This is a genomic window from Rhodoferax sp. LB1P47, from assembly GCF_056521445.1.
On the sequence record NZ_JBWMAU010000010.1, the window covers coordinates 58,156 to 113,986 of the forward strand.

Sequence of the window (55,831 nt, forward strand, 5' to 3'; positions counted from 1 at the left end):
TGCTGGCCTATGGCGTAGTAGAGCCACTGGGCGGCCTGCTGGAGCAGAAAACCGAAGACAGCGCCAAAGAGTTGCAGTGCATGAAGACCACGCTGCTGGCCAGCATGCAGGGCTACAACCCGGCCACCGCCATTGAATTTGGCCGCAAGGTGCTGTTCTCGGGCGACCGCCCCAGCTTCGCCGAACTGGAAGGCCATGTCCGTGGCAAGAAATAACTTATTAGCAGACTGATATGGCATCGGAAGGCAAACAACTTCAACCGATCATCGTCAAGAAGATCAAAAAAGGCGGCCACGCCGTGCATGGCGGTGCCTGGAAGATCGCCTACGCCGACTTTGTAACGGCCATGATGGCCTTCTTTTTGCTGATGTGGCTGCTGGGCTCCACCTCAGAGGGCGACAAAAAAGGCCTGTCCGAATTTTTCAATACCCCGCTGAAAGTGGCGATGCAAGGCGGCAGCGGTGCCGGTGCCAGCAACAGCATTTTGAACGGCGGCGGCGAAGACCTTACCAAGCAAAGCGGCCAATCCAAACGCGGCGTAGAAGAGGCCGCATTGAAAAAAGCCGCCAAAGATGCCGCCAAGGCTGAAATTGCTAAACAAGACTCCGCCCGCATCAAAAATTTGCGCGACAAGATTGATGCGCTCATCACCAACAACCCCAAACTGGCCGAGTACCGCTCGCAAATCCGCCTGGAAACCACGCCCGACGGCTTGCAAATCCAGATCGTGGACGAGAAAAATCGCCCCATGTTCGATAGCGGAAGCGCCCTGGTCAAGCCCTACATGCGCGACATTTTGCGAGCGATCGGTGAGGCCCTGAGCGAAGTCGAAAACCACATCAGCCTGGCCGGACACACCGACAGCACGCCCTATGGCAATGGCGAGCGGGGCTACAGCAACTGGGAGCTGTCTGCCGACCGGGCCAATGCCTCGCGCCGCGAACTGGTGTCGGCCGGTATGCCGGATGAAAAAATGGCCCGCGTGGTGGGCCTGGCCGCCAGCAGCCTGATTGATGTCAAAAACCCACTGGCCCCGATGAATCGGCGTATCAGCATTACGATCATGACGCGAGAAGCCGAGGCACGCCTCATGGGCAATGCCACAATAGAGCCTTCTGTAACAAATGAAACAATAGCAGATACCGAGCAGCCCGCCACGCAAACACCTGAACGGGGCGTACAAAAACCATGAGCCCGCCGAGAACCTTCAAAATGCACCTTATTCCCGTAACCTTTACTGAAAGGGTCAATCATGGCTGACCTGCGTTTCTTGATCGTGGACGACTTCTCCACCATGCGCCGGATCGTGCGTAACTTGCTCAAAGAAAGTGGCTACCCCGACGCGGATGAGGCCGAAGATGGTTTAGCCGCGCTGCAAAAGCTGCGCAGTGGTTTGCATTTTGATTTCGTGGTGAGCGACATAAACATGCCCAACATGAACGGTTTCCAGCTGCTGAGCGAAATCAAGGGCGACGAAAAACTGAAGCACCTGCCGGTGCTGATGGTGACCGCCGAGGCCCGCAAGGAAGACATCGTGGCCGCCGCCCAAGGGGGCGCAGCGGGCTACATCGTCAAGCCATTCACCAAGGCCACGCTGGAAGAGAAGCTGACGCACATTCTGAAAAAGAACGGGCTGATCCCAGCATGACCACCGCCACCAGCCCCGCCGAAGCAGACCTCCAGCCTGCGGTGCACCACCAGCTGGGCCTGCTGACCCGGCAGTTGCACGACTCGCTCAAAGAGCTGGGTTTCGCCGAACAACTGCAAGGCAGTGTCGAAGAGCTGCCCGATGCGCAAAGCCGCCTCAAATACATCGCCCGCCTGACAGGCGAAGCGGCAGACAAAGTGCTGAGCCGGGTCGATCTGGCCAAAGTGCAGCACGACTTCATTGCGTCAGAGACCACTCGGCTCGCGGCCCTGATTGTCAAAGATCCCGTGGCAGCGGTTGCAACCGGTGCGGTATATAACTTTGTGGCGGATGTAGACCGTGCCAGCAAAGAAATCGACCAGCACCTGACCGAAATCATGATGGCGCAGGACTTCCATGACCTGACCGGGCAAGTGATTGCACGGGTGGTCAACCTGGCCTCCACGATTGAGCGACAACTGATCGAGCTGCTGATCCAGACCGCGCCCAGCACGGTCGTAGCAGTGGTCGCGTCCAAGACCTCCGAAGGCTTGTCGGGCCCCGTGGTGGACCCCACATCCCGCACGGATGTAGTAACCGACCAGTCCGAAGTGGACGACTTGCTGGCCAGCCTAGGCTTCTAATAAGCCACGCTAAAGCCTGTTTATCAGGCTTTAGCGCAGCAGCTAGCTGCCGACAATGGGGTCTTCTAAAACCCCATTGTTATGGAATCATCCAGCCAAGACAAAGACCTCCCCGCCACCCAACGCAAGCTTGACCAAGCGCGTAAGGACGGGCAGGCCTCACGGTCCAAGGATCTGTCGCACCTGGCCGTGCTGGGCACAGGTTCGGTGGCTTTTTTGCTGCTGGCACCCTCGTTTTTAGACCACTTCAAACGGGTTTTAGCCCAACAACTCTCCTTCACGGCGGCCACCCTGGCAAACAACGGCAGCATGCTGGACCGGCTACAAGATGTGGTGCTGGTCGGTATGGTCGCCAGCTCGGTGTTTGCGGCCATTGTGCTGGCCGCAGCCGTGGGCAGTGCCGTGGCATCGGGCGGCTGGGTCGCCAGCCTGAAACCCATCATGCCGGACTTCAGCCGTATCAACCCCCTGGCGGGCTTTGGCCGCTTGTTCTCCAAAGAGCAGGCCACCGACATCCTGAAGCTGATGGTCATTACCACCGTGCTGATTGCGGTTGCCTGGACTTTTTTGTCCAACAGCATTAGTAGCGTGGCGCAACTGGTCATGCAGCCCTCGGCCGCCGCCATCCAACATGCGGCCAACTGGATCACCTCGGGCATGAGCCTGCTGCTACTGGTGGTGTTTGCCGTGGCGGCCATTGACGTGCCGCTGCAAACCTTTTTGATGAAGTCGCGCCTGAAAATGTCGCACCAAGAAGTGAAGCAGGAGCACAAAGAATCCGACGGCAACCCGCAGATGAAAGGCCAGATGCGCGCCCGGGCCCGCGAGATCGCCCAGCGCACCAGCGTGGGGGCCGTACCCAAGGCCGACTTTGTGCTGATGAATCCCACCCACTTCGCCGTGGCCCTCAAGTACGACGAAAAAACCATGCATGCCCCGCAAGTCATCGCCAAAGGTGCCGACCTGGTAGCCATGCGCATCCGCGATGTGGCCAAGAGCCATTCCATACCGGTATTCCAGTCGCCCATGCTGGCCCGCGCCCTGTATGCGCATGCCGAAATCAATGGCGAAATTCCGTCTGCCCTGTACACCGCCGTGGCCCAGGTGCTGGCCTATGTGTACCGGGTCAAAGCCGCCATGCGCGGTGAAGGCCCCATGCCCGACAGCTTTCCGCAGCCCGATGTGCCGCCCGAACTGGACCCGTTAGGCAACACCCTTTTGGCTGAGGAAAACCCATGAACCCGCAGCTCCAGGCCGTACAGCAGTGGTTCAACAACAACCGCAAAATGCTGCAGGGCGTATCGGCCCCGATGATGGTGATGGTCATCTTGGCCATGATGGTGCTGCCCATGCCCGCGTGGCTGCTGGACACGTTCTTCACCATCAATATCGCCGTAGCACTGATGGTGATGATGGTGGCGGCCTACATGGTGCGGCCTTTGGACTTTGCCGCCTTCCCCTCGGTGCTGCTGCTCACCACGCTGATGCGCCTGTCGCTCAACGTGGCTTCCACCCGCGTAGTGCTATTGGAGGGCCATACCGGCCCGGGTGCCGCCGGTGCGGTGATCGAGGCGTTTGGCCACTTTCTGATTGGCGGCAACTTTGCGGTGGGTTTGATCGTGTTCGCGATTTTGGTGGTCATCAACTTCATCGTGGTGACCAAGGGCTCCGAGCGGATTGCCGAGGTGTCGGCCCGCTTCACGCTGGACGCCATGCCGGGCAAGCAGATGGCGGTAGATGCCGACCTGAACGCCGGCTTGATCAACGAAAAAGAAGCCAAGCGCCGCCGCGCCGAGGTGGGCGAAGAAGCCGACTTCTTCGGCTCGATGGACGGTGCCTCCAAGTTTGTGCGCGGCGACGCGATTGCCGGCATCTTGATCTTGATCATCAACATCGTGGGCGGCTTTGCCATTGGCGTGTTGCAGCACGACCTGACCGCCGCCAAAGCCGCCGACACCTATATCTTGCTGGCCGTAGGCGATGCGCTGGTGGCACAGATCCCCGGCCTGCTGATCTCGATTGCCGCCGCTATGGTGGTGTCGCGCGTGGGCAAGGACGCCGACATTGGCAAGCAGATCATCGGCCAGTTGTTCGACTCGCCCAAGGTGCTGGGCATCACGGCCGGCATCATGGCGGTGATGGGCAGCATCCCCAACATGCCGCACCTGGTGTTTTTGTCGATGGCAGCGGTACTGGGCTACATGGCCTGGACGATTGCCCACCGGCCCGTGCCGCAGGAATCCACCCTGCTGGTGGGGCCGCCCCCCACTGACGGCGAAGCCACCTGGGACGACCTGCAACCGGTGGACCTGCTGGGGCTGGAGCTAGGCTACCGGCTCATCACCCTGGTGGATAAAAATCGCCCCGGCGACCTGCTGACCCGCATCAAGGGCGTGCGCCGCAAGTTTGCCCAGGAAGTGGGATTTTTGCCCCCGCCCGTGCATGTGCGCGACAACCTGGAGCTCAAGCCCAGCGGCTACCGCATCACCCTGCGCGGCGTGGTGGTGGGCGAAGGCGAGGCCTTCCCCGGCATGTACCTGGCCATCAACCCCGGCGGCATCACCACCCCGCTGATCGGCACCGCCACCACCGACCCGGCCTTCGGTCTGCCGGCCCACTGGATCGACGAACGCCAGAAGGAAGCGGCACAAATGGCAGGCTTTACCGTGGTTGATTCGGAAACCGTGATGGCCACACATTTGTCACACTTGATGCAAGTGCAGGCGGCCCGACTCCTGAGCCGCACCGAGACGCAACAACTGGTGGAGCATGTCAGCAAACTGGCCCCCAAACTGATCGAAGAAGTGGTTCCCAAAATGGTGTCTATCGCCACGTTCCAGAAAGTCTTGCAGCTGTTGCTGGAAGAGTCTGTGCACATCCGCGATATCCGCACCATCGTTGAATGCCTGGCCGAACACGCCGGAGCCACCACCGACCCGGTCGATCTGGCGCGCCGCGTGCGCATCGCCCTGGCCCCGGCCATCGTGCAGCAAATCTACGGCCCCACCCGCGAGTTGAACGTGATTGCCATCGAGCCCAGCCTGGAACGCATGCTGGTGCAAGCCCTGGGCAATGCCGCTGGCCCCGCGCTGGACCCCGGCGTGGCCGACCTGCTGACCCGCAACGTGGCCGATGTAGCCCTGCAACAAGAAGAGCTGGGCGTACCGGCCTGCCTGCTGGTGCCCGACCAGATCCGTACCGCTATTTCCCGGCTGGTGCGCCGTGTCGCCCCCCGCCTACAGGTGCTAGCGCATAGCGAAATACCCGAAACCCACACCATCCGCATTGGCCCCATCCTCAAAGGTGCACTGACATGAACATCCAACGCTTTCACGCTGCTACGTCCCGCGAAGCTTTGGCCAAGGCCCGTGCGGTCTTTGGTGAGGGCACGCTAATTTTGTCCAACCGCCCCACGCCCAACGGCGTGGAAGTGGTGGCCACTGCCGAAGATGCCCTGGCATCTCTCGACCGGCCCAGCGCGGCACCCGCTCCGGCATCGGCGGCCACCCTGGCCATGGCGCAAACCCCGGTGGAAGAGGACACCGAGCAACTGGCCATGAGCACGCTGTCGTTCCAGGACTACGTGCGCGAACGCATGCTGCGCCGCCGCCATGAAGGCAGCCCGGATCTGCGCGACGAGATCTTTCCGGCAAAAACTTCGCCCAAGGCCTCGGTACAGGCCGCGCCTGCGCCGATGGCCCCGCCGGTGCAGCGGCCCAAGCCCGCCGTACACGCCGTGCCGTTTGCGCCGCCCGTGGCCAGCCGCCAAAAAGCGCCCCCCGCCGCACCGGCCATCAATTCCAAGGGCATCGTGGACGAGTTGCAGGCCATGAAGGACATGATTGAAGAGCGCTTCAACACCATGGCCTGGCTGGGCAAGACCAAGCAGGACCCGATCCAGTCCAACCTGATGCTCAAGCTGATCCGCGCTGGGTACTCGCCCGACCTGGCCCGTGCCGTGATGGAACGCCTGCCCGAAGATGCCACGCCCGCCGAAGCCATCCGCTGGCTGATGGGCGTGCTGGAGCAAAACCTGCGCACCGATGCCGGTAGCAAGCCGATCTTCGAGCAAGGCGGCGTGTTCGCACTGGTGGGTGCCACCGGCGTGGGCAAAACCACCACCGCCGCCAAGCTGGCCGCCCACTGCGCCCGGGTCCACGGCCCCAACAGCGTAGGCCTGATCACACTCGACACCTACCGCGTCGCCGCCCACGAACAACTGCGCGCCTTTGGCCGCATGCTGGGCGTGGTGGCCCACCTGGCCCATGACCGTGCCGCCCTGCAAGATTTACTGGGCCTGCTGGGCAACAAGCGCATGGTGTTGATAGACACCACCGGCATCGCCCCCAAAGACCCACGCAAGCGCGACATGATGGACGTGCTGGACCTGCCCGGCGTGAACCGCCTGCTGGTGCTGAACGCAGGCAGCCACGGCGACACGATGGACGAGGTACTCACCTCGTTCAAGACCCGGGGCGTGCAACAGGCCATCCTGTCCAAAATCGACGAAGCCGCCAAACTCGGCCCGGCGCTGGATGCCATCATCCGCCACCAACTGGTGCTGCGCGGCGTGTGCAACGGCCAGCGCGTGCCCGAAGACTGGGAACCCGCCGATGCCAAGAAGCTGGTGCGCACCTCGATGCGCTCCACCACCAAGTCGGCGTTTGACCCCAAGGCCACCGACCTGAACTTCTTCTTTACCCCGCCACCGATGGACTCCAGCCGCCAGGAACGGGCGCATGCTTGACACCAGCACCGGCCACCACGTCCACCAAGGAGAGAGCCTGCGCCGTATCGCGCCGCAAGCCGCCTGGAGCGTGATCGCCATGGTGACCCGGGGTGACACCGCCACCGAGTTGCCGCTGCTCTGGCAGATCTGCGCGGCGCTGCAAACCTTCAGCCTGCGCATTACCGTGCTGGATGCAACCTCTTTGGAAACGGAAGACAATCCGGGTTTACAGAACCTGCTGGACCACGCACACTGGCTAGAAGATGCCGCTCCTGACGCGCCCCCTTGGCACACCGTGCCCGCCCGACTGGGCTTGAGCCGTCTGGCACAGCAAACCCGGCAAGAATCCACCATGCCCATCCAACCGCTCCAAGCCCTCAGCCACCTGTTCCGCAGCTGCGACCTGGTGGTGCTGTACGCCGATGCCGACCTGCTGGCCACCCTGCTGCCCGGCAGCCAAGTGCGGCCGCTGCTGGCGGTCACCCCGCTCAAGGCCTCCATCCTGGGGGCCTACCAAAATTTCAAAAAACTGCTGCTGCAAGCCCGGCTGGTGCCGCTGATTGCCTCGGTGGTCACCACGCCATTCAAAAATGCCGAGCTGCGAGCCACGTCCACCGGGCGGGCGCTGCAACACTGCGCGTACCGGCACCTGGACTGTCAGACCGACTTCATGACCGTGCGCTCGTTCCCGCAAAAAACCGCCCGCTGGGACGACGCGCACCAAATCGCCCTGCGCCTGATGGCCAACGCCATCCCCATGGCGCATGGGCTGCACGGAGCAGGAAGCCGCTGATATGTATACCGCCAAAGGCACGATGGACCGCGAGCACATGCTGCGCCAGTACGTGCCGCTGGTGCGTCGCCTGGCGCACCACATGATTGCCAAGCTGCCGCCGAATATCGAGCTGGACGACCTGATCCAGGTCGGCATGATCGGTTTGGCCGAAGCTTTGAGCCGTTTTGAGTCGGCCCAGGGCGTGCAGTTTGAAACCTTTGCCACCCAGCGCATCCGGGGGGCCATGATCGACGAGCTGCGCGAGGGCGACTGGATGTCGCGCGGCTCACGCAAGAGCCAAAAAGAAATCGAACGCGCGGTGCAGCGGCTGGAGCAAAAACTGGGCCGCAGCCCGCTGGAGTCCGAAATCGCCACCGAGCTGGCCATGACCCTGCCCGACTACCAGGAGCTGCTGGGCAAGGTGCGCGGCACCCAGCTGGTGTATCTGGAGGACATGAACGGCAATTCAGAAGAAGGCGCGGGCTTTCTGGACCGCCACGTGGCCGACGAGGGAGCCGACCCGGTCAGCCTGCTGCGCGACCAGCGCCTGCGAGCCTCGCTGGTCGAGGCCATCACCACCCTGCCCGACCGGGAGCAGTACATCATGAGCATGTACTACGAAAACGACATGAATCTGAAAGAGATTGCCGCCGTGCTGGAGATCACCGAATCCCGCGTCTGCCAGCTGCACAGCCAGTCCATTGCCCGCCTGCGCGCCAAGATGCGGAGCCATTAGGCGCACCCCCAGGCTACACACTTCGTGTTTTCGCCAACCCCCTTGCAGGGGGCGATACCAGTGGCCCGGCAAAGCCGGTTCCACGGTATCCCTGGAAGCGGTATCTCCACCATGCGTTGGGGGCGTTCAGGCCGCTACATTATTTGAAGAAGATTTTGATAGCTGCTTGCGCAAGCGGAATGTGCGCCAGCAGCCTATTTAATACCTGAAAAATAGGCGAAAAATCTGATCTTTAGCTCGCAGCCATCGCGTAGATGCGGGCAGCACCGCCCCGGTAGGCGGCTGTTTTGCCGCCTGAATAGGTGGCGGCAGGTTGGGCTTGGGGCAGTACCGTGGCCAGGGCCCGGTCTACCACGACGGCACGCCGGGCCAGGTTGGCGCGCTGCTGGGCCAGGGTGAGCGAGACTTTTTCCAGCCGCTGGCGCATGCCTGCGTCTAGCGACTGCATGGCAGCAGGGGCACGGCCACGCGCCGACAAATCGGCCATCGATTGGCGCAGCGCCGTGCTGGCGGCCTCTAAAACCAGGGGTTCGCCCGTGATCAGGGCTGCAGACACGTCTTCCAGCAACTGCTCCACGCGGAGCAGGCTGGCGTGCATTGGGTGGGCTGCCGTCATGCGAGTGTGCCCAGTAGGGTGAAAAAACTTAACGGGCGCTGACGCCGAGCATCTCTTGCGCGTTGGCCAGCATTTTGTCGGCAATGGCTTCGGGGTTGATCTTGAAGGTGCCGTTCTTGATGGCGGCCTTGATGTCGGCGACTTTCTTGCTGTCGAAGTCGGCACCCACAGCCCGGTCGTTCTGCTCCAGCGTGCGGGCCAAGGTTGACACCGACACCTGTGCTCCCGCTGCGGGAACTGCACGTGCGCTCTTCTGCGCCATGCTGGCGGGCGCAGCTTCTTTCTCTTGGTCGGCCTTCTTCAGGGCCGCAGAAGCCACGGCAACCGATAAATCTATTCCTGGTCCAATTTTCATCACGCTCTCCAGCAGCCTTGACGTTAAGGCATCGTAGCAATGGTTTCGGCAGCTTTGGCATTTACTTAAGGCTTATTCTCGAAATCAAAGATAAAACAACGTAGCACCCAAAACGCATATTTCCAGAAATACCGTGGAACCGGCTTTGCCGGGCCACTGGTATTGCCCTCTGCAAGGGGGTTGGCGAAGCGCCAGCGCAGCCTGGGGGTGAGCCATATCTACATCTCAATGAGGATGGTGCGGGCATCTTGCACCACGCCAGACATCACCCGGCCGCTGTCCAGCCGCACTTTAGCGGGCTGGCCCACCACCCCGGCGGTTACGGCCTGACCATCGGACAGCACCTGGAAGCCCACGCCTTGGGCCAGCACCCGGATCTGGGTGCCCGCCTGGAACACCTGGGCCGGTTTGACCATCGCCTGGCGCACGGTTTGCCCGGCCACCCAGGAGCGGGAGGCCACCTGGCCGATCCAGTTTTCCCGGTTTGCCACCACCGGAGACGCATCGTCGGCCCAATCGACCTCGGCCTCTATCGCATCGGCGGCAGTCAGTACCGTGCCTGCGGGCAGATTACTTTTAGCCACCCAGGCCCGGCCCAGCGCCTTGACGGTGACGGGCATAAACACATTCCAGCGGGTGGTGCCCGACAAACAGCGCAGGCCCAAGCGGCTTTTGCCCCACAGACGGGTGCCCGGCGGCATATAGGGTTCTACCTTGGCGCAGGGGGCCAGCTGCAAACGCGGGTCCAAAGCGCCCACCGACACCTCCATGCGCAGGGTCTGGCCGTTCACCGGCGGCACCTGGGCCACGGCGGATTCCAGCCAGCGCTGGCTGTTGGCCAGCATGTCGGTCTGGGCCTGGGCGCGCGCGTCTACCGCGCACAGCACGGCGACGGCGCAGACCAGTCCTCGCCATGTGGTGTTTCTTAGCAGTAGTGGCATATAGACTCCATATTTCATCCAAGACTAAAGCCAGAACCCTTGGCACAAAGCCGCAAACTGCAAGGCAAACACCCGCTTCTTCGCTGCCTAAAAAGGCCCAAGTTTTTCCATAATTTGCCCAACGCGAGATCCGGGATGGCACCGGAGGTTTCGCATTTGATGCAAACGGGGTGTCCCATGTTGGAAAAAATGGTCGGGGCGGTGGACTTTCAGAGCAAGGCTTTGGTGCTGCGCGCCGAACGCCAGCGCACCATCGCCAGCAATATTGCCAACGTGGATACCCCCGGCTATGTGGCGCGCGACTTCAACTTCAAAGAAGCCATGACCGCCGCCACCGCCAGCCAAGGGCTGATCGCAGGCCACAAAACCGATAACCGCCACCTGACCTTGCCCAGCCTGGACGGCAGTAGCCTGGGCGATGCCCAAAAACGCGGCTACAGCGTGCAAAGCCAACCCAATATGGACAACAACACGGTCGATCTGGACCGCGAGCGGGCCAACTTTGTGGACAACGCGGTGCGCTACGAGGCCACGCTGCGCTTCATCAACGGCTCGGCCAAGACCATGCTCAGCGCCATTACCGGCCAGTAAGCCAATAAGGAAGCACCATGTCCATGTTCTCGATCTTCAGCGTCTCCGGCAGCGCCATCAGCGCCCAGTCGCAGCGGCTGAACGTGGTGGCCAGCAACCTGGCCAACGTGGATGCCGTGGCCGGGCCGGATGGCAATGCCTACAAGGCGCGCCAGGTGGTGTTTCAAACCACGCTGCTGGGGGCCGAGAGCGCCGCCGGGGTGCGGGTCAAAGAGATTTCCGAGAGCCAGCAGCCAGGCCGCAAGGTGCTGGACCCGACCCACCCGTCGGCCGATGCCGAGGGCTACGTCACCCACTCCAACGTCAACGCGGTGGAAGAGATGGTGAACATGATTTCCGCCTCCCGCTCCTACCAGAACAACGTAGAAGTGATGAATACCGCCAAGTCCCTGCTGCTGAAAACGCTGCAAATGGGCCAATAAATTTACCGAAAGCACGCAATGGCCTTGGATGTCACCGCCCTCAACGCCGCCAGCAGCTCGCTGGTGACCTCAACCAGCTCTGCCACTACCAGCACGGCCGAAGCCTCGCAAGACCGCTTTTTGAAGCTACTGGTGGCCCAGCTGAACAACCAGGACCCGATGAACCCGATGGACAACGCGGAGATGACCAGCCAGTTGGCGCAGATCAATACCGTATCGGGCATCCAGACGCTGAACGACACCATGACCAGCATGGCCACGCAAATTGCCGCCCTGCAATCGCTGCAAGGCAGCGCCACGATTGGCCACGATGTGCTGACCGCTGGCTCCACCCTGAGTATTACCGACGGCGTGGGCAAGGGCTCGTTTGACCTGGCCAGCAGCGCCGACGCGGTGAAGGTAGAAGTGCGCACCGCCGGAGGCACACTGCTGGGCACCGAGAGCCTGGGCGCGATGGGTACGGGCCGCCAGTCGTTTACCTGGGATGCCTCCAAGTACACCAACTCGGGCGAGCTGTCGTTCAAAGTGATTGCCACCCAAGGGACTACCGCCGTCACCAGCACCCCGCTACAGCGCAACAAGGTGGTGTCGGTCAGCAACGACAACAACGTGATGAATTTGCAGTTTGCCAATGGCAGCTCGGTGCCGTACAGCGCCGTCAAAGCTATTCTGTAAGCCCCACCCCGATCACCCCCACCGTATTTTCAGGAGCCCCCCATGAGCTTTCAACAAGGTCTATCCGGTCTGAACGCCTCCAGCCAAAATCTGGACGTGATCGGACACAACATTGCCAACGCCAACACCACCGGCATGAAGGCCTCGCGGGCCGAATTTGCCGAGCTGTATGCCTCGTCGCTGGGTAGCGCGGGCGGTATCAGCGCCGGGATTGGCGTGGAGGTGCAAACCGTGTCGCAACAGTTCACCCAGGGCAATATCAGCATCACCGGCAATTCGCTGGACGTGGCCATCAACGGCAACGGTTTCTTCCAGGTGGAGCTGCCCAACGGCACCACCGCCTACAGCCGCGACGGGGCCTTCAAGCTAAACACCGAGGGCGAAATCATCACCAACGGCGGGGCCCACCTGATGGGTATCGCCGCCGCCGCCGACGGCTCTATTCCCACCGGCGGAGCCGTTGGAGCCCTGTCGTTGCCCGACGGTGGCGAGATTGCCGCCATTGCCACCACCGAGATCAACCTGAGCTTCAACCTGGATGCCGAGGCCGCCATTGCCACCGGCACCGCGCCCTCGGCCCTGGTGCCCGTATTGGCCACCTATGGCACCTCCATTACCGCCTACGACGGGCAGGGCGTGGAAATTCCGGTCAGCGTGTACTTCACCAAAACCGGGGTCAACACCTGGGACGTGTACACCAGCGTAGACGGCTCCACCCCCGCCCTGACCGCATCGGCACTGACGTTCAACGGCATCGGCAACACCGCCGCTGCCACCATCGGCACCCTCACCCTGCCCTCGCCCACCAATCCGGCGACCACCGTGACAGCCAACCTGAACGTGGTGAAAGCCACCCAGTACGGCTCCAAGTTCTCCATCGCCAAGGCCACCCAAGACGGCCAGGCCCCCGGCACGCTCACCGCCATCAGCATCGACGAGTCCGGGGTCATCCAAGGCACCTACTCCAACGGCAAGTCGCTGGCCGCAGGGCAAATCCAGCTGGCCACCTTCGTCAACGTGCAGGGCCTGGCCCCGATTGGTGGCAACTACTGGCTGTCCACCCCGTCCAGCGGCGACGCATCGGCCAAGGGCGTGCCGGGCACCGGCAACCTGGGTGCTTTGCGCGCCGGTGCACTGGAAGACTCGAACGTCGATCTGACCAAAGAACTGGTCAACATGATGACCGCCCAGCGCGCCTACCAGGCCAACGCCCAGACCATCAAGACGCAAGACCAGGTGATGTCCACCCTGGTCAACCTGCGCTAATACGTTAAGCCGCCGCTATGGACCACATCATTTACACCGCGATGACGGGGGCCAGCACGGCGGCAAATCGGCAGGCGGTGCTGGCCAACAATCTGGCCAACGTATCGACCAACGGGTTTCGCGAAGAACTGGCCACCTACCGCTCGGTGCCGCTGAACGGCCCGGGCTCCAGCACCCGCGTGTTTGCACTGGAAACCACCTCTGGCCACTCCAACCTGCCCGGCCCTGTGCAGCGCACCGGCCGCAACCTGGATGCGATGGCGCAAGGCAATGCCTGGTTCACCGTGCAGGGGCTGGACGGCACCGAGGCCCACACCCGCAGCGGGATTTTTGAAATCTCCAGCACCAACACCCTGGTCACGCCCACCGGTCTGCCGGTGCTGTCAGACGGCGGTGCGCCGATCGACGTGCCCCAGGGCGCCGACATCACGCTGGGCACCGACGGCACCATCAGCGCCAAAGTGGCGGGCCAGGCCGCCACCACCCTGGGGCGGCTGAAGATGGTGACCCCTGATGCCGACAACACCTTGAAACGCGGCGACGACGGCCTGTTCCGGGGCACCACCGGCGACCCGCTGCCGCAGGATGCCAACGCCAAGATTCTGGCCGGAGCCATCGAGGGCTCCAACGTCAACGCCGTGGCCACGATGGTCGGCATGATCCAGACCGCCCGCCAGTTCGAGACGCAAATGCGCCTGCTGCAAACCGCCGAAACCAACGACAAGAGCGCCAGCCAGCTACTCAATGTCCAGGCTTAACTTTCACGGTAACTAGAAAGCACCCCCATGATCAACTCCCTCTGGATCGCCAAGACCGGCATGGAAGCCCAGCAAACCCAGCTGGACGTGATTTCACACAATCTGGCCAACGTCTCCACCACCGGCTACAAACGTGCCAACGCGGTGTTTGAAGACCTGATCTACCAAAACCTGCGCCAGGTAGGGGCCAACAGCACCGAGCAAAACCAGCTCCCCACCGGCCTGCACCTGGGCCTGGGCGTGCGCACCGTGTCCACCACCCGCTCGTTTGCCCAGGGCAGCTTGCAGCAGTCGGGCAACACGCTGGACGTGGCCATCAACGGCAACGGTTTCTTTCAAGTCAACCAGCCCGACGGCTCCATCGGCTACACCCGCGACGGCTCGTTCCAGGTGGACTCGCAGGGCCGTCTGGTCACCTCCGCCGGGCTCACCGTGGCCAGCGGCGTAACCATCCCCATCACCGCCCAGAGCGTCACCATCAGCACCGACGGCACCGTTACCGTGATGCTGCCGGGCAACGCCACGCCGCAGCCCGCAGGCAGCATAGCCATGTCCAACTTCATCAACCCGGCCGGCCTGGAGCCCAAGGGCGGCAACCTGTATGCCGAAACCGCCGCCTCCGGCCAGCCCACCGCCGGTACCCCGGGCGTGAGCGGCATGGGCGTGCTGCGCCAGGGCTTTGTGGAAACCAGCAACGTCAACGTAGTGCAAGAGCTGGTGACCATGATCCAGACCCAGCGCGCGTATGAAATGAATTCCAAGGCCGTGCAGACCTCGGACCAGATGCTGCAAAAGTTGGCCCAGCTCTAAGAGACCGACCATGCGCACCGCCCTGACTGTCGCCTTGCTGCTGGCGTGCCTTACCGGCTGCGAAACCTTGGCACCTTCGCCCAAGGTCGATTTCGCCGAATCCACCACCCCCCGGCCCTTACCGCCGGTGGCCGTGGCCGCCAACGCCCGCCCCTCCGGCAGCCTGTTTGCATCGGCTGCCTACCGCCCGGTGTTTGAAGACCGTCGCCCGCGACTGGTGGGCGACAACCTGACCATCCAGATCGTGGAAAACGTCAGCGCCAGCCAAAAATCGACCAGCACCGTGAACCGCAGCGCTGCCGAAGCCGCAGGCATCACCGGCATCCCCTTCTTGAAAACCCCGCTGCTGGACAAATTTGGCATCGGTGCCACCTCCAGCAACGACTTCTCGGGCAAGGGCGGAACGGAGAGCGCCAACACCTTCTCGGGGGCCATCACCGTCACCGTGGTCGAAGTGCTACCCAACGGCCACCTGGTGGTGGCCGGTGAAAAGCAGATCGGCGTGAACCAAAACGTGGACGTACTGCGCTTCTCCGGCACAGTAGACCCCCGCGCCGTGCAACCCGGCAGCGTGGTCGCCTCCACCCAGGTGGCCAACGCCCGCATCGAGTCCAAAGGGCGCGGCCAACAAGGCGAAGTGCAGGCTATGGGCTGGCTGGGTCGCTTTTTCATGAACGTAATGCCGTTCTAGGCTTGTGGCACACCCCCAGGCTACAGCGCAAGCGCTTTCCGCCCACCCCCTTGCAGGGGGCAACTGCAGCAGTCTGGCAAAGCCAGCCCTGCGCAGTTCGCGAAAGGGCGTTGCTTCGCTCGCCGGGGGAAAGCGGGGACATCAGGGCGGCAACTTCGCGCCCTAGGCGCGATGGGGTGCGCAGCGCCCCCGATCCCAGGGTCCTCATCTGTATGCGCCGAGGAGCGGAGTGGAATGCGGATCAGGGCTGGCGTTGTTTGAGCGCAGCGAGTTTAGCCAGACCCCGCATTCCATGAGCACCGCAGGTTCCCCGTAGCGCCAGCGCAGGGGCGCAGACAGTTGGGGTGCCTTTCTTTTGGTTACTTTTCTTTTGCGCAAAAGAAAAGTGACTGCGCCGCCGGGCGCACCACCCGGCCAGCGGCGGTAAAAAACCCCTCCACCTCCAAACAGATTTACGTTTCAAAGCCATTTTTCACCCACAAAATCAGCCCTTAGCGCAATATAAATATGCGCAGTCAGCTATCATTTTTTACTACACAAACAATAGCAGACCAGCACAAAGGCAGCCCGCCCGCCCCCACCAATAGGCCGGAAACCCGCCCCTATTCCAGCGTTCCGCAACCCAGCCGCCCCCGAAAATAGTGTTAAAGATTCGTCCAATTCGGCCGAGTCAGCATCACACGGGTTGCACACCATGCCACTTTTCCGCCTCCTGCCAATGCGCCGTGCCGCGACATGGGGCTTGGGGCTGTGCGCAGCCTTGCTGCTGGCCCTGCCTGCACAGGCCTTGCGTATCAAGGAAGTAGCCTCCATCCAGGGCGTGCGCAGCAACCAATTAACCGGCTACGGGCTGGTGGTGGGGCTGGACGGCACGGGTGACCAGACCACGCAGATGCCCTACACCTCGCAAAGCCTGTCCAGCTATTTGCAGCAGATGGGCATCACCCTGCCGGCCAGCCTGGCCTCGTCGCTGCAACTGAAAAACGTGGCGGCGGTGATCGTGACGGCCCAGCTACCCGCGTTTGCCCAGCCCGGCCAAACCATTGACATCAACGTGGCCAGCATGGGCAACTCCAAGTCGCTCAAAGGCGGGCTGCTGATTGCCACGCCGCTGCGCGGGGCCGACGGCGAAATCTACGCGATGGCCCAGGGCAATATGGTGGTGGCCGGGGCCGGGGCCGCTGCGGGCGGCAGCAAGGTGCAGATCAACCACCTCAGCGCGGGCCGCATCCCCAGTGGCGCGCAGGTGGAACGCAGCGTACCCACGCCGCTGCAAGAGGGCGACTTCATCACCCTGGATCTGAATTCCAGCGACTTCCAAACCGCCCGCCGGGTGGCCGCCGCCGTCAACGGCAAGCTGGGCAATGGCCTGGCCAATGCGATGGATGGCCGCACGGTGCGGGTGCGCGCCCCCAACGACCCGAATGCGCGGGTGAACTTTTTGGCCGATCTGGAGGAGCTGACGATGGAGTCGTCGGCCCCGGCGGCCAAGGTGGTGATCAACTCGCGCACCGGCTCCATCGTACTGAACCAGTCGGTCACGCTGGGCCCCTGCGCGATTGCGCACGGCAATTTATCTATCAGCATCAGCACCACGCCGGTGATCAGCCAGCCCGCCCCTTTCTCGCAAGGGCAGACGGTGGTGGCCGAGAAGTCCAACATCCAGATCAAGCAAGAACCCGGCATCCTGATCCAGGTGCCGCCCGCGCCGCAGCTGGCCGACGTGGTGCGCGCCCTGAACGCGCTGGGCGCCACGCCGCAAGATTTACTGGCCATCCTGCAAGCGATTAAAGCCGCAGGCGCACTCAACGCTGAACTGGAGGTGATCTAAATGGCACTGACCCAAGTCTCCAACAGCAATGTGCTGGCCGCCGATGCCAAGTCGCTCAACGCGCTGAAGCTGCAAGCCGGGCAAGACAGCCCCGCCGCCATCAAAGAAACCGCCAAGCAGCTCGAATCGCTGTTCATGCGCGAGCTGATCAAGAGCATGCGCGAGGCCACCACCAAGTCCGGCCTGCTCGACAGCCCCCAGGGCGACCTGGGCAGCGACCTGCTGGACCAGCAGCTGTCGGTCACCATGTCGGGCCAGCCAGGGGGCTTGTCGGATGCCATCGTGCGCCAACTGACGCGCCAGACCGTGCCCGCCGAGGGGGCGGCACTGAAAATGCCCGCGTCTATGTCCATCACGCCCACGGCCCCGATCAAACCGGCCAGCGTCAGCCAGACCGGTTTTGTAGAACAGCACAACGCGGCCGCCACGGCGGTAGAAAAAGCCACCGGCATCCCCGCCAGCTACATGCTGGGCCAGGCCGGGCACGAAACCGGCTGGGGCAAAAAAGAAATCAAGAACGCCGACGGCAGCACCTCGTTCAACCTGTTTGGCATCAAGGCCGGTGCGGGCTGGACCGGCAAGACCACCACCATCACCACCACCGAGGTGGTGGACGGCGAGGCCCGCAAGGTGAGCGCCAAGTTCCGCGCCTACGATTCGTATGAGGCATCCTTCAAGGACTACGCCAGCCTGATCAACAACAGCCCGCGCTACGCCCAGGCACGCCAGCAGACCGGTTCGTCCCAGGCCTATGCCACCGAGCTCAAGCGCGCGGGCTACGCCACCGACCCCGACTACGCCGCCAAGCTGAACCGGGCCATCACCACCACCCAGCAGTTGCGCCGGGCCTACGCTTAAAGCTACGCCATGAGCAATTTACTCAACATCGGTACGCGGGCCCTGGTGGCCAACGAGGTGGCCTTGCAGACCATTGGCAACAACATAGCCAACAGCAGCACGGTGGGGTATTCGCGCCAGACGGTGGTGCTGGAGACGGTGGAGGGGCAGTTCACCGGCGGTGGCTACATTGGCAAAGGGGTGGACATTGCCACCATCCAGCGCAACCACAGCGAGTACCTGACGCGCCAGGCGGCGTTGTCCAAGTCGGTCGCGGCATCGGACATTGCCCGCGCCACCAAGCTGCTGCAACTGGAAGATGTGTTTGCCGGGGGCACCAACGGCCTGGGCGCGGCGGTCACCGACATGATGAATGCGTTCTCGGATGTGGCCAGCGCCCCCACCGACCTGACCGCCCGCACCGTGGTGCTGACCCGCGCCGACGAGGCGGCCGCCCGCTTCAACGATGCCGCCACCCAGCTCAACAACCTGCAATCCGGCCTAACCACCGAACTCGACAACGCCGTAGCAGCAGTGAACACGCTGATCACCAACATTGCCGCCGTCAACGGACAGATCCAGCTGACCCAGGGCAACGGCCAGTCGCCCAATGACCTGCTGGACAAACGCGACAACCTGATCAGCCAGCTCAACACCTACATCCAGACCACCCAGATTGATGCCGACGATGGCACGGTCACCGTATTTGCCGCCAGCAGCCAGCCCTTGGTGCTGGGCACCACGGCCAATGCGCTCCAGCGGCAAATCAACCCGCAAGATGCATCGCAAAGCCAGATCGCAATGGTGAATGGCAACCAGACCATCGTGCTGTCCGAAGACATGCTGGGCGGCGGCTCCATCACCGGGCTGCTGAAGTTTCAAAACGAAGACCTGGCCGCCGGTGCCAACCTGCTGGGCCGCATGGCCGTCAGCATCACCACCGTGGTCAATGCCCAGCACCAACTGGGGCTGGACCTGGACGGCAACGCCGGGGGCAACCTGTTTAGCCCGATCAGCATGCCAACGGGTGCGGCGGCGGCGTTCAACACGGGCACTGCCACAGTGGGTGTCAGCGTAAACGCGGCCTCGGTCGCCAAGCTCCAGGCATCCGACTACAAGATCACCTTTACCTCGGCCACCGCGTTCACCGTGCAGCGCCTGACGGACAACACCACCATCGTCGCCGATGCCAATGGCAGCTACGACGGCCTGACGCTGGCCGCCGCAGGCACAGCGGCCGTGGGCGACAGCTTTTTGGTGCAGCCGTTTCGCACGGCCGCAGGCAAGATCAGCACCGCCTTTGCATCGCCGCGCCAGCTGGCGGTGGCCAGCCCGGTGCAGGCCGCCATGGGCACCAGCAATACCGGCAGCCTGGCGGTCGCAAACCTGGCGGCCAAGTCGGTACCCATCCCGGCCGCAGTCACCCTGACCTTCACCGGTGCCAATACCTACACCCGCTCGGATGTAGCGGGCACGTTCACCTACAGCCCCGGCACAGCCATTGCGTATGCCTCCGCTACCCCGTCTTCCGGCTGGTCGCTGACCCTGTCGGGGGCGGCCCAAGTGGGCGACACCATCACCCTGGGCCCGGCCAACACCACCTACGCCAAGCTGAACGCGGGCAATGCCGATGCGCTGATGGACCTGCGCGACCTGGCCCTGTTTGACGGCTCCAGCATGGCCGATGGCTATGCCGCGCTGATGTCGCAAATCGCTGTCACGGTGCAAAGCGTGCAGTACACCGCCGAGGTCTCCAAGTCGATTGCCGACAACCTGGAAACCTCGCGCACCGGTGTCTCGGGGGTCAACCTGGACGAAGAAGCCGCCAAGCTGCTGCAATACCAGCAGGCCTACCAGGCATCGGCCAAGATGGTCCAGATTGCCCAAACCATTTTTGACAGTCTGATGGCCAGCGTAGGCCGTTAGGAGACATAGATGAGCAACAGTTTTACCCGCCTGTCCAGCGCCACCGGCTACGACAACGCCCTGCGCAACCTAACCTCCCGCTACGCCACCATGTCGGCACTGCAAGAGAACCTGACCTCGGGCAAAAAAATCTTGCGCGCCAGCGACGACCCCACCGGCGCGGGCCAGGCCGAGCGCGCCAACACCCGCATCGACCGCATCAAAACCGAGCAACGCGCACTGGACACCCAGGTCAGCGCCATCACCCAGGCCGAAGCCGTGCTGGGCAATGCCGACGACCTGCTAACCGAATTTCGCACCCTGGTGGTACAGGCCGGTGACGGTGCCAACAGCCCCACCGAGCGGCAAACCATTGCCAAGCAGCTGGTCAGCATCCGCGACGAACTGCTCACCCTAGCCAACCGCAAAGACAGCAACGGCATGCCGCTGTTCAACGGCCTGGGCAGCACCGCCGCCCCGTTTGAAACCAGCGCCGACGGTGTGGCCCCCGACCCCGACTACAGCTACAACGGCCTGGCGGGCCAAACCGCCGCCAGCACCGTGGCCATCCCCTTCACCCTGGACGGCCGCGCCGCCTGGATGGACGTGGCCGAGGGCAACGGCGTATTCAACGTCAGCCTGGGCACGGCCAACACCGGGCGGGCGTTTACCGACATTGGCATCATCACCAACGCCTCGTTGGCCATGAACCCCAGCGCGGGTACCCCCAACTCGGGCACCGACTTCACCGTCACCTTCACTGCGCCCGTAGCCCCGGCCACCGGCGCCACCACCTACACCGTCACCAACAACACCACCAGCGCCACCTCGGCGGCACAGACCTACACCGCCGGGCAGGCCATCGTGATGGGCGGCATCTCGATGGTGGTGCGGGGCGTGCCGGGCAATGGCGACACGCTGGAGACAAACGCCAACATCACCACCGACCGGCCCAGCGTGTTCGATGTCATGGACCGCACCATCGCCAGCATGTATGCCGTGGGCTCCACCACCGTGGGCGCACTCAGCAGCGATGCCAACTTCAACCACGAGCAGGCGATTTCGCTGGCCCAGCTCGACACCAGCCTGGAAAAAATCAGCGCCAGCCGGGGCAAGGCAGGCGATCTGCTGACCCGCGCCGACCGCATCACCGACACCCAGACCGGCAAAACCATCCAGGCCAAAACCGACAAATCCAACGCCGAAGACATCGACATGATTGCCGCCGCCGCCGACCAGACCAACCAGCAAACCGCCTACCAGGCCGCGCTGAAGTCCTACGCCTCGATCCAAAAACTGTCGCTGTTCAACTACATCGGATAGTCGACCGCCGCCATGCCGACCCGCATCCTCGGCAGCACCACCCTGGGCTACCGCCCCCTGTGGAATGCGCAACGCCAGCTGGCAGCGGTGCAGCTGTGCATAGCAAGCCCGGCCCCTACGGCCATAGATGCCGCGCAACTGGTCGGCGAATTGGTCGGCGAACTGTTCAGCGTGGCCAGCCCCCGCACGCCACCGCTGCTGCTGTCCGCCCTATCGCCCCCGCTACTGCGCGACCTGCTAGACCACGCACCGCTCAGCACCGCCAGCCCCTACTGGATCGAAGTCCGCAGTGAATGGATGGACAGCCCCGGCATGCCCCAGCGGGTGCAACGCGCCCACCAGCGTGGCCTGCAGCTGGTGTGGCGGGCCGAATCCAACCAGCCCCCCAGCCCCGCGCTGGCCGCCTGCTTTTTCACCCAGCTGCTGCGCCTGTCGCCCCAGGCCGCACTCGCCGCCCTGCAAGCCGCCGCCCGCAGCCGCGCAGGCGGGCCACCCGGCGCCAGCCCGGTACACCCCGACTACCTCTATGAAGGCGTTGCCAGCCGCCTGCTGGCCGCACACTGCCTGGACCAACAGCACGCCGCCGCCCTGCTGGGCTGGCCCGACGAAGATGTGCTGCACGCCCTGCAACACCAAGCCACCGCCCCCGACCACCCGGCCATGCTGCAACTGGTGCAGGCCATTGACGACGACCTGCCGGTCGAAAAAATCGAAGCCCTGCTGGGCCAGGAACCCATCCTCACCTTCCGCTTTCTGGCCTACGCCAACTCGGCCGCCGTGGGCCTGCGCACCGAGGTCGAATCCCTGCGCCACGGCCTGATGCTGTTGGGCACCGCCCAGCTCAAACACTGGCTGCTGGCTCAACTGCCCCAAGCCTCGCGCGACCCCAACCTGCGCCCGGTCAAAGCCGCAATGGTGCTGCGCGCCCGGCTGATGGAAAACCTGATGGATGCCGGTGCCGAACACCAGCTGGCCCGCGAAATCTACCTCTGCGGCCTGTTCTCGCAGATCGACCTGCTGATGGGTGAACCCCTGGGCAGCGCCCTGCACCGCGTGCCCCTGAGCAGCCGCATCTACAACGCCACCGTGCGCAACACCGGCCCCTACGCCCCGCTGCTGCAAATCGCCAGCGCGCTGGAGGCCGACAACGGCAGCGCCATCCGCACCCTGTGCCACGCGCATGGCATGCGGCTGGAAGATATCAACCGGGCCTTGCTGCGCAGCTTGTCAGATTGCAAGTTCTAGGCGCACCAGCCGCTACCACATTGGCATCCGATGCGCCCGCCAGAGCCTCAGCCGAGGCGCCGCAGGCAGTCGCGGATGTAAGCATCGGATGCGTTCAGCTGCGCGCTGATGTAGTCGAGCGACCAGCCGTGCGTGCCGTGGCACTTGATGCTGGCCGGGCCGGTGTAACCCACACGCTTGAGTTCCGCCAACGGCACGGCGTGGTCGAGAGTGCCGTCCACGCGGGGCAGTTGCTTTTCCCCTGGGCCAAAGTTCAGGCCATCGACACCCCGGCGGTAGGCGCGGTCAACATCCCAAATGTAGTAGTAGAAAAGACGCTTACGCTCGGCCAGGAAAGTGATGGCCTGGCTGATGGTTTCGCCCATTACCCACAGGTGTGGCGGTGCCAGGCAAATACCCAGATTTGGGTGGTCGATGTCGGTCACCAGACGCTTGATCTGGGCCAGGCTGTCCACGCCTTCATCCCAGCGCTTTTCCTCGTTGCCACCCGCCTCGAAATCGGCCGAAAACGGCACGGTCAGGTGGTTTTCCACGGCGATACGCACACCGCGCCGCTCGGCCCGGTCGACCAGCGGCGGCAGGAACGTGGCGACAAAGTCGCTGTAGTTGGCTTCGCAATCGAAGATCACGGTGTCGATACCCAACTCGGCAGCAAAGTCGATGCGTTCCAGCATCTCGGCCTGGTTCTTGCCGTACATGGTCAGGCCGCAAGGCTTCAGGTGGTACTTTTCCAGCAGTGCCTTGATGGCCCCAACATCGTCGCCCGGGTTCACATGGTGGGCCAGCGGCGCTGCGCTGGACCAGAGGTTGACTTCGCTGTAGTTCAACTTGGCGAGTTCGGCCAGCGCAGCTTCGAGCGGATGGTCATGATAGGGCAGAATTTCGGCGGTGTAACGGAACATAATTTTCTCCAATGGTGGGGTGGTCAGGACAGGGCAACCCAGCTGCTGCCACCCTGGTGGCTGCGCAGCACGGCGTCGATAAAAGCCATGCCTTGGCGCCCGTCGTGCACGGTGGGCATAGGGTGGTGCGCGGCGTCAAAGGGCAGGCCTGCGGCGCGGGCCTGCCAGGCGAGCGAAAAATCGCGGTAAAGCTGCGCAAAGGCTTCGAAATAACCCTCCGGGTGGCCAGCGGGCAGCCGCGTGGCCAAGGCCGCATCCCCACCCGCAGGCGTGGCGCCGCGGCGGACGATCTGCGTGGCTTCGCCCAGGCGCGTGAACAACAGCTGGTCGGGGCTCTCCTGGTCGAAATGGATCGCCGCGCGGCTGCCAAAGACCCGCAGTTGCAAGCGGTTGGCGCTGCCGGTGGCCACTTGGCTAGCCCACAGCATGCCGCGCGCGCCGCCCTGGTAGCGCAGCATGACCTGCACATGGTCGTCCAGCGCACGGCCAGCAACGAAGGTGGTCAATTCGGCCGCAAGCTGGTCGACCTCCAACCCGGTGACGAAGCCGGCCAGGTGGAAGGCATGTGTACCGATGTCGCCCAAAGCGCCGGCCGGACCCGCACGCAGTGGATCAGCACGCCACTCGGCCTGTTTTTGGCCCGTCAGTTCCAGCGGTTCGGCCAGCCAGTCCTGGGCGTATTCGACCTGCACTACGCGGATGTCGCCTAGCGCGCCGTTGCGTACCAGTTCACGGGCGTGCCGCACCATCGGATAGCCCGAATAGGTGTGCGTCACCATAAATAGCAGGCCCTGGCGCTCAGCCAGTTCCAGCAACACATCCGCATGGTCGAGCCGCGTCGTCATCGGCTTGTCGCAGATCACATGGATGCCCTGCTCCAGGAAGGCCTGCGCCACCGGGAAGTGCAGGTGGTTCGGCGTGACGATGACCACCGCGTCGATACCATCGGAACGCTGCGCCTCGCGCCGAGCCATGTCGGCGTAGTCGGCATAACAGCGGTCGGGGGCCAGCCGCAGCTCCAGCCCACTGGCCAATGCGCGCTGCGGGTCGGACGACAAGGCCCCGGCGACCAGTTCATAGCCGTCGTCCAGGCGGGCGGCAGCACGGTGTGCCGCGGCGATGAAACTGCCCTGGCCACCGCCAACCAGGCCAATACGTATGCGTCTTTGCATGTCTGCTTCCGTCAAGGATTCGAAGCCGGGTTTAGTCCCAGTACATGGGCCAACATCTGCGGGTCGACACCACTGGCGGCGAAATCATCGAACGCCCGCTCGGCCACGCGAATGGTGTGGCGGCGGATAAATTCAGCGCCTTCGCGGGCTCCATCCTCGGGGTGCTTGAGGCAGCACTCCCACTCCAGCACAGCCCAGCCTGTGTAGTTGTATTGCGCCAGTTTGGAAAAAATCGCACCGAAGTCCACCTGCCCGTCTCCCAGCGAACGAAAGCGCCCGGCACGCTCAAGCCAGCTCTGGTAGCCGCCGTATACCCCCTGTCTGCCGTCCGGTCGGAACTCGGCGTCCTTAACGTGGAAGGCCTTGATCCGCGCATGGTAGATGTCAATAAAAGCCAGGTAGTCGAGTTGCTGCAACAAAAAGTGGCTCGGGTCATAAAGAATGTTGGCGCGCGGGTGGTTGTCGACGGCCTCCAGGAAACGCTCAAAGCTGACACCGTCGTGCAGATCTTCGCCGGGATGCAGCTCGTAACACACATCCACCCCGGCTGCGTCAAACGCATCGAGTACCGGCCGCCAACGCCGCGCCAGTTCGGCAAATGCCTGTTCGACCAGACCGGTCGGGCGCTGCGGCCAGGGATATAGATAGGGCCAGGCCAGGGCGCCGGAGAAGGTGGCGTGGGCGCGCAAGCCCAGTCGCTGCGATGCCTGCGCAGCCAACAGCAACTGCTCGCCAGCCCAGGCCTGGCGCGCAGCCGGGTTGCCGCGCAGCGCGGCCGGCGCAAAGCCGTCAAACAATTGGTCGTAGGCCGGGTGTACGGCCAGCAGCTGCCCTTGCAAGTGGGTCGACAGCTCAGTGATCTGCAGGCCGAACTCGGCCACCTGGCCCCGCAATTCGTCGCAGTAGGTCTGGCTCTCGGCCGCCAGCTTCAGATCGACCAGGCCGGATTCGGTGGGCAGCTGTATGCCTTTGTAACCCAGGCCCGCCGCCCAGCGCGCCAGGTTGGGCAGGGTGTTGAAGGGTGCCGTTTCACCTTGAAACTGGGCGAGAAAAATGGCAGGGCCTTGGAGTGTTTTCATGGTGTCTAAACGCGGTGTAGGAGTCAGGCTGAGCCACGGATGTGCAATGTGTGTTCAAGGACGATGCCTTCAATGGCAGCGTCTGGATTGCGGATGCGCTGCAACAGCAGCTTGGCAGCGGTTTCACCCAGCTGGTGCATGGGCTGGCCCACGGTCGTCAGCTCGGGCTGCACCATGGTGCAGAGTTGGATATTGTCGAAGCCGACCACCGCCACATCGTCCGGCACCGACAATCCGGCGTTGCGCAAGCCTTGCATGGCACCGATAGCCAGGGTGTCGGAGACGGCAAAAACCGCATCCGGGCGCAGGCCAGCGGCCAATATGTCGGCAATGGCCTCGCGGCCATGGTCGTAGGTCAGACCCTGGGTGGTGATTACCCCCCCGACGGGCGGCGCCAGCCCGGCAACGCGCAGGGCATCCAGATAGCCCTTGTGGCGTTGCTGCGAATACAGGAAACGCGCGTCGCTGTTGAGAAAGGCAATGCTGCGGCAACCCTGCTGGACCAAATAGCTGACAGCGTCAAAGGCGGCACAGGCGTTGTCGATGCCGACAAAGGGCACGCTACCTCCGGGATCGAACTCGCAACATGCCACCCAGCACAGCTCGCCAGTTTCGCGGCTGAGCTCTTGCTGGATGGTGGCAGGGTCGAGGCAAATCGCGCCATCGGCCATGCGGTTGCGTAACAGATCGAAATAGGTGCGGTCAGCCCCCACGCCTGAACTGGTATCGCACAGCAGCAGATGGTAGCCCTCCGCGCGCGCTACGCCGTCGATGCCACGCACGATCTCGGCATAAAAGGGATTACCGAAGTCGGGCACCATGGTCAGCAACAGTCGGCTCTGTGCCGTGCGCAGATTACGGCCCAAAAAATTGGCCCGGTAACCCATCTCGGCAATCACGCCCTCTACCTTTTTGCGGGTTTCGGGACGCACGCTGTAGTTGTTATTTACGACCCGTGAGACGGTCGCAGTAGACACCCCGGCCCGTCTTGCAATCTCGATGATGGACATTTCAAACTCCCCGCAATCTTGCCGGAGCCGGGTACTGATTCATGCGCAACAGCATCCCCATTCACTCTCGCACGCGCGCCGACTGCAAAGGCGCAAGCATTTCATAGTGAACAATCTCCACCGGGCGCGACAGCAACTCGTGCTGGCGCTCAATGAGCGGCTGAATATAGGGCATGGCAATGTGCTGTTCCAGGATCTCGCGGCTTGCCCAGTTCTCGTAGAACATGAAGGCGTTGGGATCCTCGGCGCTAACGTGCAACTGGTACTCGATGCAGCCCTCCTCGGCCCGCGTGGGGACGATGAAGGACTGCAGCAGCGCCAGCAATTCATCGCGCTTTTCCGGCCGGCCGTGGACGTTACCGATGATGGTGCAACCAGGTTTCATGGTGGGTTTGACCTTATGTTTGGGTTTAACGTTTTTGCTGGCTCAGGGCGACCGCGAGAATGATGATGATGCCCCTGGCGATCAACTGCTGGCTGAACTCCAGCCCCATCAAGATAAGGCCGTTATTGATCATGCCTATCATCAGCGCGCCCATGATTGTGCCCACCACCGTACCGGCCCCGCCGAACAGGCTGGTGCCGCCCAACACGGCCGCGGCAATCACCGACAGTTCATCGCCTTCGCCAAGCTGGAAGCGCCCCGACTGCAGGCGGCCCGCATACAGCATGCCGGCGACGGCTGCCGACATGCTGGACAGCATCAGCACCCGCATTTTTATCGAGCGGGTGTCGACACCGCTGTAGCGGGCCGCAGTTTCGTTGCCGCCGGTGGCCAGCACGCGGCGACCAAAACCAGTGCGCCGCAGCGCCAGGTGGCCGAACACGCCGAACAGCAACATCCACACCAGTAGCGTCGGCACCGGGCCGATGTTGCCACCGCCAAAGAGGTAGGAATAAGTTGGCGACAAAATAGGAATGGCCGCCGTGCCGCTGACCCACATGGCAATACCCTTGGCAACACCCAGCATAGCCAACGTGGTCAGGAAGGACGGAATGCCGATCCGGGTTGTCAGCAAGCCGTTGCACAGGCCAACCACCAGCCCGGTAGCCAGACCAGCGCACACACCCGCGAAGGGCCCGGCAACGTCGATCACCATGGCAGTCGTCACCGTAGCCAGCCCAGCCACTGCGCCGATCGACAGGTCGATCTCGCCAGCGCACAGCACGAAGGTCATCGCCACCGCCATCACCGCGATCATCGCCGTCTGGCGAATGATGTTGAGTAGATTATTGGGATCTAAAAAACCCTTGTCGAATAACGTGACTGAGAAGATCAAAAAGATCGCAACAAAGCCGAGATAGATGACGTATTTTCGCCAAGAAGTGGTGAACAGCGCGAGCGGAGAAGGCCGAGCGGCCAGCGTGGAAGTGGTCATGAAAATTCTCCTTGCGGTGTGTGGGGTTCAAAATTTGGAGCGCTCTGGCGGTAAACGATTTGCCAGGCATCGCCCAGGTTGTCCTTGTCTACCGACAGCGTCGGCAGTGCGACGAAGGTCGGTGCTGCCTTGCCGAGCAGGCCATAGCCCGCCAGCAAAGCCTCGGTCACGCCCTGGTCGTAGACCCGCTGGGCCGCCACGCCGCGCACGTTACCGCCGCGCGCCATGTCGACAGCCACCTCCTGGCCCAGGTCGATGGTGGTGACCACCAGGTCCGAGCGGGCCGCCGCGTGGGCCGCCGCGATCACGCCTTTGGCCGGCACATCCCAGACCGCCCAGATGCCCTTAAGTTGCGGATGCGCGGCCAGCATGGCCTCAGCCGCCTGCCGCGCCTGCACCGCAAAGTCGGGGCCGGAAATACCCTGCTCGGCGACGATGCGGATGCCCGAGTGCTGCTCGGCCATGGTCTGTTTGAAGGCCTCATGGCGCTGGCGTGTCACGGAAAAATCGGCTGCGTGGAACACCAGTCCGATCTCGCCCTTGCCATCCAGCGCCTTGGCCATCAACTGGGCCGAGGCGACACCGTTGCCGTGGTTATCGGACGAGACGACGCTGACATAGTCCCGCCCGGCCACATGCCCGGTGGGCACGTTGTCCATATAGACCAGCTGGACGCCGCGCTCGGCAGCCTGGCGGTAGGCCGCTGCCGTCGCCACCGGGTCGGTCGGAATCGAGACGATGATCTGCGGATCGAGCGCCAGGGCGGCCGCGATGTCCCTCACTTGCTGCTCGGCCTGGAAGCCCGCGTCGCTGACGGCGACCACCTCAATCCCCATGACAGCGAATTGGGCCTTCAGCCCCTCGACTTGGGCGCGCGACCAGTCGTTGCCAGCATAGTGCATCACGATCGCCGCTTTCGCCTTCATCGCCCGGATCCGGGCCAGCTCCTCGTCACTGAGTTTGACATTCACCGACAGTTCCGGGGTCTCACCGTGCGGGCCGGTACTGAGGGTTTTGGCATATTGCTGGGCCCGGTTTTGCAGCGCCATCTGCAGATAGCGCTCGGCCAGCAGCTGGCGCTCGGCCGGTTCGCTGGCGGGTGCCATCACCGCCTCTAGCTCGCTACCGGGAATGTCGCGCACCAGCTGGCCGTTGGACATGACCACGATGCGGTCACTTGCGGCCAGCAACTCGGCCAGCTCGGACGACAGAATTAGCACTGCCTTGCCTTGCCGCGCCAGCTCGCGGATCAGCGCCACGATCTCACCCTTGCTACCAATGTCGATTCCCGCTGTCGGTTCGTCGAGGACCAGCACGTCCGGGTTGTTGCCCAGCCATTTGGCGATTACCACCTTCTGCGCATTGCCGCCCGACAGTGTGCTGACAGCACTGTCGGCCGAAGCCGTCTTCACGCGCAGCCGCTTGATCAGTCCGTCTGCATGTTGCTCGGCCTTGTCGCTCAGCATCCACGAAAACTTGCTGAGCTTGTCGAGCACCGGCAGATGGATGTTCTCAGCCACGCTGTGCGCGGCCACGAATCCCTGCCGCCGACGGTCCTCAGGAATCAATGCAATGCCATGGCGAATCGCATCGCGCGGGCTTTTTATGGATACCGGCTGGCCTTTGATGCGGATCTCGCCCGCGGCCAGCGGGTCAATGCCGCACAGCACCCGGACCATGGAACTACGGCCACTGCCCAACAGGCCGGCGACGCCGACCACTTCGCCCCGGTGAACCACCAGGTTGACGGTGTTCTGCGGCCGCCGGGTACCGGACACGCCGCGCAGCTCGACCAGCGGTTCGCCCAACGCCGTCTGGCGGTCAAAGTCGTGGAAGCCGGCCGCGCTACTGCCGACGATGTGTTCAATCATCGACTGCAGTGTGAACGCGCCGATGGGTGCCGTCATCACATGCCGGCCGTCGCGCAGGATGGTGGCCACGTCGGCGATCTTGAAAATTTCGTCCATGCGGTGCGAAACGTAGACGATGGCCACGCCCTTGGCCTTGAGGCGCACCACGAAATCGAACAGCCGCTCGGTCTCGGTCGACGACAGCGCGGTGGTTGGCTCGTCCAGAATCAGAATGCTCGGCTGCTGCGACATCGCCTTGATGATTTCGGTCAACTGCTGTTGGCCGGCGCTGAGTTCGGACACCAACAGGCGGGGGTCGATATCGATACCGAGCTCAGCAAATAATGCCCGCGCCTCATTCTCGGCCTTGTTGTCGTCAATCAAGCCCCAGCCGTCGCGTCGTTCGCGGGTGAGAAAGATGTTTTGCGCCACACTTAAAGTGGGCACCAAGCTCATCTCTTGGAAGATCATCGCAATGCCGGCCTTGCGTGCGGCCTCTGGCGTGTTTTCAGTCAGCAACACGCCGCCAACCTCGATCTTGCTGCCCGCATCGGGCGTATAGACGCCGTTGAGGATCTTCAGGAGGGTCGACTTGCCCGCCCCATTGCCACCGAGTAGCGCATGGATCTGGCCCTTATGGAAACTCAGATCAACGTTGTTCAGCGCCCGGATGCCTCCAAACGACTTAGACACGCCGGTCATGCGCACGGCAACGGCATTCGGGGCGCTGGCGTTCATGCAGGAATCTCAGTCCACAGGCCGGTTTGACCCGAATGCAAGATGGCCTCGGCGATCAGCTCGATGCGGTAACCGTCCTCAAAGTTGGGCGATGGTTGCTGGCCACTGACGATGGCCTTGCACAGGTCGTAGCACTCGACAATCTTGGTCTCGGTATAGCCAATGCCCAAGCCCGGGATCGGCCACAGGCCATCACCGTAAGGATGTGCCGGGCCGGTGTAGATGGTGCGGAAGCCGCGTACTTCAGCCGGATCGTCGGCGAACACCACCTGCAATTCGTCGCGGCGTTCGTAGTTAAAGACGATGGAGCCGCGCTCGCCATGGATCTCGAAGGTCAGGAAGTTATTTCGGCCGTAGGCATTCCGGGTGGCTTCGATCGAGCCCACCGCGCCGTTGGCGAAGCGCAGCATGGTCAGCATTTCATCGTCAACATCGACCGCGCCGCGCGGGCCGCTGGCGTTCTTGTCGGCCGCGCCAAGCTTGTCCACGCCGCCACTCTGCAGCGGCCGGGTCTTGACGTAGGTATGGGTCATGGCGTTGACCGCGCTGATATCGCCCACCAGGTAGCGCGCTAAATCAACCACGTGCGTACCGATGTCGCCCACCGCACCGGAGCCGGCGATCTTCTTGTTGAAGCGCCAGGACAGCGGCGAATCGGGGTCGGCGCTCCAATCTTGCAGATAGGTACCGCGGAAGTTCAGGATCTTGCCGATGCGGCCCTCGGTGATAAATTTATGCGCCAGCGCCACTGCCGGGGTGCGGCGGTAGTTAAAGGCAACCATATGGATCACCCCGGCGGCGTTGACCGCATCGAGCATGCTCTTGCTTTCGGGTGCGGTACGCGCCAGCGGTTTCTCGCAAATGATGTGTTTGCCGGCCTGGGCTGCGGCGATCGCGATCTCGGCGTGGCTGTCGTTGGGGGTGACGATGTCCACAATGTCGATATCGGGACGGGCAATCACCGCGCGCCAGTCGCTGGATGCCTCTTCGAAGCCAAAGCGCTGGCGGGCGTTTTCGGCCGCTGCAGGGTTGATGTCAACCACCACCTTGCGCACGGGGATGGCAGGCGCGGGCCAAAAAAACATTGGCATTGCGGCATAGGCCAAAGCGTGGGCTTTGCCCATGAAGCCGCCGCCAATCATGGCGACATTGAGAGTTTTAGTCATGGTTATTTTCTTAATTGAAGTGTGGACCGGGGACGGCAGCGCGCGTCCCCGTGCAAAGCGCTGGCCTGGGTTACTTCATGCTCTTGCGGATGTTGTCTGGCGCGTCCACGTGGTAGACCTGCTTCCACGAGTCAAGCACATTGGCCTTGGTGGTCGGAATAATTGGCCAAGCGACGAAGGTCGGGGCCTTCTTGCCCAGCAGCGCGTAGCCGCCCAGCAAGGCCTCAGTCACCCCCTGGTCGTAAGGACGCTGGGCCGAAACGCCCTTGACATAGCCGCCGCGCGCCATGTCGATGGCGACGTTCTGGCCTAAGTCAACGGTGGTAATGATCAAATCATCGCGACCGGCTGCACGGGCCGCCGCAATCACGCCTTCGGCTGGCACATCCCACACCGCCCAGATACCCTTGAGCTTGCGGTTCGAGGTCAGCATCGCCCCCGCAGCTTTCTCAGCATCCCCCACGAAGTCCGGGCCGCCGATACCTTGCTCGGCGACGATCTTGATGTTCGGGTAAGAGTCGGCCATGACCTTCTTGAAGCCGATATAGCGCTGGCGCGTCTGGAAGAAGTCGGTCGCAGCGTGGAACACCATGCCGATCTCGCCGCCATTCGGGCCCAGAGCCTGCGCCATCAGGTGCGCCGATGCCACGCCGTTGCCGTAGTCGTTGGGCGAGACATTGCTGAAATAGTCCACACCGGCCTCCAGACCCTTGGGGTCATTACCCATGAAGATGATCTTCACGCCTTGCTTGGCGGCCTTCTTGTACGCAGCCTGGGTCGCCACCGGATCGGTCGGCACCGAGACGATGATGTCGGGTTTTTGTACCAATACCGTCTCGATGTCCGCGACCTGCTTCTCGGACTTGAAACCTGCATCGGTGACAGCGATGACTTCGATGCCCATCAGCTTGAACTGGGCTTTCAGACCCTCAACCTGGGCCCGCGACCAGTCGTTGCCGCCGTAGTGCATGACGATCGCGGCCTTGGCCTTCTTGGCCTTGACCTGGTCGATCTCGGCTGCTGTCAGCTTGATCTCGGACGCCGGGACCGGCTTTTCGCCGCCCGGGCCAGCGGGTGGCAGCATCGTAGCTACCGCTTTCAGCGCGCCAGCGGGGTCGTAGGCCAGGGCTGGCGCAGAGACGCCCAGCGCCATGACGAAACCAGCGGTGCAGAGTGCGGCGCCGAGGCGGGAGACAGAGAATTTTTTCATGGGGAAATCCAAAAGTGAGGGCGAGGTGGTTGCAGGGTAAGCGGCGCTGGGTGGTGCCCGGTGCCTTGGGAGATATCACATGACAAAAACGGCTTTTTCGGTCTTGCGTTGGTCGAACAGGCTGAAGGCCTGTGGTGCCTCATCGAGGCTGAAGGTATGCGTGGCCAGTTGCTCCAGATCGATCTTCTTGGAGACCAGCAGATCGGCGATCTCGGCGTATTCGGCGATGCCGAAGTACCACGAGCCCATCAAGGTGATCTGCTTGCGGATCAACTGTTCACTCGGGCGGATAGTGGTCTCCTTCGACTCGCCGATGAAGGCCACCTTGCCAAAGGGCCGCACGGCGTCGAGCGCCATGTTTTGCGCCACCGGATTGCCCGAACAGTCGATGGCCGCACTCAGCCCGTCACCGTGGCTGAACTCCTTGATGGCGTCCAGCACGCCGGGGGCGGTCGGATCCATGGCCAAGTCGGCACCAAGCTTCAATGCAAACTCGCGGCGCTCGGCGATCGGATCGAAGGCGACAACCCGCGCGCCCAGGGCCTTCGCCGCCAGAATGCCGCTGGAGCCCATCGGCCCCATGCCCCAGATACCCAGGCTGCTGGCGCCCGACAGTTCGAGCTTCTTGCAAGCGCTGTAGAGGGTGCCGAAAGCGTCGGTCGAGATCGCCGCAGCGACAAAGCTCATCGCGTCCGGAATGCGCAGGCAATTGCGTTCGGGCACCACCATGTAGTTGGCATTGCCGCCATGGGCCGTGAAGCCAATGCACTTCCACGTGGGGCACAGGTGGAAGATACCGCGCCGGCAGGCCGGGCAGGTGCCGCAGCCCAGCGCCAGGTGCACCGCCACGCGGTCGCCAACCTTCAGCGTCGAAACGCCGGGGCCGAGTTCTTCGACAAAGCCGGCCGGTTCGTGGCCGCAAATATAGCGGCCGGGTTCGACGCCGTCCAATACCGCATTACCGTAGTACAGGCTCATATCGCTGCGGCAGATGCAGGAAGCCTTGACGGCGATCCGTACCTCTGCGTGGCCGGGGCGGGGGGGCTCGAGTTCGCGCACCACCACCTCTTTATTGCCGGGTAAATAGACTGCTTTCATAGCGTGATCGCTCCAAAGGATCGATTCAAGAAGGGGTTCAACGCAGGCTGCTCTTGATTTTTTCTGTGGCCGGCACGTGGTAAACGGTCTGCCAAGCCTCCAGCACGTTCTGCTTGGTCACCGGCAAGGCCGGCAGGGCCACATAGGCCGGTGCGGTCTTGCCCAGCAGGCCGTAGCCGGCCAGCAAGGCTTCGGTGACCCCTTGGTCGTAGGGGCGCTGCGCACCCAGGCCCTTGATGAACCCGCCGCGCGCCATGTCGATCGCGACGGTTTCACCCAGGTCGACCGTGGTGACGACCAGGTCATCTCGGCCGGCGGTGCGCGCTGCCGCGATCACCCCTTCGGCCGGGTCGGACCAGACCGCCCAGATACCCTTGATTTTGCGGTTCGAGGTCAGCATTGCGCTGGCGGCCTTGTCGCCATCCCCCGTGAAGTCGGGCCCGCCAATGCCCTGCTCGGCAACGATCTTGATCTTCGGGTAATCGCTGGTGATGGTCTTCTTAAAAGCATCGTAACGCTGGCGCGTCACGAAGAAATCCGCCGCGTGAAAAACGATGCCTATCTCACCCTCGCTCTTCAACGCCTGCGCCATCAGGTGGGCCGAGGCCACGCCGTTGCCGTAGTTGTCGGCCGAAACGACGCTGACATAGTCCTTACCCGCCTGCATTCCCTTGGGCACGTTGTCCATAAATACCAGCTTTACGCCCTGGGCCGCCGCCGCCCTGTAAGCCGAGGCCGTGGCCGACGGGTCCGCCGGAATCGAGACAATGATCGAAGGTTTCTGGGTCAGCACGGTTTCGATGTCTGCGACCTGCTTTTCAGGTTTAAAACCGGCATCGGTGACGGCAATCACCTTGATATTCATCTTGGCGAACTGGTCTTTCAGGCCGGCAATCTGGGCGCGCGACCAATCGTTGCCGCTGTAGTGCAAGACGATGGCTGCAGTCGCGTTCATCGTCTTGATCTTGGCCAGCTCGGCGTCGCTGAGCTGCACCGCCGAGGCTGGAGCGGGCTTTTCGCCATTGGGGCCCAAACTCTGCACATTGTCTTTCAACGCCGCCAGCGCAGCTGCGGGATCGACCGCTACCGCGGGTGTGGAAAGGCCGATGAGCACGGCTGACAAGGCCGCAGCCAAAACGGTGGGAATAGAACGTAGCATGAATGTCTCCTTTTGTTGTTGTGATAAGTGCCTGGAGGTCCAGGCCTAGTTTTCTTGTGCCGCTTCGAAGTCTTGAAAGAACTTGCGCGTGCGCTGGGCCGCAGCCGCTGGTTCGGGCCATTCGTCAAGCTCGGTCGTAATCCAGCCTTCAAACTTCAGTGCCTCCAGCTTGGCCAGGATGGCGTGCGTGTCGAGGTCGCCCTGGTCCAGCGGGGTGAAACGGAAGGGCGTGCGCTGCCAGCCCTTCATGTGCACATAGGTGATGCGATCGAAGAACTCTTCGATCAGCGCCGGCACGTCGGCGCCACCGGCGGCCAAGTGGGCGGTATCCGGACAAAAGCCGATATCGGTCTGCGCAAAGATCTTGCGCACCTGCTCGGGGGTTTCGACGATGGTGCTCAGGTGGGGGTGGTAGTGCGCGCTGATGCCATGCTTGCGGGCAACGGCTGCGGCCTGGTTCAGCGCCGCGCCCAACAGTACATAGTCGCCTTCCCGGATACCCGCGGCGCGCTGCGCCCCGCCGCCCAACACGATGTACTTGCCGCCGACTTCGGCGGTGGCTGCAGACACGCGGTCGATGCGCGCCAGTTCCTCCTCGAGCAAATCGGGGAAGATGAAGTTGCAGCCGCTGTATGACGCCACCAGTTGCACCCCGGCCGCATCCAGCAGGCGGCGCAATTCGGTCGGCTGGTAGTCGAGCAGGTTACCGTCGAACATCTCGACGCCGTCGAAGCCGGCTTCGGCGATTTCAGTAATGGCACGCCCCATGTCGGCATAAGTGCGGTACGTCAAGCGTGTGGCCGACGTGACACCCACAGCGTCGCCCCCCATCGGGCCCCAGCAGTTAGTTTGATATCCCAGTTTCCAGCGCTTCATCAGAGATCCCTTCAATTGACAATCGGTTTAGTAAACGTTTACTTTTTGTCTCCATCTTTTGCCGTTGAGGTGCGGCTGGGCAGGAAACGTCCCGTTCGGCTTTTATTCCAGGCTACGCAACATGCAGTTTTGAAAAAAGTAATCGTTTACTTTTTTACCAAAAAGAAGAGAAGAAAATCTCTTTGATCGACCTCTGCTTGCACTTTAGGCTTCCAGCCACTGCGCAATTCCATCGGAATTGGTTGGTTGCGGAGCGTATAGTAATCGTTTACTTTTTTTTATTTAATCGGGGTTTTCCCCCATATTGCGACACCCAGCTCAAGCGTCCCGGAGCAAGGCCAGATCGACATGCGCCGCCATGGCGGCATAGCCACGGTCTTGCAGGTGCAGGTGATCGCCCGAATCAAACTCTGGCCGCAGCCGGGTTGGCGATTGCGGGTCGCGCACTGCCGCGTCGAAGTCGATGACCGCATCAAATTCACCGGCCTCGCGAATCCATGCGTTGACCTGGCCGCGCAGGCGCTCCTTTGCCGGGTCGTAGAAATAGGCAAACGGCCCGTCGCACAAGGCCCCGGCAAACGGCGTCAGGGTGGCGCCAATTACACGCAAACCATGGGCGCGGGCCCGGGCTATTAACTGGCGGTAGGCGCTGGTCAGGCTGGCCGCCGTAGGCAACGCTGCAGCCGGGTCAAGCACGCCACCCGGCCAGCCGATGTCGTTCAGGCCCAGCATCAAGACCAGCGTGTCGACACCCGGCTGCGCAAGCACATCCCGGTCGAACCGCGCCAATGCATTAACCCCCATGCCGTCGGCCAGCACGCGGCACCCCGAAATGCCTTGGTTCAGTACTGCCATGGGCGCCCCCCCCGCCGCCAGCAAACGTTCGGCCAGCACATCGGGCCAGCGCCGATTGGCATCGGGTGTCGAGCCGTCGCCATCGGCGATCGAATCGCCCAACACCACCACCGCGCGGGCACCAGCCGGAGCCTCGACCCACACCGCACCCAGGAACAGCCGTGAAGTAATGCTGACCTCAGCATTCAGCTCGGTCTGGGCAACCACATCGCCAGCGGCAATGCAGGCGGTCTGGCGGGCATCAAAATGCAGGGTCGAGGTTGGCGTAATCTCGGGTAGGTAAAGGCTGATCGACAGGCTGGCCAGCGCCGCCACGGGCCACTCCAACGGGTCACTGATAGCGATGGCTCCCGGCGGCACCACCGCGCCACGCTGGCCGTCAAAGCGCAGCGCATGGCTGGTTCCATCCACGATAGCCGCCGGGCTACGGGCCAAGGCAAGTTCAGCTGCGCCTACCACCAACGGCTGGTCACCATAGGCGTTGGACAGCACGATGCGCACCCGCTCGCCGCCAATGCTGATGCGCGCAGCCTGGCGCAGGGTTTGCTTCCAGAGCTGGCGCGGCAAGCCGATGGGCACCGGAAAGTTCGCAGGCCAGACGGGCTGTGGACTGGCGGTCCAAGTGGCCACCCAGGTGCGTTGCGAACTGGAAGCGGAATCAGGCGGCATAAGGTTGGTATTTTTGAGAGTGGAGGAGCCGGGGTGGCACGACGTTGTGACCGCTTTAACCGAACTCCAGTCAAGAATACTACGCGCGATGGAGGCTGCGGCTGCACACCCCCCACGCGCAGTTCGCCCGCTTCAGCCGCGCACCCGCGCAAACACCTTCCAGAACGCCACGTCCTGCGTGGTCGCAAAATTGATGCGCATCAGGCTGCTGGGCTGGCGGTGTGCGTGGAACAGGGCGCCGGGGGCCAGCATGTAGCCCTCGTCCAGCATGCGCTGGGCCAGGGCGTCGGTGTCCACCCCGGTATCGACCCAGCCGAACAGGCCGGCGGGCTCGGACGCAAACGTGCAGCCTGCGGCCAGCGCCAGCTGGGTGCTGCGGGTGCGGGCCTGGTCGAGGCGGGCACGCACGCCTTCGGAGTGGCGGCGCAGCTGGCCCTGGTCGATGCACCAGGCCAGGGCTTTCTCTAGCAGCGCAGGGGTGGTCAGCGTGGCCAGCAGCTTGGTGTTGGTCAGGCGGTCTACTAGCGCGGCCGGGGCGGCCAGATAACCCACGCGCCAGCCGGGGGCCAAAATTTTGGAGAAACCGCTGGCGTACAGGGTGCGCTGCAGGCCGTCCAGCACGCACAGGCGGGTGGCGTGTTCGGGGGCCAGGTGGCTGTAGGTGTCGTCCTCCACGATGTAGAAGTCGTGCGCGTTGGCCAGGGTCAGCACCCGGTGGGCGCTGCCGGGGGTCAGGCTGTAGCCGGTGGGGTTGTGCAGCACGCTCACGCTGACAAACAGCTTTGGGCTGTGCACCTCGCAGTAGCGGGCCATGACCTCCAGGTCCGGCCCATCGGCGTTGCGCGGCACCGGCAAGATCACCATGCCCATCGCCTCCAGCCGGGCGAATTCCACCGCCCAACCGGGTTCTTCCACCATCACGCAGTCGCCGGGGCGCAGCAGGGTGCGGCTGGCGATGTCCAGCGCGTGGGTGGCCCCCACGGTGGTGATGATCTGTTCGGGCGCGGCGGGGATGTGCAGGCTGAGCAGCTTTTTGGACAGGCTTTGGCGCAGACCCAGGTCGCCCGCCGGGTCGCCGTAGCGGCGCGAGAAATCGGCCGCGCCCGCCGCCACCCGGCGCACGGCTGCGGGCATGAAGCTGTTGTCCAACCAATCGGGCGGCAGCACGCCCATGCCGGGCTGGGGGGTGTCGGTGTCGCCCTGGAACATGCCGCGCATCAGGGCGGTGGCGTCGATCGGGCGGCGTGCCGGGCTTGCTATATTTTGTGTAGCTTCACGCGCATACAAATCCTGCGCTGGAGCCATTTCTCTTACATAAAATCCCCGGTGCTTGCGGGCTTCTACCAGGCCCAGCGCCAGCAGCCGGTCGTAGGCCGCCACCACGGTGGAGGCGCTGACCTGCTGCTGCTGGGCGCACTGGCGCACCGAGGGCAGGCGCGCACCGGCGGCCAGCAAGCGGCTGCGGATGCGCTCGGCAAAGTGGCTGGCCAGCTGCTCGGTGAGCGTCTGGTCGGTGGTTTTCATCAGCATGGCGGCTCCTGGGGTGTGCTGTCCTGTACTGGCAATGGCGGCAATACAGTTCACAAACTGGATGGTCAAAGTGTACTGCCAGTGTGCTGGTATTCACACTACATTGGATGCCACCATGCACACCCACACTGCCACCCTTCCCCTAACGCCCCCCTCCCACCGCAGCGCCGAACGCCGTGGCCTGTGGCTGGGCCTGTTGGGCGTAGTGATTTTTGCGCTGACCCTGCCGATGACGCGGCTGGCCGTGGGCACGCCCGCCGACCCGCAGATGTCCGGGGTGTTTGTGGCGATGGGCCGGGCGGCGTTGGCGGGCGGTTTGTCGGCCCTGTTCCTGTTTGCCACCCGCGCACCCTGGCCGCAGCGGCAGGACTGGCTGCCGCTGTTGTGCACCAGCGCGGGCGTGGTGTTTGGCTTTCCGCTGCTCACCTCTATCGCCATGCGCCATGTGGAAGCTGTGCACGCCAGCGTGATCATTGGCGTGCTGCCGCTGGCCACGGCGGTGGTGGGCGCGCTGATGCACCGCCAGCGCCCGTCCAATGGCTTTTGGCTGTGCGCCCTGCTGGGCAGCGGGATGGTGGTGGCGTTTGCCCTGCTGCATTCGGGGCAGGCCGGTCTGCACCTCCAGAGCGCCGACGGCCTGCTGCTGCTGGCCATGCTGCTGGGCGCGGTGGGCTACGGCTTTGGCGGGCGCTTGGCGCAGCGCATGCCCGGCGAGCGGGTGATTTGCTGGGTGCTGGTGTTGGCCTTGCCGGTCACCCTACCCTCCGCTTGGTGGGCGCAGCCCGAACACGCGGTGTCGGCCCACGCCTGGGCCGGTTTTGCCTACCTGGCGGTGTTTTCGCAGTGGCTGGGCTTTTTTGCCTGGTACCGGGGGCTGGCGCTGGGCGGCACGGTGCGCGTCAGCCAGGTGCAGCTGGTGCAGCCGTTTTTGAGCATGCTGTTTGCCGTGCCCCTGCTGGGCGAGACGCTGGACGCAGTGACGCTGGGCTTTGGCCTGGCCGTGATTGCCACCGTGTTCATCGGCAAGCGCATGCCCGTTCGTTGATTTTCAGGAGCCCCCATGGATACCCAACTCTTCGCCGCACTGACGCTGTTTGCCTTCGTCAGCTCCATCACCCCGGGCCCGAACAACCTGCTGCTGCTGGCCTCGGGCGTGAACCACGGCTTTCGCGCCACGCTGCCGCACATGCTGGGGATTTCGGTCGGTGTCTTTATTCTGCTGGCCTCGGTCGGCCTGGGGTTGGGCTTACTGTTTGAGCAGGTGCCGCAGCTGTATCTGCTATTGAAATGGCTAGGTGCCGCCTACCTGCTGACCCTGGCCTGGAGCGTGGCCACCGCCAGTGCCCCTCAAGATGCCGCCGCCAGCCGACCCGTCGGCTTCTGGGGCGCGGCAGGTTTCCAATGGGTCAACCCAAAGGCCTGGATCATGGCCGTGGGGGCCTTCAGCAGCTACGTGCCGTCCCACAGCAGCATCGCCCTGGTGCTGGGCACGGCCAGCTTGTTCGCCGTGGTGAACCTGCCGACCATCAGCCTATGGGCCATGTTCGGCAGCCGCCTGCGCCACGCGCTGCGCATCCCCCGCTACCGGCGCATTTTCAACGGCGTGATGGCGGTTTTACTGGTCGCGTCGCTCGCACCCATGCTGACCTAAACGACAATCCATTTCTACCCTAATTGCACAAAGTCCCCATGAGCACTCCTTCCACCCCCTGGACACTGGCCGCCCGCACCGAACGGATGAACTCGTCGGTGATCCGCGAAATCCTCAAGGTCACCGAGCGCCCCGGCATCATCAGCTTTGCGGGCGGCCTGCCCTCGCCCAAGACCTTTCCGGTGGCCGAATTTGCCGCCGCCTGCGAGAAAGTGCTGCGCGAAGACGGCAAGGGCGCGCTGCAATACGCCGCCAGCGAGGGCTACGGCCCGCTGCGTGAAATGATCGCAGCCCAACTGCCCTGGGATGTGACCCCCGACCAGGTACTGGTTACCACCGGTTCGCAGCAGGCGCTGGACCTGATCGGCAAAGTGCTGATCGACAAAGACAGCAAGGTGCTGGTCGAAACCCCCACCTACCTGGGTGCGCTGCAAGCCTTTGCGCCGATGGAACCCAAAGTGGTGGGCGTAGACTGCGACGAACACGGCGTGGACCTGGACGACCTGGCCACCAAGGCCAACGGTGCCCGCTTCCTCTACGTGCTGCCCAACTTCCAGAACCCCACCGGCCGCACCATGCTAGACGCCCGCCGCGCCGCCCTGGTGGAGCGCGCCGCCGCTCTGGGCCTGCCGCTGGTGGAAGACAACCCCTACGGCGACCTGTGGTTCGACGCCCCCCCAGCCGCGCCGCTGACCGCCCGCAACCCCGACGGCTGCATCTACATGGGCTCGTTCTCCAAGGTGCTGGCCCCCGGCCTGCGCCTGGGCTACGTGGTGGCCCCCAAGGCCATCATGCCCAAGCTACTGCAAGCCAAGCAGGCGGCCGACTTGCACAGCCCCAGCTTCAACCAGCGCATGGTGGTGGCGGTGATGCAAGACGGCTTTCTGGACCGCCATGTGCCCACCATCCGCACGCTGTACAAAGCCCAGCGCAACGCCATGCTGGCCGCCCTGACCCGCGAAATGCCCGCAGGCGTGACGTGGAACACCCCCGATGGGGGCATGTTCCTGTGGGCCCGCCTGCCCGAAGGCGTGCACGCCGTGGACCTGCTGCCCAAGGCGGTGGACCAGGGCGTGGCCTTTGTGCCCGGCACCGCCTTCTACGCCGACAACGCCGACCCGCGCACCATCCGCCTGTCGTTCGTCACCGCCAGCGTGGAGCAAATCAACATCGGCATCAAGGCCCTGGCTGACGTAATCAAGACCCTGTAATGCAGACCACCCGCCCGTTCCAGCAAGTCGACGTTTTCACCCCCACCCCCTACCAGGGCAACCCGCTGGCGGTGGTGATGGACGGCACGGCCTTAAGCGACGCGCAGATGCAGCGCTTTGCCAACTGGACCCACCTGTCGGAAACCACCTTTTTGCTCCCCCCCACCGACGCGGGCCGGGCGGCGGGCGCGGATTACCGGGTACGCATCTTCGACCCCAAAAGCGAGCTGCGCTTTGCCGGCCACCCCACGCTGGGCAGCTGCCACGCCTGGTTGCAAGCGGGCGGTCAGCCCCAGCGGCCCGGCTGGGTGGTGCAGGAATGCCAGGTGGGGCTGGTGCAGATTCGGCGAGAAACCAACGCACAGGGTGAACGCCTGCTGTTCGCTGCCCCGCCGCTCAAACGCAGCGCCCCCAGCGCCATGCTGCTGGCCCAGGTGGCCGCCGCACTGGGCCTGAAACCCCGCGACGTGGTGGCCGCGCAGATGCTGGACAACGGCCTGCCCTGGCTGGGCATCTTGCTCGACAGCCCGCAAACCGTGCTGCAGTTGGCCCCCGACCACCTGGCGCTGAAAAACACCGGCCTGGTGGTCGGCGTGGCCGGGCTGTATCCGGCGGCTGACGCGCCCCAACTGATCGCCCGCTCCAGCCGAGAGGCCCGTGCCTTTGGCCGCAGCGCGCCCGCAGAGACCAGCCCCGAGCCGCAGATGGAAGTGCGCGCTTTTGCCGCCGCCGTGGGCGTGCTGGAAGACCCCGTGACAGGCAGCCTGAACGCCAGCCTGGCCCAGTGGCTGATAGCCGACGGCTTTGCGCCGGAGCAGTACCTGGTGGCCCAAGGCACCTGCCTGGACCGCGCGGGCCGGGTCCACATCGAGCGCGATACGCACGGCCAGGTGTGGGTGGGCGGCGCATCGGTCACCTGCGTGGAGGGACGCGTGCTTTTGTAAATCGTATCGCTCCTAAAAAAATAGCTACTAGCGCAGGTACTACATGCGCTAGTAGCTATTTTTTTATGCAAACACATCCACCGTCCATCGCACCGTGCCGGTGGGCGCCAGCACCCCGCCCGGACCAAAACTCCGTTCGATGATTTGCACCTGGTGGCGCGCATGGTGTACCAGCGTGCTGGCACGGGTGCCGTAGTGCGGCGTGCAGATGAAGGCGGCAGACAGCGTGCGTTCCAGCGCCAGGCTGATGCCGGTGGCAGGCAGCTCGGCATCGGCGGCCACGCGGGTGTCGGCCAGCAGCGGCCACAGCGCGGCCTCCAGCGCCGGGGAAATGTGGGGCGCATCTGCCGCCTGGTGCGTGTGCAGGGCATCCGCCACGCCCTCGCGCAGCCGCACCAGCTTGGGCCAGGGCGTGTGGAAGTCGGCATTCGACACCGCCCACACACCGGGTGCAGGCTGGAAATGCCGCCGCTGGCGGCTCTCGAACGCCACCAACTGCTGGCCGTCAAACAGCAGCAGGTTGAAGGCGTTGAAGGCATCCGACTGCCCCGCCAACTGCTGCGCAAAGTCTTCGGCGCTGAGAGCGCTGGCCAAAAAATCCGCCACGATGCCGCCCCGCGTTGGCGCATCCGCCCGCATGGCCGCCGGGTCGCGCACATTGGTCAGCGCCGCCAGCCGCCCACTGGGCCGGTGTACGCCCATCCAGGTGCCGCCGCCCTGCACATCCTGCCCGGCCACCGTGTGGCCGTCGGCCCAGGCATGCAGCGCCGTGGTGGGCCGGGCATAGAACTCGTCGCGGTTGGCGACGATGGTCAGTGGGGCGGGGGCAGCGGGCTGCCATTGGAAGGCCAGGAGGCACATGCGGGGGCAGGACTCAGGCCAAAGACGCCGGTAGCACCAGCAAATGCGCCTTCACCGCCACCCCACGCCAGGCGGCGTGGTCGGGCAAAGGCGGCTGGGCCCGGCTGATGGCCGGCCACTGCCCGCTCTGGGCCAGCCGGGCGTTGAGCGCAATGTAGGGCCGCTGCGCCTCGGTAGCCTCGGCCGCGTTGACGATGGCGTTGACCGGGCATTCCGGCACACACACCGAGCAGTCGATGCAGCCGTCGGGGTTGATCACCAAAAAGTTCGGTCCGGCCACAAAGCAGTCCATCGGGCATACCGCCAAGCAGTCGGTGTATTTGCACTGGATGCAGGGTTCGGTGACGATGAAGGGCATGGGGGGAGGAAGCGTTAACGGCGGGGCAGCCTAGCCAGTATTGCTACTTTATTTATAGCTGCTTACGCTCTATTTTATTGCGCCAGAGGGCTAAAAGACTGTGAACTCCACAACGCCCCATCGACGGAGATAGTCGGACACAAGCATCGCCACCCCACGCCCCATTTCGCGACCGGCGCGATGCCCGGCAAAGCCGGGCCGATCCCGCTCCCGCTCCCGCTCCCGGGTCCCCATCTGTATGCGCCGAGGAGCGCAGCTTTGGGCGGAAAAGGGCTGGCGTTGTTTGAGCGCAGCGAGTTTAGCCAGACCCCGCCCAAAGCGAGCACCACAGGTTCCCCGAAGCGCCAGCGCAGGGGCGCAGACAGTTGGGGCGCCTTTCTTTTGGTTACTTTTCTTTTGCGCAAAAGAAAAGTGACTGCCCTGCCGGGGGCATAGCCCGGCCGGGGATGTACGCTCCATCAACGACGGTTCAGCCCATTAACCCGCCAAAGGGGTCGGAGCACGAATGCGGGTAAACGGACGGCACGACAACAGGCATTTCAGCGCGCAATCGTGATCCGACCCCTCTGGCTACCAGCCGCTATGCCCCGCCGAAACCTCAGCTATCCAGCCCCCCCAAACAGATGTACTTCATCTCCATAAACTCATCCAGCCCGTACTTGGAACCTTCACGCCCCAGGCCCGACTGCTTAACGCCACCAAACGGGGCTTCGGCCGTGGAGATCAAACCGGTGTTCACCCCCACCATGCCCGCCTCGATCTGCTCGGCGACGCGCATCACGCGGCCGATATCGCGGCTGTAGAAGTAGGCGGCCAGGCCGAACTCGGTGTTGTTGGCGCGTGCGATCACTTCCGTCTCGGTGTCGAACACGAAGATCGGGGCCAGCGGGCCGAAGGTTTCGTCTTGGGCGAACAGCATGTCGTCAGAAGCGCCGCCCACCACGGTGGGCTCGAAAAACAGGCCGCCCAGCGCGTGCGGCTTGCCGCCGGTCAGCACCGTGCCGCCCTTGGCAATGGCGTCGGCGATGTGCTCCTGGATTTTGGCGACAGCCTTGGCGTCAATCAGCGGGCCCTGGGTGCTGCCCGCGTCCACGCCGTTGCCCACCTTGAGCGCCTGCACCTTGGTGACCAGCTTGGCGGTAAAGGCTTGCAGCACGTCGCGTTGCACGTAGATGCGGTTCGCGCAGACGCAGGTCTGGCCGGTGTTGCGGTACTTGGAGACCATCGCGCCGTCCACTGCGGCATCCAGATCGGCATCGTCAAACACGATGAACGGCGCGTTGCCGCCCAGCTCCAGCGAAAGCTTCTTGATGGTGTCGGCCGACTGGCGCATCAGCGTGCGGCCGACTTCGGTGGAGCCGGTGAAGGTCAGCTTGCGCACGGTGGGGCTGCGCGTCATCTCGCCGCCGATCTGGCTGGCAGAGCCGGTCAGCACCGACAGCAGGCCCTTGGGCACACCGGCGCGGTCGGCCAACTCGGCAAAGGCCAGGGCCGAGTACGGGGTTTGCGTGGCGGGCTTGACCACCATCGAACACCCCGCCGCCAGCGCAGGTCCGGCCTTGCGGGCCAGCATGGCGGTGGGGAAGTTCCACGGCGTGATGGCGGCTGTGACACCGATGGGCTGCTTGATGGCCAGCAGGCGGCGGTCGCCGGTGGGGGCGGGAATGGTGTCGCCGTAGGTGCGGCGGGCCTCGTCGGCAAACCACTCGATGAACGATGCCGAGTAGACGATTTCGCCCTTGGCTTCGGCCAGCGGCTTGCCTTGCTCTGACGTGAGGATCAGGGCCAGGTCGTCCTGGTGGTGCAGCATCAGATCGTTCAGGCGGCGCAGGATGGCAGCGCGCTCTTTGCCCGGCACATTGCGCCAGGCGCGCTGGGCGACTTCGGCGGCGGCAATGGCGCGCACGGTCTCGGCTGTGCCGCACATCGGTACGGTGCCGAGTACCTCGCCGGTGGCGGGGTTGGTGACGGCGACCGTTTCACCGCTGTCGGCATCGGCCCAGACACCGGCGATGAAGGATTGTTGGCGTAAGAGGGTGGGGTCTTTGAGGGCTAGGGGCATGGGGTGGTCCTTGGGTGTCTGGTGAACCCTCACCCCGGCCCTCTCCCGCAAGCGGGAGAGGGAGGAGGTCAGGGGCCTGGTATTACCCCCTCTCCCCAGCAGGGGAGAGGGTTGGGGTGAGGGTGAATTAGGCGGTCAGCGCAGCAGCCAAAATATCCAGCCCTTCGGCCAGCACGCTGTCTTCAATCGTCAGCGGAAACAGGAAGCGAATCACATTGCCGTACACGCCGCAGGTCAGCAGCAGCAGCCCGGCTTTCTGGGCGCGCTGCACGACCAGCTTGGTGAAGTCGGCATCCGGCGTGCCGTCGGCTTGGGCGAATTCCACCGCTGCCATGCAGCCCAGGCCGCGCACGTCGCTGATCTGCGGCACGGTGGCGCGCAGGCTGTTCAGGCGGTCGGTCAGCACGGTCCCTAAGCGCTCGGCGCGGGCACAAAGCTGTTCGTCGACGATCACGTCCAGCACCGCGTGGGCCGAGGCGATGGCCAGCGGATTCCCAGCGTAGGTGCCACCCAGGCCGCCGGGGGCGGGTGCGTCCATGATCTCGGCACGACCACACACGGCGGACAAGGGCATGCCACCCGCCAGGCTCTTGGCCAACGTCATCAGGTCGGGCACCACGCTGTGGTGGTCCATCGCAAACAGCCGGCCGGTGCGGGCAAAGCCGGTCTGGATCTCATCCGCAATCAGCACGATGCCATGCTGGTCGCACAGGGCGCGCAGGGCCACCATCAGCGCGGCAGGCATCACGTAGAAGCCGCCTTCGCCCTGGATGGGTTCCAGGATGATGGCCGCGACCTGGGTGGGTTCAATGTCGGCCTTGAACAGGCTGTGGATGGCGTGCAGCGTGTCGTCCACCGTCACGCCGTGCACGTCCATCGGCGCGGGCACGTGGTAGATGCTGCCGGGGAAGGGGCCAAAGCCCACCTTGTACGGCACGACCTTGCCGGTGAGCGCCATGCCCATGAAGGTGCGGCCGTGGAAGCCCCCGGTGAGCGCAATCACGCCGGGGCGGCGGGTGTGGGCGCGGGCGATCTTGATGGCGTTTTCTACCGCTTCGGCCCCGGTGGTGAAGAAGGCGGTTTTCTTGGCGTGGCTGCCGGGGGTCAGCGCGTTCAGGCGCTCGGCCAGATGCACCGAGCTTTCATACGGGATGACCTGGTAGGCCGTGTGGGTGAAGTGGTCCAGCTGCGCGCGGATGGCAGCCACGATGCGCGGATGGCGGTGGCCGGTGTTGAGCACGGCGATACCGGCCGCAAAGTCGATGTAACGGCGGCCTTCCACATCCCAGATTTCCGCATTCAGCGCCCGCTCGGCGTAGAGGGGGAAACCAATGCCCACGCCACGCGGGGCGGCGGCGGCGCGGCGCTGGTCGAGCTGGGCGTTGGTGGGGATGGCGGATTGGGTGACGGCAGAAGGGGCAACAGCGGTGTTCATGGGCATCCTTTGAAAGTAGCCAAAGTTTAGGATTAGTTTGGCCCTACAAATAGAACCAATTACAGTTAGTTGATGGAACCAATCCGCGCACCTGAAACCCTGCCCGACTTCGTGCAGCGGCAGTTTGACACCGCCAGCCCGCACAGCAGCCACCGCCAGCTCTACGGCATCTTGCAGCGCGGCATCCGCAGCGCCGTGCTGGCCGCAGGCACCCGGCTGCCGCCCAGCCGGGTGCTGGCACAGGCGCTGGGCATCGCCCGCAACACGGTGGTGCATGTGTACGAGCAACTGGCGCTGGAAGGCTATGTGCAGGCGGGCGTGGGCCGGGGCACGTTTGTGGCCGCCGTGGGGCCGCCTTTAGCCAAAGCCCAAGCCAGCACCGCACCGCGCCCATCCCGCACGGCATTGCTGTCACGCCGGGGCAGCCAACTGGTGCGTGAAGCCGGGGCGGCCCCGCAGCAATGGGGCGCGTTCACCCCCGGCGTGCCCGAGGTGCGCCTGTTTCCCACGGCGCTGTGGAGCCGCCTGCAAGCCCGCGTGGCGCGCCAGCAAACCCCGGCGCAACTCACCTACGCGACAGGGCCGGGCGATGCGGGCCTGCGCCAGGCCGTGTCCGACTATTTGCAGGGCACGCGCGGCGTGGTGTGCACGCCCGAGCAAGTGGTCATCACCAGCGGCACCCAGCAGTCGCTGCACCTGGTGGCCCAGTTGCTCACCGACCCCGGCGACCAGGTCTGGCTGGAAGACCCCGGCTACTGGGGCGCACGCAGCGTGTTCCGCGCCCACGGGCTAGACCTGCAACCCATAGCGCTGGACAGTGAAGGCATGGCCCCCAGCCCGGCCCAGTTGCGCCAGCCCCCCCGGCTGATGTTCCTGTCGCCCTCGCACCAGTACCCGCTGGGCGCGCTGATGGGCCACAGCCGCCGCCAGCAGTTGCTGGACTACGCCGCAGTGCATGGCGTGTGGCTGGTGGAGGACGACTACGACAGCGAATTCCGCTACGCCAGCCGCCCCCTGCCCGCCCTGCAAGGCCTGGACACCCAAGGCCGGGTGGTCTACCTGGGCACGTTTTCCAAAACCCTGTACCCCGCCCTGCGCATCGCCTACCTGGTGCTGCCGCCTGATTTGGTGGACGGCTTTGCCCGCGCACTGAACGAGCTGTTCCGCGAGGGCCAAACGGTGCAGCAGGCGGTGCTGGCGCAGTTCCTCAACGGCGGCCACTACGCCAGCCACATCCGCCGCATGCGCGCCGTCTACAGCGCCCGCCACGACGCGCTGATCCACGCCATCGGGCAAGAATTCGGCAGCCAGCTGCCCATCTTGGGCGGCGATGCGGGCCTGCATTTGGTGCTGGGCCTACCGCCGCACATCGACGATGCCGCCGTCGCCCAAGCCGCTCTGCGCGCAGGCATCAGCACCCGGCCCCTGTCGCTGTACCACCTGCGGCAACCGGCGGCGACCAAAGGACTGCTGCTGGGCTATGGCGCGGTGGCGGAGGAGGAGATAGGCACCAGCTTTGCGCGGCTGGCGCAGGTGGTGCGGGGGTTTTTGTAGGGGTCGCTCGGTGGGGTCAGCCCAGTGGGGTCGGATCACGATTGCGCGCTGAAAAGTGGGTTTCGTGTCGCCCGATGACCCGCATTCGTGCTCCGACCCCTCTGGGCGGTTTGGCGGTAGCAGCGGTGCAAGGTTGCACGGCGATACCCGGCCGGGAGTTGCGCCCGGCGGTGCAGTCACTTTTCTTTTCCGCAATCAATGCGTAACCATCGATGCGTCGCCCCAACTGTCTGCGCCCTCCGCTCCGCTACGGGAACCTGCGGTGCGCGCTTTGTGCGGGATCGGCCCGGCTACGCCGTGCATCGCGCCTATGGCGCGAATGTCAACCTGCGAAATACAGCGCTACCCGGTCACTGGTCCAGGTGGCTACGCCGGTACCAAAGAAATCGGCATCCTCTGTCCAAACCGGACAGCCGATGGCCAAAGCACACGCCAGCACCGGCCAATCATCGGCATCGCGCCGGGCAATCCGCTGCATGGCGGGTTGCTTGAAGCTGGCGTATTGATCCAAGTCCATGCACTGCACGATGGGTTCCAAGCCATCCAAAACGCGCATGGCCATAGCGCTGTCCACGCCACGCTTCTCCAGCAACGCAGGCAGGTACTTGCGGGCATCGGCATAGGCTACATCGGGGGCGAAGAATTGCACCGTAGAGGCGTTTTCAAGGATCAATTGCCGGGCCCGTGTACCCAGCACCGCACGCACCAGAATGTTCGCATCCAACACGATGGCCTGCACGCTTACACCGCAGTGGTTTTGGGAGTTTTCAAGGCGCGTTCCCGAACATTTTTACGCGCCGCTTTGAAATCTGCGACCACCGCATCCGCATCCACGCCTTTGGCGGCGAGTATCTGGTCCAGCGCTTTGCTGGCAGTTTTGAGCGCAGCCAGATCGGCATCGCCGTGGGCCAGAGTAGGAATGAAATAGCCCACGGTTTGCCCGTGCCGGGTCACCGCCACCGGCGTGCTGGAGGCGATGTACTCGGCCAAATCCGCCCGAAACTCGCGGATGCCGACTTTGCTGGTTTCCATGGGTGGCCTTTAGAACTGTGGATAAATGTGTACACATTTTACGGTTTCGAGCGCATCGACGCAACACGCACTCCACGTCTGGTACAACCACTTTAGTAGCCAATTGGCTACAATTTTCAGTGCGCAATCAATATGGCAAAGGAGCTGTAATGGACAAACCCACCACCCGGCCTTTCGATGTGGCCAACTACCTTGGCAATGGTGAAGATGTCGCCGAGTACATACGCCAAGTGCTGGAAGACGGTGACCCCGCAGAGCTGGGGGCCGCATTGGGGGCCATCGCCCGCGCCCGTGGCATGGCGCAGTTGGCCAAAGACACAGGCTTGTCCCGCGAAAGCCTGTACAAAAGCCTGTCGGGTGAGCGGGCACCCAGTACCGATACGCTGTTCAAAGTGCTGCGGGCCTTGGGGTTCAAATTGTCCGTGGAAGTGGCGACTCCGGGTTAAGAACGCATCCAGCGCACCCACGGGTGTGAGTCCAGTGGGGTCGGATCACGATTGCGCGCTGAAAAGTGGGTTTCGTATCACGCCATTACCCGCATTCGTGCTCCGACCCCTCTGGGCGGTTTGGCGGTAGCAGCGGTGCAGGGTTGCGCAGTAGTCCCCGGCCGGAAGTTGCGCCTAGCCAGCGGCGGCGGTGGCCTCCACTGCTACGTGGATCACCACAAACCTCCATCAAAATATTTAAGAAAAAAGCGCTTCCAGCGCATATTCAACCTGCGTAAGCAGCTACTGAAAGAAGAGCATTTAATGCCTTCGCCTTTTGAAGGAAAGATGCCGGTGCGTGGAGAATCGCAAGGCTTCACCGGGCTATAGTGGGTTATCTATTTACTGCGGGATTTGTCGGAGTTTTTATACCTGTATAAAAACTGACTCGCCCTAAAAATAAGCAGTCTGCAAGCCAATTTCAGGAAATTTCGATGAGTGATTTAAACCTTAGTAGCCGATTTAAAACTCAGGGTTTGCCATGTTCATCACGTTGAATTAAAACGCTTACCACTATGGCTGACATCTATACAGAGCTCCTCAAAGGAGTGTTTACTCTCGGTGCCGTCGCCCTGGGATCAATGGTCGCGCTTCGCGTCTACTTTCGGCAAAAGGAATATGAACTTACGAAGCAGCGCTACCTTGAGCAAGGTATTGATGTTGTTGCTTCTGAGCTAGAAGGCGGATTAGGTATCGTAAGCCACAACTACGCTCGCAGCCTCCAACTCTGCAAGTTCTATCGAGATTCAGGCCCAAATCTCGACCTCAAAGAACTTGAACGAGGGTTCCTTGAGCTAAACAGCTCAAAGTTTCACCAGATCGCGCATCACCGCGTGAGTTCTCTTCTTCAGAATCAGGTTGTATGGGAGTCCTTCCAATCGGCCATGGCTCATGTAACAACAGCAAACTCGGTAATCACACATGAGATTCCCGAAGCCATCAGACGCTTCTTGAAAGATCCGAATCGTTTCAATGACCGAAAGAAGCTGTCAGAAGACATGGTCAAGGAACTGCAAAAGACGCACGACCAAGGAGCCAAGTATGCAAACCTCATTCGCGAGCTCCATGCCCTTTCACTTCTTCTTGAGGCCGAACCCCTTAACCTCAAGGCCATTGCGAAGTTCAGTTCCACGTCAGAAGCAAGTTTGCTGGTTGCGCGGCTTCGCTCGACGTTTCCAGTTCAAACCGAGAGTTCGTAACCGAGCGGTCTAACCCATCTCGTTATACATAAGTCTGAAAATCTATACAAATCAACAAATTACGACACCGATTGATTTTTTCAGACCTGAACCACCATCTATAAAAATCAAGGACTTACGAGCATCCATCGCTCATTGCCGTCGATGCGAGCGGACTTATGTATAACGAGATGGGTCTAACCCTTCAATCGCGATGACTTGCACTTGCACGCCGGGACACACTTCTCATCTCAAGCTTTAGCCGTCGCAGTCAGCAATATCGACCTAAGACATCTCACTGATCTTTCACATGCTATCCATACGAACCGCTTTGCTCTCCTGCGCGAGCATGATCACCTCTTTGGCATTTGCTCAACTCCCTGGACCCTTGCGCGACTTGCGCTGGGAAGCGCCAGAAGCCGAGGTAATACGTAAGCTTCCTCGCCCCACCCTGCGAAATGATTGCGCCGGCATCCGTGCGGTCTTTGCTTCAAAACTTGGTCATGCTTGTGACTCACCGTACCTTGAAAAGTACGAGGTCCTAGGGGTTGCATTCAAGCTAGATGTGTCACTTTCCGCCGGAAAGCGCCAACTAGTTGGCGTTGGCTTGTTTTACTCCGGGCCGTCATCAACTCGCGACCTATCCGACAATGCCGAGGCCGTCTGGGATAAGAAAACACGGGCCTTGGCACTAGAGCTTTCATCAAAATATGGGAGTTCAGTGAACTCGGAAGAGGCACGGTCTGAATTTGCAGTCGTCCGTATTTACTACTGGCGAAATAAGGACACAAAAATCAGATATACATCGACGATTCGCAGCATCAATTCAAGCACGCCCGAAGAAGAACACAGCATCAACTACAACCCAACTGGGGTAAGCAGTAACTCACAGCTCTAGGCTAGATCAGTGACGGCTACCGTTGTACGCGATGGCAAATTTCGCCTTTTCTTCTTTTCACGAGAAGAGACGCGCATTCACATCCATGTCACACACCCTGACGGAGAGGCGAAATTTTGGTTGACACCCAGTGTTCTACTGGCCGACCACACGGGCTTGTCTGGGCGGCAGTTGCGTGAGGCCCAAACCATTGTCGAAGCACACATTCAGGAGATTCAGCATGCATGGAACCACCACTTCGGTAGCTGAAGTTACCCACGTTTCAAAAAATGGCTTCTGGGTCCTGCTGAATGCCGAGGAGTTGCTGGTGCCGTTCGAGCACTTTCCCTGGTTCAAAAAGGCGACGATTGAGCAACTGACGGACGTGGAGTGGCCTTCTCTGAACCACTTGTATTGGCCTCAACTGGATGCCGATCTATCGGTTACGTCGATTCGCGATCCGCTGGCGTTTCCATTGGTATCGAAGGCCGCACGCTGACAGCGTCTAGGCGAACCCCCCAACCCCCGCGCCGCCTCCCGCACCCCCACCGTCAACCGCTGCGCCACCACCGGCTCCCGCTCCCAATGGTGCCAATACAGCGCCACCTCCACCGCACTGCCCGGCAACACCTCCTCCAGCGGCAGCCGCCCTTCCCGCCGCGCCAGGAACTGGTCGGGCACCATGCCCCAGCCCATGCCGTGCTCCAGTGCGCTTTCATATGCATCGACCGCAGGCACGAAATGCCGGGGGTATTGCGGCGCGCTGAGGGCGAAGTGCTGGGCTAGAAACGCGTCTTGCAGACCGTCTTTGCGGTCGAAGATGATGGCGGGGATGGCCAGCAATTGGTGCACCGACACCGCGCCCCCCGGGGTGCGGCACTGCGCGGCCAAAGCGGGCGCGGCGACGCAGCGGTAGCGCATGACGCCCAGCGGTTCGGCCAGGCAGCCGCGCATGGGCTGGGCCAGGGTGCTGACGCAGCCGACCACGTCGCCGTTTTTGAGGGCATCGTGGGTGTGGTCCTGATCGTCAATCACCACGTCCAGCAGCAAGCGGTGCTGTGCCACGCAGGCGGCCACGCCGGGCAGGAACCAGCTGGCCAGGGAGTCGGCGTTGATGGCTACGCCCAGGGTTTGCCAAGCGCTGGCCACCCCCTTTGCGCGGGGCATGGCCCCCAGCAGATCGGACTCCATCAGGCGCAGCTGCTTGATGTGGGCCAGCAGCGCCTGCCCAGCCGGGGTGGCACGCACGGTTTTGCCGCGCACCAGCAGGCGCTGGCCCAAAGCGGCCTCCAAGCCTTTGATGCGCAGGGATACCGCTGCCAGGGTGAGGTTCAGCGCCTGGGCGGCCGGGCCGAAGCCGCCGTGTTCGAGCACGGCGGCCAGGGCTTCGAGTTGACGGGCATCTAACAAAGGCTCACCCCCAGGCTGCGCTTCGCTTCGCCACCCCCCTTGCAGGGGGCGATACCAGTGGCCTGGCAAAGCCAGTTCCACGGTATCCCTGGGGCGGCGCGTTCTGCCTGTGACTGGCGGTCGGATCACTGAAAAATGCAGTCATATCACTCAATTAATTTTTACGTGATGCAAGTTTAATTTAGTTGGGTTTAAGCAATTGCCAAACTGCCCGACACTGCGGGCCATTCCTTTTCAAGCGCCCGCCATGTCCAGCCTCTTCCTTACCCCTGCATTCAGCGCCGGTTTATTGCTCAGCCTGTCGCTGATCGTGGCCATTGGCCCGCAAAACGCCCACGTGCTGCGCATGGGGCTGCGCGGCCAGCATGTGGGCTTGACGGTGGCGGTGAGCATTGCGTCGGACGTGGCGCTGATCGCGCTGGGGGTGCTGGGGCTGGCGCAGTTGGGCGGCCTGCCGCGCGGGGTGCAGGCGGCGATGGTGTGCGGGGGCGTGGTGTTTTTGCTGGTCTACGGCTGGAAGGCCTGGGGGCGCTTTCGCGCTGGGTCGGCAGCGCACCAGGCCGTGGGCGAGCCGGTGGCGGCCATGAGCCGCCAGCAGGCGGTGGGCGCGGCGTTGGCCGTGGCGTGGCTGAACCCGCACGCGCTGGTGGAGACGCTGGTGCTGATCGGCACGGCCTCGCTGGCCTGGGGCACGCCGGGCAACACCTTCTTCGGCCTGGGCGCGGCCACCGGGTCTACCGTGTGGTTTGCGGGTCTGGGGGTGAGCGCCTTGTGGCTGGGGCAGCGCTTGCAGTCCCCGGCCCTGTGGCGGGCGCTGGATGGGCTGGTGGCGCTGATGATGTGGGGCACGGCGGGGATGCTGGCCTACGGCTTGCTGTAAGCAAGCGCTCTCATTTTTAACATCAAAAATAGGAGCTACTAGCGCATATTAAATATGCGCTAGAGGGTCTTTTTATGCTTTAAAAAAGACCTTAAATTCTCAACCCAAGTCCGGCCTGTCCACCAGCGTGGACAGCGGCAAATCGGCAATCTCTTGCAGCAGCAACGCCAGTTGCTGGCCCGAGGCATCGACCAAGGCCTGGCCTTTTTCCACGGTGGCGGCAGCCGCATTGCCCGCCGCGCCCGTGGGGTTGTAGTCCTGCATCTGCCAGCCCAGCTTGGCGCTTTTGCCGTTGCCCAGGATGGGGTACTTGGCGGCGCGGTCTTGCGAGGTGGATGGGAAATCGCGGGCCTGCTCCATGCGCACCCATTGCGGGCGCAGGGCCAGCATCATCGAGGTTTCGGTATCGCCCGCGTGGATGCC

Annotated in this window: 57 protein-coding genes (2 of these 57 running past the window's edge); 32 read left to right on the top strand and 25 right to left on the bottom strand. The window is 63.2% G+C overall.

The genetic code is table 11. The features are described from left to right. The 9 genes from motA to AC0969_RS12625 all read left to right on the top strand — a co-directional run. Positions 1–215, top strand: partial view of a flagellar motor stator protein MotA gene (motA, locus tag AC0969_RS12585; protein WP_479624483.1) — the end only. 646 nt of this gene lie to the left of the window's left edge; only the last 215 of its 861 coding nucleotides appear in the window; the start codon falls outside the window, past its left edge; its stop codon occupies positions 213–215. A gap of 17 nt (positions 216–232) precedes the next feature. Then, on the top strand, positions 233–1,192 hold the full coding sequence (gene motB / locus AC0969_RS12590; RefSeq protein ID WP_479624484.1) for a flagellar motor protein MotB: 960 nt from the start codon (positions 233–235) through the stop codon (positions 1,190–1,192). Positions 1,193–1,249: 57 nt separating this feature from the next. After that, positions 1,250–1,648 carry a response regulator gene (locus AC0969_RS12595; RefSeq protein WP_479624582.1) on the top strand — a complete coding sequence of 133 codons (399 nt, stop codon included), beginning with the start codon at positions 1,250–1,252 and terminating at the stop codon, positions 1,646–1,648. Next, complete coding sequence (locus AC0969_RS12600) at positions 1,645–2,271, top strand: protein phosphatase CheZ (RefSeq protein ID WP_479624485.1); 627 nt, start codon at positions 1,645–1,647, stop codon at positions 2,269–2,271. The genes AC0969_RS12595 and AC0969_RS12600 overlap by 4 nt, the downstream gene beginning before the upstream one ends. Positions 2,272–2,352: 81 nt before the next feature. Then, positions 2,353–3,510 carry an EscU/YscU/HrcU family type III secretion system export apparatus switch protein gene (locus tag AC0969_RS12605; RefSeq protein WP_479624486.1) on the top strand — a complete coding sequence of 386 codons (1,158 nt, stop codon included), beginning with the start codon at positions 2,353–2,355 and terminating at the stop codon, positions 3,508–3,510. Further along, positions 3,507–5,588, top strand: a complete 2,082-nt coding sequence (gene flhA / locus AC0969_RS12610) for a flagellar biosynthesis protein FlhA (RefSeq protein WP_479624487.1) — start codon at positions 3,507–3,509, stop codon at positions 5,586–5,588. The genes AC0969_RS12605 and flhA overlap by 4 nt, the downstream gene beginning before the upstream one ends. Then, complete coding sequence (gene flhF / locus AC0969_RS12615) at positions 5,585–7,018, top strand: flagellar biosynthesis protein FlhF (RefSeq protein WP_479624488.1); 1,434 nt, start codon at positions 5,585–5,587, stop codon at positions 7,016–7,018. The genes flhA and flhF overlap by 4 nt, the downstream gene beginning before the upstream one ends. After that, complete coding sequence (locus tag AC0969_RS12620; protein WP_479624489.1) at positions 7,011–7,793, top strand: hypothetical protein; 783 nt, start codon at positions 7,011–7,013, stop codon at positions 7,791–7,793. Before flhF ends, AC0969_RS12620 begins: the two co-directional genes overlap by 8 nt. Position 7,794: 1 nt before the next feature. Then, entirely contained in the window at positions 7,795–8,511 is a 717-nt protein-coding gene (locus AC0969_RS12625) for an RNA polymerase sigma factor FliA (protein WP_479624490.1), read from the top strand. Positions 8,512–8,743: 232 nt separating this feature from the next. Here the strand turns inward: AC0969_RS12625 and AC0969_RS12630 are convergent, their stop codons facing one another. The 3 genes from AC0969_RS12630 to flgA form a co-directional block, all read right to left on the bottom strand. Then, positions 8,744–9,127 (bottom strand): hypothetical protein, encoded by a 384-nt coding sequence (locus AC0969_RS12630; RefSeq protein WP_479624491.1) that lies wholly within the window; start codon positions 9,125–9,127, stop codon positions 8,744–8,746. A 28-nt stretch (positions 9,128–9,155) separates the two neighbouring features. Next, a complete protein-coding gene (gene flgM / locus AC0969_RS12635) occupies positions 9,156–9,482 on the bottom strand; it encodes a flagellar biosynthesis anti-sigma factor FlgM (RefSeq protein WP_479624492.1) in 327 nt (108 codons plus the stop codon). A gap of 218 nt (positions 9,483–9,700) precedes the next feature. Further along, entirely contained in the window at positions 9,701–10,423 is a 723-nt protein-coding gene (gene flgA, locus AC0969_RS12640; RefSeq protein WP_479624493.1) for a flagellar basal body P-ring formation chaperone FlgA, read from the bottom strand. Between the two features lie 177 nt (positions 10,424–10,600). Here flgA and flgB point away from each other — a divergent pair, with 177 nt between their 5' ends. The 12 genes from flgB (at position 10,601) to AC0969_RS12700 (ending at position 22,777) form a co-directional block, all read left to right on the top strand. Then, complete coding sequence (gene flgB / locus AC0969_RS12645) at positions 10,601–11,014, top strand: flagellar basal body rod protein FlgB (RefSeq protein ID WP_479624494.1); 414 nt, start codon at positions 10,601–10,603, stop codon at positions 11,012–11,014. 17 nt (positions 11,015–11,031) lie between these two features. Further along, positions 11,032–11,436, top strand: coding sequence for a flagellar basal body rod protein FlgC (flgC, locus tag AC0969_RS12650; protein WP_479624495.1), 405 nt, complete (start codon positions 11,032–11,034; stop codon positions 11,434–11,436). Positions 11,437–11,454: 18 nt separating this feature from the next. After that, entirely contained in the window at positions 11,455–12,111 is a 657-nt protein-coding gene (locus AC0969_RS12655) for a flagellar hook assembly protein FlgD (RefSeq protein ID WP_479624496.1), read from the top strand. A gap of 42 nt (positions 12,112–12,153) precedes the next feature. Next, positions 12,154–13,377 carry a flagellar hook protein FlgE gene (gene flgE / locus AC0969_RS12660; protein ID WP_479624497.1) on the top strand — a complete coding sequence of 408 codons (1,224 nt, stop codon included), beginning with the start codon at positions 12,154–12,156 and terminating at the stop codon, positions 13,375–13,377. A 17-nt stretch (positions 13,378–13,394) separates the two neighbouring features. Further along, positions 13,395–14,135 carry a flagellar basal-body rod protein FlgF gene (flgF, locus tag AC0969_RS12665; RefSeq protein ID WP_479624498.1) on the top strand — a complete coding sequence of 247 codons (741 nt, stop codon included), beginning with the start codon at positions 13,395–13,397 and terminating at the stop codon, positions 14,133–14,135. Positions 14,136–14,162: 27 nt separating this feature from the next. Further along, positions 14,163–14,945, top strand: coding sequence for a flagellar basal-body rod protein FlgG (gene flgG / locus AC0969_RS12670; protein ID WP_479624499.1), 783 nt, complete (start codon positions 14,163–14,165; stop codon positions 14,943–14,945). A 10-nt stretch (positions 14,946–14,955) separates the two neighbouring features. Then, on the top strand, positions 14,956–15,636 hold the full coding sequence (locus tag AC0969_RS12675) for a flagellar basal body L-ring protein FlgH (RefSeq protein WP_479624500.1): 681 nt from the start codon (positions 14,956–14,958) through the stop codon (positions 15,634–15,636). A gap of 718 nt (positions 15,637–16,354) precedes the next feature. After that, entirely contained in the window at positions 16,355–17,467 is a 1,113-nt protein-coding gene (locus AC0969_RS12680) for a flagellar basal body P-ring protein FlgI (protein ID WP_479624583.1), read from the top strand. Beyond that, positions 17,468–18,325 (top strand): glucosaminidase domain-containing protein, encoded by an 858-nt coding sequence (locus AC0969_RS12685; protein WP_479624501.1) that lies wholly within the window; start codon positions 17,468–17,470, stop codon positions 18,323–18,325. Positions 18,326–18,334: 9 nt separating this feature from the next. Beyond that, positions 18,335–20,230 (top strand): flagellar hook-associated protein FlgK, encoded by a 1,896-nt coding sequence (flgK, locus tag AC0969_RS12690; protein WP_479624502.1) that lies wholly within the window; start codon positions 18,335–18,337, stop codon positions 20,228–20,230. A 9-nt stretch (positions 20,231–20,239) separates the two neighbouring features. Then, positions 20,240–21,532, top strand: coding sequence for a flagellar hook-associated protein FlgL (gene flgL / locus AC0969_RS12695; protein WP_479624503.1), 1,293 nt, complete (start codon positions 20,240–20,242; stop codon positions 21,530–21,532). A gap of 12 nt (positions 21,533–21,544) precedes the next feature. Next, a complete protein-coding gene (locus tag AC0969_RS12700; protein ID WP_479624504.1) occupies positions 21,545–22,777 on the top strand; it encodes an HDOD domain-containing protein in 1,233 nt (410 codons plus the stop codon). A 47-nt stretch (positions 22,778–22,824) separates the two neighbouring features. On the opposite strand, the gene AC0969_RS12705 is transcribed toward AC0969_RS12700, so the two are convergent. From AC0969_RS12705 to AC0969_RS12770, 14 genes are all read right to left on the bottom strand, one after another. Next, positions 22,825–23,679 carry a sugar phosphate isomerase/epimerase family protein gene (locus AC0969_RS12705; protein ID WP_479624505.1) on the bottom strand — a complete coding sequence of 285 codons (855 nt, stop codon included), beginning with the start codon at positions 23,677–23,679 and terminating at the stop codon, positions 22,825–22,827. A gap of 23 nt (positions 23,680–23,702) precedes the next feature. After that, complete coding sequence (locus AC0969_RS12710) at positions 23,703–24,851, bottom strand: Gfo/Idh/MocA family protein (protein ID WP_479624506.1); 1,149 nt, start codon at positions 24,849–24,851, stop codon at positions 23,703–23,705. A gap of 11 nt (positions 24,852–24,862) precedes the next feature. Further along, the gene (locus AC0969_RS12715; protein WP_479624507.1) at positions 24,863–25,930 is read right to left on the bottom strand and encodes a sugar phosphate isomerase/epimerase family protein; all 1,068 of its coding nucleotides are present in this window, start codon (positions 25,928–25,930) and stop codon (positions 24,863–24,865) included. Positions 25,931–25,953: 23 nt separating this feature from the next. Beyond that, complete coding sequence (locus AC0969_RS12720) at positions 25,954–26,940, bottom strand: LacI family DNA-binding transcriptional regulator (protein ID WP_479624508.1); 987 nt, start codon at positions 26,938–26,940, stop codon at positions 25,954–25,956. Between the two features lie 61 nt (positions 26,941–27,001). Next, a complete protein-coding gene (locus AC0969_RS12725; RefSeq protein WP_479624509.1) occupies positions 27,002–27,325 on the bottom strand; it encodes a putative quinol monooxygenase in 324 nt (107 codons plus the stop codon). A 25-nt stretch (positions 27,326–27,350) separates the two neighbouring features. Next, positions 27,351–28,319, bottom strand: coding sequence for an ABC transporter permease (locus AC0969_RS12730; protein ID WP_479624510.1), 969 nt, complete (start codon positions 28,317–28,319; stop codon positions 27,351–27,353). Then, complete coding sequence (locus AC0969_RS12735) at positions 28,316–30,907, bottom strand: ATP-binding cassette domain-containing protein (protein ID WP_479624511.1); 2,592 nt, start codon at positions 30,905–30,907, stop codon at positions 28,316–28,318. Before AC0969_RS12735 ends, AC0969_RS12730 begins: the two co-directional genes overlap by 4 nt. Next, entirely contained in the window at positions 30,904–32,073 is a 1,170-nt protein-coding gene (locus AC0969_RS12740) for a levoglucosan dehydrogenase (protein WP_479624512.1), read from the bottom strand. Before AC0969_RS12740 ends, AC0969_RS12735 begins: the two co-directional genes overlap by 4 nt. Before the next feature lie 70 nt (positions 32,074–32,143). Continuing rightward, on the bottom strand, positions 32,144–33,283 hold the full coding sequence (locus AC0969_RS12745; RefSeq protein ID WP_479624513.1) for a substrate-binding domain-containing protein: 1,140 nt from the start codon (positions 33,281–33,283) through the stop codon (positions 32,144–32,146). A 75-nt stretch (positions 33,284–33,358) separates the two neighbouring features. Next, a complete protein-coding gene (locus AC0969_RS12750; protein ID WP_479624514.1) occupies positions 33,359–34,381 on the bottom strand; it encodes a zinc-binding dehydrogenase in 1,023 nt (340 codons plus the stop codon). 37 nt (positions 34,382–34,418) lie between these two features. Then, positions 34,419–35,540 carry a substrate-binding domain-containing protein gene (locus AC0969_RS12755; protein WP_479624515.1) on the bottom strand — a complete coding sequence of 374 codons (1,122 nt, stop codon included), beginning with the start codon at positions 35,538–35,540 and terminating at the stop codon, positions 34,419–34,421. A 45-nt stretch (positions 35,541–35,585) separates the two neighbouring features. Then, the gene (locus AC0969_RS12760) at positions 35,586–36,416 is read right to left on the bottom strand and encodes a sugar phosphate isomerase/epimerase family protein (protein WP_479624516.1); all 831 of its coding nucleotides are present in this window, start codon (positions 36,414–36,416) and stop codon (positions 35,586–35,588) included. A gap of 318 nt (positions 36,417–36,734) precedes the next feature. After that, positions 36,735–37,940, bottom strand: a complete 1,206-nt coding sequence (locus tag AC0969_RS12765; protein WP_479624517.1) for an SGNH/GDSL hydrolase family protein — start codon at positions 37,938–37,940, stop codon at positions 36,735–36,737. Positions 37,941–38,072: 132 nt separating this feature from the next. Further along, positions 38,073–39,470 carry an aminotransferase-like domain-containing protein gene (locus AC0969_RS12770; protein WP_479624584.1) on the bottom strand — a complete coding sequence of 466 codons (1,398 nt, stop codon included), beginning with the start codon at positions 39,468–39,470 and terminating at the stop codon, positions 38,073–38,075. A gap of 115 nt (positions 39,471–39,585) precedes the next feature. Between AC0969_RS12770 and AC0969_RS12775 the strand changes: the two genes are divergently transcribed. From AC0969_RS12775 to AC0969_RS12790, 4 genes are read left to right on the top strand one after another with little or no spacing between them, the layout of a single operon-like run. Further along, complete coding sequence (locus AC0969_RS12775) at positions 39,586–40,515, top strand: DMT family transporter (protein WP_479624518.1); 930 nt, start codon at positions 39,586–39,588, stop codon at positions 40,513–40,515. Positions 40,516–40,530: 15 nt separating this feature from the next. Then, positions 40,531–41,121 carry a LysE family translocator gene (locus tag AC0969_RS12780; RefSeq protein ID WP_479624519.1) on the top strand — a complete coding sequence of 197 codons (591 nt, stop codon included), beginning with the start codon at positions 40,531–40,533 and terminating at the stop codon, positions 41,119–41,121. A gap of 38 nt (positions 41,122–41,159) precedes the next feature. Beyond that, entirely contained in the window at positions 41,160–42,332 is a 1,173-nt protein-coding gene (locus AC0969_RS12785) for an aminotransferase-like domain-containing protein (RefSeq protein WP_479624520.1), read from the top strand. Continuing rightward, positions 42,332–43,276 carry a PhzF family phenazine biosynthesis protein gene (locus tag AC0969_RS12790; protein ID WP_479624521.1) on the top strand — a complete coding sequence of 315 codons (945 nt, stop codon included), beginning with the start codon at positions 42,332–42,334 and terminating at the stop codon, positions 43,274–43,276. The genes AC0969_RS12785 and AC0969_RS12790 overlap by 1 nt, the downstream gene beginning before the upstream one ends. Positions 43,277–43,339: 63 nt before the next feature. On the opposite strand, the gene AC0969_RS12795 is transcribed toward AC0969_RS12790, so the two are convergent. The 4 genes from AC0969_RS12795 to gabT all read right to left on the bottom strand — a co-directional run bounded on the left by AC0969_RS12795 (position 43,340) and on the right by gabT (position 47,992). Then, positions 43,340–44,137 carry an NRDE family protein gene (locus tag AC0969_RS12795; RefSeq protein ID WP_479624522.1) on the bottom strand — a complete coding sequence of 266 codons (798 nt, stop codon included), beginning with the start codon at positions 44,135–44,137 and terminating at the stop codon, positions 43,340–43,342. Positions 44,138–44,150: 13 nt separating this feature from the next. Beyond that, complete coding sequence (gene fdxA / locus AC0969_RS12800) at positions 44,151–44,495, bottom strand: ferredoxin FdxA (protein ID WP_479624523.1); 345 nt, start codon at positions 44,493–44,495, stop codon at positions 44,151–44,153. A gap of 598 nt (positions 44,496–45,093) precedes the next feature. Next, positions 45,094–46,557, bottom strand: coding sequence for an NAD-dependent succinate-semialdehyde dehydrogenase (locus AC0969_RS12805; RefSeq protein ID WP_479624524.1), 1,464 nt, complete (start codon positions 46,555–46,557; stop codon positions 45,094–45,096). Between the two features lie 127 nt (positions 46,558–46,684). Then, complete coding sequence (gene gabT / locus AC0969_RS12810) at positions 46,685–47,992, bottom strand: 4-aminobutyrate--2-oxoglutarate transaminase (protein WP_479624525.1); 1,308 nt, start codon at positions 47,990–47,992, stop codon at positions 46,685–46,687. A gap of 72 nt (positions 47,993–48,064) precedes the next feature. On the opposite strand from gabT, the gene pdxR reads away from it, so the two are divergent. Further along, the gene (pdxR, locus tag AC0969_RS12815; protein ID WP_479624526.1) at positions 48,065–49,546 is read left to right on the top strand and encodes a MocR-like pyridoxine biosynthesis transcription factor PdxR; all 1,482 of its coding nucleotides are present in this window, start codon (positions 48,065–48,067) and stop codon (positions 49,544–49,546) included. A gap of 322 nt (positions 49,547–49,868) precedes the next feature. Here the strand turns inward: pdxR and AC0969_RS12820 are convergent, their stop codons facing one another. Next, the gene (locus AC0969_RS12820) at positions 49,869–50,285 is read right to left on the bottom strand and encodes a PIN domain-containing protein (protein WP_479624527.1); all 417 of its coding nucleotides are present in this window, start codon (positions 50,283–50,285) and stop codon (positions 49,869–49,871) included. Positions 50,286–50,287: 2 nt separating this feature from the next. Beyond that, positions 50,288–50,578, bottom strand: a complete 291-nt coding sequence (locus AC0969_RS12825) for a type II toxin-antitoxin system Phd/YefM family antitoxin (RefSeq protein ID WP_479624528.1) — start codon at positions 50,576–50,578, stop codon at positions 50,288–50,290. 149 nt (positions 50,579–50,727) lie between these two features. Between AC0969_RS12825 and AC0969_RS12830 the strand changes: the two genes are divergently transcribed. From AC0969_RS12830 to AC0969_RS12850, 5 genes are all read left to right on the top strand, one after another. Next, positions 50,728–51,024, top strand: coding sequence for an addiction module antidote protein (locus AC0969_RS12830; protein ID WP_479624529.1), 297 nt, complete (start codon positions 50,728–50,730; stop codon positions 51,022–51,024). Positions 51,025–51,578: 554 nt separating this feature from the next. After that, positions 51,579–52,262, top strand: a complete 684-nt coding sequence (locus AC0969_RS12835) for a hypothetical protein (protein WP_479624530.1) — start codon at positions 51,579–51,581, stop codon at positions 52,260–52,262. A 328-nt stretch (positions 52,263–52,590) separates the two neighbouring features. After that, on the top strand, positions 52,591–53,139 hold the full coding sequence (locus tag AC0969_RS12840) for a hypothetical protein (RefSeq protein ID WP_479624531.1): 549 nt from the start codon (positions 52,591–52,593) through the stop codon (positions 53,137–53,139). 9 nt (positions 53,140–53,148) lie between these two features. Further along, positions 53,149–53,388 carry a DUF4160 domain-containing protein gene (locus AC0969_RS12845; protein WP_479624532.1) on the top strand — a complete coding sequence of 80 codons (240 nt, stop codon included), beginning with the start codon at positions 53,149–53,151 and terminating at the stop codon, positions 53,386–53,388. Next, positions 53,360–53,617, top strand: a complete 258-nt coding sequence (locus AC0969_RS12850) for a DUF2442 domain-containing protein (protein ID WP_479624533.1) — start codon at positions 53,360–53,362, stop codon at positions 53,615–53,617. The genes AC0969_RS12845 and AC0969_RS12850 overlap by 29 nt, the downstream gene beginning before the upstream one ends. On the opposite strand, the gene AC0969_RS12855 is transcribed toward AC0969_RS12850, so the two are convergent. Then, the gene (locus AC0969_RS12855) at positions 53,539–54,528 is read right to left on the bottom strand and encodes an HTH-type transcriptional regulator ArgP (RefSeq protein WP_479624534.1); all 990 of its coding nucleotides are present in this window, start codon (positions 54,526–54,528) and stop codon (positions 53,539–53,541) included. The two genes, AC0969_RS12850 and AC0969_RS12855, sit on opposite strands and share 79 nt — an antisense overlap. A 247-nt stretch (positions 54,529–54,775) precedes the next feature. On the opposite strand from AC0969_RS12855, the gene AC0969_RS12860 reads away from it, so the two are divergent. Then, positions 54,776–55,408: a LysE/ArgO family amino acid transporter gene (locus AC0969_RS12860; RefSeq protein WP_479624535.1), complete on the top strand. Its 633-nt coding sequence runs from the start codon at positions 54,776–54,778 to the stop codon at positions 55,406–55,408. Positions 55,409–55,507: 99 nt separating this feature from the next. On the opposite strand, the gene AC0969_RS12865 is transcribed toward AC0969_RS12860, so the two are convergent. Continuing rightward, positions 55,508–55,831 carry the 3' end of a creatininase family protein gene (locus AC0969_RS12865; RefSeq protein WP_479624536.1) on the bottom strand. Its footprint extends 495 nt past the window's final position, so the window shows 324 of its 819 coding nt (coding positions 496–819); the start codon falls outside the window, past its right edge; the stop codon is at positions 55,508–55,510.

What these genes read in the sequence shown, in the direction of transcription:
- AC0969_RS12775 (WP_479624518.1), top strand. Translation starts at nt 39,586, where the DNA reads ATGCACACCCACACTGCCACCCTTCCCCTAACGCCCCCCTCCCACCGC.
- AC0969_RS12630 (WP_479624491.1), bottom strand. Translation starts at nt 9,127, where the DNA reads ATGACGGCAGCCCACCCAATGCACGCCAGCCTGCTCCGCGTGGAGCAG.
- AC0969_RS12740 (WP_479624512.1), bottom strand. Translation starts at nt 32,073, where the DNA reads ATGACTAAAACTCTCAATGTCGCCATGATTGGCGGCGGCTTCATGGGC.
- AC0969_RS12720 (WP_479624508.1), bottom strand. Translation starts at nt 26,940, where the DNA reads ATGTCCATCATCGAGATTGCAAGACGGGCCGGGGTGTCTACTGCGACC.
- AC0969_RS12825 (WP_479624528.1), bottom strand. Translation starts at nt 50,578, where the DNA reads ATGGAAACCAGCAAAGTCGGCATCCGCGAGTTTCGGGCGGATTTGGCC.
- flgG (WP_479624499.1), top strand. Translation starts at nt 14,163, where the DNA reads ATGATCAACTCCCTCTGGATCGCCAAGACCGGCATGGAAGCCCAGCAA.
- AC0969_RS12625 (WP_479624490.1), top strand. Translation starts at nt 7,795, where the DNA reads ATGTATACCGCCAAAGGCACGATGGACCGCGAGCACATGCTGCGCCAG.
- AC0969_RS12680 (WP_479624583.1), top strand. Translation starts at nt 16,355, where the DNA reads ATGCGCCGTGCCGCGACATGGGGCTTGGGGCTGTGCGCAGCCTTGCTG.
- AC0969_RS12600 (WP_479624485.1), top strand. Translation starts at nt 1,645, where the DNA reads ATGACCACCGCCACCAGCCCCGCCGAAGCAGACCTCCAGCCTGCGGTG.
- flgK (WP_479624502.1), top strand. Translation starts at nt 18,335, where the DNA reads ATGAGCAATTTACTCAACATCGGTACGCGGGCCCTGGTGGCCAACGAG.
- AC0969_RS12850 (WP_479624533.1), top strand. Translation starts at nt 53,360, where the DNA reads ATGCATGGAACCACCACTTCGGTAGCTGAAGTTACCCACGTTTCAAAA.
- AC0969_RS12760 (WP_479624516.1), bottom strand. Translation starts at nt 36,416, where the DNA reads ATGAAGCGCTGGAAACTGGGATATCAAACTAACTGCTGGGGCCCGATG.
- AC0969_RS12675 (WP_479624500.1), top strand. Translation starts at nt 14,956, where the DNA reads ATGCGCACCGCCCTGACTGTCGCCTTGCTGCTGGCGTGCCTTACCGGC.
- AC0969_RS12795 (WP_479624522.1), bottom strand. Translation starts at nt 44,137, where the DNA reads ATGTGCCTCCTGGCCTTCCAATGGCAGCCCGCTGCCCCCGCCCCACTG.
- AC0969_RS12620 (WP_479624489.1), top strand. Translation starts at nt 7,011, where the DNA reads ATGCTTGACACCAGCACCGGCCACCACGTCCACCAAGGAGAGAGCCTG.
- flgA (WP_479624493.1), bottom strand. Translation starts at nt 10,423, where the DNA reads ATGCCACTACTGCTAAGAAACACCACATGGCGAGGACTGGTCTGCGCC.
- AC0969_RS12860 (WP_479624535.1), top strand. Translation starts at nt 54,776, where the DNA reads ATGTCCAGCCTCTTCCTTACCCCTGCATTCAGCGCCGGTTTATTGCTC.
- flgF (WP_479624498.1), top strand. Translation starts at nt 13,395, where the DNA reads ATGGACCACATCATTTACACCGCGATGACGGGGGCCAGCACGGCGGCA.
- AC0969_RS12605 (WP_479624486.1), top strand. Translation starts at nt 2,353, where the DNA reads ATGGAATCATCCAGCCAAGACAAAGACCTCCCCGCCACCCAACGCAAG.
- AC0969_RS12750 (WP_479624514.1), bottom strand. Translation starts at nt 34,381, where the DNA reads ATGAAAGCAGTCTATTTACCCGGCAATAAAGAGGTGGTGGTGCGCGAA.
- AC0969_RS12840 (WP_479624531.1), top strand. Translation starts at nt 52,591, where the DNA reads ATGATCACCTCTTTGGCATTTGCTCAACTCCCTGGACCCTTGCGCGAC.
- flgL (WP_479624503.1), top strand. Translation starts at nt 20,240, where the DNA reads ATGAGCAACAGTTTTACCCGCCTGTCCAGCGCCACCGGCTACGACAAC.
- AC0969_RS12710 (WP_479624506.1), bottom strand. Translation starts at nt 24,851, where the DNA reads ATGCAAAGACGCATACGTATTGGCCTGGTTGGCGGTGGCCAGGGCAGT.
- AC0969_RS12755 (WP_479624515.1), bottom strand. Translation starts at nt 35,540, where the DNA reads ATGCTACGTTCTATTCCCACCGTTTTGGCTGCGGCCTTGTCAGCCGTG.
- flhF (WP_479624488.1), top strand. Translation starts at nt 5,585, where the DNA reads ATGAACATCCAACGCTTTCACGCTGCTACGTCCCGCGAAGCTTTGGCC.
- AC0969_RS12765 (WP_479624517.1), bottom strand. Translation starts at nt 37,940, where the DNA reads ATGCCGCCTGATTCCGCTTCCAGTTCGCAACGCACCTGGGTGGCCACT.
- AC0969_RS12655 (WP_479624496.1), top strand. Translation starts at nt 11,455, where the DNA reads ATGGCCTTGGATGTCACCGCCCTCAACGCCGCCAGCAGCTCGCTGGTG.
- AC0969_RS12830 (WP_479624529.1), top strand. Translation starts at nt 50,728, where the DNA reads ATGGACAAACCCACCACCCGGCCTTTCGATGTGGCCAACTACCTTGGC.
- motB (WP_479624484.1), top strand. Translation starts at nt 233, where the DNA reads ATGGCATCGGAAGGCAAACAACTTCAACCGATCATCGTCAAGAAGATC.
- AC0969_RS12735 (WP_479624511.1), bottom strand. Translation starts at nt 30,907, where the DNA reads ATGAACGCCAGCGCCCCGAATGCCGTTGCCGTGCGCATGACCGGCGTG.
- AC0969_RS12715 (WP_479624507.1), bottom strand. Translation starts at nt 25,930, where the DNA reads ATGAAAACACTCCAAGGCCCTGCCATTTTTCTCGCCCAGTTTCAAGGT.
- flgB (WP_479624494.1), top strand. Translation starts at nt 10,601, where the DNA reads ATGTTGGAAAAAATGGTCGGGGCGGTGGACTTTCAGAGCAAGGCTTTG.
- AC0969_RS12785 (WP_479624520.1), top strand. Translation starts at nt 41,160, where the DNA reads ATGAGCACTCCTTCCACCCCCTGGACACTGGCCGCCCGCACCGAACGG.
- AC0969_RS12745 (WP_479624513.1), bottom strand. Translation starts at nt 33,283, where the DNA reads ATGAAAAAATTCTCTGTCTCCCGCCTCGGCGCCGCACTCTGCACCGCT.
- AC0969_RS12770 (WP_479624584.1), bottom strand. Translation starts at nt 39,470, where the DNA reads ATGCTGATGAAAACCACCGACCAGACGCTCACCGAGCAGCTGGCCAGC.
- AC0969_RS12835 (WP_479624530.1), top strand. Translation starts at nt 51,579, where the DNA reads ATGGCTGACATCTATACAGAGCTCCTCAAAGGAGTGTTTACTCTCGGT.
- flhA (WP_479624487.1), top strand. Translation starts at nt 3,507, where the DNA reads ATGAACCCGCAGCTCCAGGCCGTACAGCAGTGGTTCAACAACAACCGC.
- AC0969_RS12705 (WP_479624505.1), bottom strand. Translation starts at nt 23,679, where the DNA reads ATGTTCCGTTACACCGCCGAAATTCTGCCCTATCATGACCATCCGCTC.
- AC0969_RS12790 (WP_479624521.1), top strand. Translation starts at nt 42,332, where the DNA reads ATGCAGACCACCCGCCCGTTCCAGCAAGTCGACGTTTTCACCCCCACC.
- AC0969_RS12685 (WP_479624501.1), top strand. Translation starts at nt 17,468, where the DNA reads ATGGCACTGACCCAAGTCTCCAACAGCAATGTGCTGGCCGCCGATGCC.
- pdxR (WP_479624526.1), top strand. Translation starts at nt 48,065, where the DNA reads ATGGAACCAATCCGCGCACCTGAAACCCTGCCCGACTTCGTGCAGCGG.
- fdxA (WP_479624523.1), bottom strand. Translation starts at nt 44,495, where the DNA reads ATGCCCTTCATCGTCACCGAACCCTGCATCCAGTGCAAATACACCGAC.
- AC0969_RS12780 (WP_479624519.1), top strand. Translation starts at nt 40,531, where the DNA reads ATGGATACCCAACTCTTCGCCGCACTGACGCTGTTTGCCTTCGTCAGC.
- flgC (WP_479624495.1), top strand. Translation starts at nt 11,032, where the DNA reads ATGTCCATGTTCTCGATCTTCAGCGTCTCCGGCAGCGCCATCAGCGCC.
- gabT (WP_479624525.1), bottom strand. Translation starts at nt 47,992, where the DNA reads ATGAACACCGCTGTTGCCCCTTCTGCCGTCACCCAATCCGCCATCCCC.
- AC0969_RS12725 (WP_479624509.1), bottom strand. Translation starts at nt 27,325, where the DNA reads ATGAAACCTGGTTGCACCATCATCGGTAACGTCCACGGCCGGCCGGAA.
- flgM (WP_479624492.1), bottom strand. Translation starts at nt 9,482, where the DNA reads ATGAAAATTGGACCAGGAATAGATTTATCGGTTGCCGTGGCTTCTGCG.
- AC0969_RS12700 (WP_479624504.1), top strand. Translation starts at nt 21,545, where the DNA reads ATGCCGACCCGCATCCTCGGCAGCACCACCCTGGGCTACCGCCCCCTG.
- AC0969_RS12805 (WP_479624524.1), bottom strand. Translation starts at nt 46,557, where the DNA reads ATGCCCCTAGCCCTCAAAGACCCCACCCTCTTACGCCAACAATCCTTC.
- AC0969_RS12730 (WP_479624510.1), bottom strand. Translation starts at nt 28,319, where the DNA reads ATGACCACTTCCACGCTGGCCGCTCGGCCTTCTCCGCTCGCGCTGTTC.
- flgE (WP_479624497.1), top strand. Translation starts at nt 12,154, where the DNA reads ATGAGCTTTCAACAAGGTCTATCCGGTCTGAACGCCTCCAGCCAAAAT.